Below are 57,671 nucleotides of genomic sequence, written 5' to 3'. Positions count from 1 at the left end.
AGCTCGGTGGCGCCGTCCCCCGTGTCGGCGAGCCCGATGGCGTGCAGGGCGGCGTCGAAGACGGCCGGGTGGAGGCCGAAGTCCTCGGCGGTGGCGCGGGCGTTCTCCGGCAGCGACACCTCGGCGAAGATCTCGTCACCGGACCGCCAGGCGGCGCGCAGCCCCCGGAAGAGGGGCCCGTAGGAAGAGCCGCGGGCGGCGAGTTCGTCGTACATCCCGTCGGTGTCGACGGGCTCGGCCCCGGCGGGCGGCCAGACCGACAGATCGATCGGGGAGACCCCGCTGCCGGGCAGCAGGGCGCCGGTGGCGTGCTGGGTCCACGGGGTGTGCTCCCCCGCGCCCTCGCGCCGGGAGTGGACGCTCAGCGACCGCGTACCGTCGTCGGCGGCGGGCCCGGCGACGATCTGGAGCCGTACCGCGCCCTCCTCGGGCAGGACCAGCGGGGCGTGCAGCGCCAGATCGCGGACCCGGCCGCAGCCGACCCGGGCGCCCGTTCCGGCGGCCAGCTCCACGAAGGCCGTACCGGGCAGCAGGACGGCCCCGCCGACGGCGTGGTCGGCGAGCCAGGGGTGGGTGGCGGTGGAGAGCCGGGCGGTGACGACGAGTTCGCCGGAGTCGGCGAGCAGGGTCGCGGCACCGAGCAGCGGATGGTCGACGGGGTCGAGTCCGAGGGACGTCGGGTCGCCGCCCGCGGCGCCCTCCAGCCAGAAGCGTTCCCGCTGGAAGGCGTAGGTGGGCAGGTCGGCGGCGCGGGCGCCGCGGGCGCCGAAGTAGGCGGCCCAGTCGAGTTCGACGCCCCGGGTGTGGAGCTGTCCGAGGGCGGCGGCCAGCGCCGTCGGCTCGGGCCGGTCGCGGCGGAGCAGGGACGTCACGACCGGGTTGTCGGCGGCGCCGGTCAGACATTCCTGCACCATGGCGGTGAGTACGCCGTCGGGGCCCAGCTCCAGGAAGCGGTTGACGCCCTCGGTCCGGAGCCCTTCGACGGCGTCGCGGAAGCGGACGGAGTGCCGCAGATGCCGGACCCAGTAGTCGGGGGTGCGCAGGTCGTCGCCCTCGGCGAGCCGGCCGGTGACGGTGGAGACCACGGGGATCCGCGGCTCGTGGAAGGTGAGCCCGGCGGCGACGGCCCGGAACTCCTCGAGGACCGGTTCCATCATCGGGGAGTGCGCGGCATGGCTGACCCGGAGCCGCTTGGTGCGGTGGCCCCGGTCGGCGAGGGCGGCGGCGACCGTGTCGGCCTCGACGGCGTCGCCGGAGATCACCACGGAGCCGGGGCTGTTGACGGCCGCGATGCCGACCCCGTCGGTCAGCAGCGGCCGTACGGTCTCCTCGTCGGCGTTGATCCCGATCATGGCGCCGCCCTCGGGCAGGCCCTGCATCAGCCGGCCGCGCGCGGCGACCAGCCGGGCGGCGTCGGCGAGGGAGAGCACACCGGAGACATGGGCGGCGCTGAGTTCGCCGGTGGAGTGTCCGGCGAGCAGGCCGGGGGTGAGGCCCCAGGACTCCAGCAGCCGGAAGAGGGCGACCTCGAAGGCGAAGAGTCCGGCCTGGGCGTAGCCGACCCGGTCCAGGGCCTCGGCGTCGCCGTCGATCATGGGCCGCAGGGGCCGGTCGAGGTGGGCGTCGAGGGCGGCGCAGACCTCGTCGTAGGCGGCGGCGAAGACGGGGAAGACGGCGCTGAGTTCGCGGCCCATGCCGAGGCGCTGGGCGCCGCCGCCGGGGAAGAGGAAGGCGGTGAGGGAGTCGCCGCGGGCCACGCCGCGTTCGATCCCCGGTACGGGGGTGTCGTCGGCGAGCCCGGTCAGGGCCTCGATCAGCTGGTCGCGGTCCTCGCCGACGAGCGCGGCCCGGTACTCCAGCGGGGAGCGGTGTTCGGCGAGGGCCAGGCCGGTGTCCAGAGGGTGGTCGGCGGGCCGGTCGCGGAGGAAGTCGAGCAGCCGGGCGGCCTGGGCGCGCAGGGCGTCCCGGTTGCGGCCGGAGACCAGCCACGGCAGGGCGCCGGGGATCCGCTCGGCGGGCTCGCTGCCTCCGGGCTCCTCGGCAGTGGCGTCGGCGGGGGCGGGCTCGGCGGGGGCCTGCTCCAGGATGACATGGGCGTTGGTGCCGCTGAGGCCGAAGGAGGAGATACCGGCCCGGCGCGGCGCGCCGTCGTCCGTCTCCCACGGCACGGCCTCGGTGAGCAGCCGGATCCCGCCCCGGTCCCATTCGATGTGGCGGCTGGGCCGGTCGATGTTGATGGACCGCGGCAGGACGCCGTGGCGCATCGCCAGCACCATCTTGATCACACCGGCGACGCCGGCGGCGCCCTGGGTGTGGCCGAGGTTGGACTTCACCGAGCCCAGCCACTGCGGCCGGTCGGCGGGCCGGTGCCGCCCGTACGCGGCGAGCAGCGCGTCGGCCTCGATGGGATCGCCCAGCTCGGTGGACGAACCATGGGCCTCGACCACGTCGATCTGCTCGGGGGCGAGCCGGGCGTTGGCCAGGGCCTGGCCGATCACCCGCTGCTGCGCGGGGCCGTTGGGCGCGGCGATGCCGTTGCTCGCGCCGTCCTGGTTGATGGCGCTGCCCCGGATGACGGCCAGGACCTCGTGCCCGTTGCGGCGGGCGTCGGAGAGCCGTTCGAGGAGGAGGACGCCCGCGCCCTCGGACCACGAGGTGCCGTCGGCGGACTCGGCGAAGGGGCGGCAGCGGCCGTCGCGGGAGAGATTGCCGTCGATGCTGAACTCGACGAAGGTCCGGGGGCTGGACATCACGGAGACACCGCCGGCCAGCGCCAGCGGGCACTCGCCCTGCCGCAGCGACTGCACCGCCAGATGCAGGGCGACCAGCGACGACGAGCAGGCCGTGTCGAGGGTGACGGCGGGCCCCTCCATGCCGAAGGTGTACGAGACGCGTCCCGAGACCGGCCCCGACGAGCCGTAGCTGCCGGGGTAGTTGTGGTACATCACGCCGTTGAACACACCGAGGGGGCTGCCCTTGACGGAGCGCGGCGGGATGCCCGCGCGCTCCAGCACCTCCCAGGTGGTCTCCAGCAGCAGCCGCTGCTGGGGGTCCATGAGCAGGGCGTCGCGGGGGCTGATGCCGAAGAAGTCGGCGTCGAAGTCGGCCGCGTCGTGGAGGAAGCCGCCCTCGCGGACGTACGTCGAACCCGGCCGCTGCCCGGTCGGGTCGTAGAGCCGCTCCAGATCCCAGCCCCGGTCGGTGGGGAACGGCCCGATGGCGTCCTCACCGGCGGACAGCAGCCGCCACAGCCCCTCCGGAGAGCTGATCCCGCCGGGGAAGCGGCACGCCATGCCGACGATCGCGATCGGCTCCCGCTCGGCCTCCGTCAGCTTCCTGTTCTGCTCCCGGAGCCGGTCGGCCTCTTTGAGCGACGCACGCAACGCCTCGACCAGTCGGTCCTCGGACGTGCTCATGTGAACCCCCACGTCATTGCCGGTCGCGGGCCTGCCCTCACACGCGGGTCGGCGGCCCCGGGGCCGGTGACGGTCTCCGCCACGCGTCCGGCCCGCGCCCGGATCGGCGCCGGAGGGCGCCGGGGTGGCGGGTCGTACTGCGTCGTCGGATGCGCCGCGGTGTACCCGGCGGACGGAACGGGAATTCCCGGTGGATCCCTTTCCGGAATCCTCGGGAGTTCTCGTTCTCCGCCGGTAGTACGCGGTCGCCGTCACGGCCGGGAATCCGCCGGTTCCGGCGGCCCGTTCGGCCGCCCGGACCTCGCGTCAGGGAATACTCTCAGCCCTGCCCGTTGTCTTGGTTGATGCCTTGTCAGCGACGCCACCCTACGATCGCTGACCGCCGGGTCCCCACCCCTAGCCCGGCGATCAGCACCCCTCAGTCGGCCCGGACGCCCCACCGGAAGGATCACGGGAGGCGGCACGGTTCCCCCGTGGCCGCTTAGGGGTCCGGTGGTACGGGGACGGGCCCGTTCCCCTTGTCCCCGCTCGCCGGTCCGGGCCGCTTGGCCGGGTCCGGGCCTGGACGTTAGGGGTTGTCCGGCCAGGTCCGGCACTGGCACATTCGGGACCCGGCCGGGAATTCACCGGGGAATCCGGGGAAACTCGGGGAAACTCGGAGAATCACGGACGGTTCCGGAAAGGCAGCCGGTAAATCCCGGCTCAGCGGTTCGGGAACGCGTCCGGTATTCCTCCGGAGCATTCCGGCCGGGCCGTAGGTACGGGCGGGCGCTGTCCGCTTCTCCCGTACTCCTTCGCGCGCCCGGAAACGGCGTCCGAAATCGTGTCCGCAAAACGTGCCCGTCCGTAAACGCGCCATCCGTAGACGCATCCGAACCGCGTCCGAACCGCGTCCGAACCGTGGAGGTCCGTTGCCAGCCCCTCAACAGAGCCGGAACGTCGTCGTCCTGGGCGCCGGTGTCATGGGTACCGGCATCACGGCACTGGCCCTCGGCTCCGGCGTCTCCGTCACCCTGGTCGACGTGAGCGAGTCGGTCCTCACCCGCGCCCGGGCCGACGTACGCCGCCAGCTGCGGCACGCCCGGCTGCTGGACGCCCTGCCGGGCGACCGTACCCCCGGCACGCTCACCACGGCCCTGGAGCCGTCGGCCGCGCGGGACGCCGACGCCGTCATCGAGGCGATCACGGAGGACGCGGCCCTCAAGGCGAAGGTGCTGGCGGAGGTCTCGGCGCTGCTGCGCCCCGGCACCCCGCTGATCACCAATACCTCCGGCATCCCGGTCGACGAACTGGCCGCCGCCGCGGCCCGTCCCGGGCAACTGCTGGGCACCCACTTCATGAACCCGACCTATCTCATCTCGATGGTCGAGGTGGTCCGGGGGCCGCGTACCGACGACTCGGCCCTGACCGCCACCATGGAGCTGCTGGAGGTGATGCGGCGCAAGGCCGTCGTCGTCGCCGACAGCCCCGGCTTCGTCACCAGCCGGCTGCTCCACCCGATGATCAACGACGCGGCCCGGATCGTCTCCGAGGGCACCGCGCCGGCGCCGGACGTCGACCGGCTGATGGAGGGCTGCCTCGGCCATCCCACGGGCCCCCTGCGCACCGCCGATCTGATCGGTATCGACAATCTGGTCGACGCGCTGGACGCCCTGTACGAACGCACCGGCGACGAGCGGAGCCGCCCGTGCGACCTCCTGCGCGCGAAGGTGCGCGCGGGCGAACTCGGCCGCAAGTCCGGACGAGGGTTCTACGACTACGGAGAGAGTGTCTCGTGACCACGAATGGGACCGCCGGAACCGCCTCCCCCGACGCGGCGGACGTCCAGAAGGAGCTGATCGTCTTCCTGGAGGCGAAGACGAATCAGCCGATAGCCCCTGACCAGGACATCTTCGCCGAGGGGCTGGCGACGTCCCTCTTCGCGATGGAGCTGGTCGTCCATCTGGAGACCGTGCACGGTATCGAGATCGAGGGCCCCGATCTGCGGCTGGCGAACTTCAGCACCGTGGAGAAGATGGTCGCCCTGACGCTCCGGCTCAAGGGCGCGGGCGGAGCGGAGACCCGTGACTGACCCGGTCGGCGCGGCAGCCGGGAAGGCCTCCGGTGCCACGGCCTCCGGCGCGACGGCCACGACCGGCCCGGTCACGTCCCCGGCCGAGGCACGGGAGCTCATCGGCGCCGCCGTCGGCGACCTGGCCGACGGCTGGGACCTGGCCGGGGAGCTGCCGGTCGGGCTGCTGCGCGACCTCGGTGCCCGGGGCCTGCTCTGCGCCCAGGTCGCCGCCCGCTACGGCGGACCGGGCCTGAGCAGCGCGGAGAACGGCGAGCTGACCGCGTACACCGGTGCCCTGTGCAGTTCCTTGCGGAGCGTACAGACCTCGCAGGGCATGGCCGCCTGGACCGTCGGACGGCTCGGCGACGCCGAGCAGCGGCGGCGCTATCTGGCCGCCCTCACCGGCGGCGAGCTGGCGGCCGTGGCGTTCAGCGAGCCGGAGGCCGGGAGCGATCTGGCCGCCATGACGACCCGGATCCGGCGGGACGGCGACGCCCTCGTGGTCGACGGCGCCAAGAAGTGGATCACGGCCGCCCGGTACGCCGACCATCTGGTGGTCTTCGGGCGATACGGAGAGACCGCTGCCACCGCCGCCCCGGGCAGCGGTAGCAGCGGTGGTACGGACGCGGCTGCGGTCGTGGTCGTACCGCGCGACGCGCCCGGGGTGACCGTGGAACCGGTCGCCGATCCCCTCGGCTGCCGGGCCGCGGGCCACTCCCATCTGACCTTCGACGGGGTACGGGTGCCGTCGACGGCCCTGCTGGGCGGCGGCGAGTTCGCCCTGTCGCTGCTGGTCACCACGGCCCTCACCTACGGCAGGCTCTCGGTGGCCTGGGGCTGTGCCGGCATTCTGCGGGCCTGTCTGAAGGCCGCCGTACGCCATGCCTCGGCCCGTCAGCAGTTCGGCGTACCGCTGAGCGGGCATCAGCTGATCTCCCGTCATCTGGCGGAGCTGCTGGTGGCCGAGCGGAACGCCACCCGCGCCTGTGAACACGCCAGCCGCTGCTGGGACGAACGGCTGCCGGAGCTGCCGTCGGCCGCCGTCCTCGCCAAACACGTCGCCGCCACCGGCGCGGCGTCGGGCGCGGCGTCGGCGGTCCAGGTGCTGGCGTCGGCCGGGGCCCGGGACGGCCATGTGGTCGCCCGTGCCTACCGGGACGCCAAACTGATGGAGATCATCGAGGGCAGCAACGAGATCAGCCAACTGCTGCTGGCGGAGTACGCGCTGACGACGGCGGGCTGACCTGCGGACGCCTCCGTCTCCCGCCTTCCGGCCCTTCCGGCCCTTCCGACCTTTCCGAACCGTCAGAGCTGTCCGGCGAACAGCCGTGATCCGAGCGGGAGATGTGATGGAACCGACGACGACCATGGTGAAGTGCCTGGTCTGGGATCTCGACAACACCCTGTGGAACGGGACCCTGTCCGAGGACGACGAGGTGGAGCTGTTCCCCGGGGTGGTGGAGGTCATCCGGGCCCTGGACGCGCGTGGCATCCTCCACGCCGTCGCCAGCAAGAACGACTTCGAACCGGCGTGGCGCCGCCTCGAAGAGCTGGGCGTCGCCGAGTACTTCGTGGTCCCGAGGATCAACTGGGGCCCCAAGTCCGACTCCGTACGCGAGATCGCGGAGAAGCTGAAGTTCGCCCCGCACACCATCGCCTTCGTCGACGACCGCCCCGCCGAACTGGCCGAGGTCGCCTTCCATCTGCCGGAGGTGCGCGGCTATCCGGCCGACGAGGTGTCGAATCTGCCGGGCCTGCCGGAGTTCAGCCCGCCGACGGTGACCGTGGACTCCCGGCGGCGGCGCCGGATGTACCAGGCGGGCTTCGCCCGGGAGCGGGAGCAGGAGAGCTTCACCGGGCCCGACGAGGAGTTCCTGAAGTCGCTGGAGCTGGTCCTGCGGATCGACCGGGCCGACGGCGAACAGATCTCCCGGGTCGAGGAGCTGACCCTGCGGACCAGCCAGATGAACGCCACCGGGATCCACTACCCGGACGAGACGCTGCGGTCGCTGCTGGACGACCCGGGCCACGAGGTCCTGACGGCGACGATGTCGGACCGGTTCGGTCCGCACGGCGCGGTCGGCGTCCTGCTGCTGGCCACCGCTCCGTCGGTCTGGCACGTCAAACTGCTGGCGACCTCCTGCCGGGTGGTGAGCTTCGGCGCCGGGGCGGCCCTGCTGAACTGGCTGAGCGACCAGGCCGCCCGCGCCGGGGTCCATCTCGTCGCCGACTTCCGGCGGACCGAACGCAATCGGATGATGGAGGTCGCGTACCGGTTCGCCGGGTACGAGAGCACCCCCTGCGACTGCCTGGACGAACTGGGCGACCCCGGGCACGAGGGCGTCCAGCGGCTGCATCTGGTCCCGGCCCGGCAGTCGCCGTCGCCGACCATCGACCTGGCGGGGCCCGATCTCGCCAAGGAACACGGGATCTGAGCAGCGGCACCCGTGACGAGCGGCGGCGGGTTACCCCACCCGCCGCCGCTTGTCTTTTCACGACCGGGGCGCCGTACTCATGGGCCTCTCGTTCCGGCCACACGCCGTCCGTGGCTGGTCGCGCGGTTCCCCGCGCCCCTATGCCTTCGGCGATGGGGCCCGGTCCTCCTGGAAGACCGCGCCCCGGACCGGTCGTTCGTATCCAACGGTGTGACGGGGAGTTCAGGGGCGCGGGGAACCGCGCGAGCGACCACGGACGGCGTGCGGCCTACCCACGGAGGCGCACCCGTACGGCGCCACCCTCGACGGCAAGCGTCAGCGCTTGCGCGCCAGCGTCAACCCGTCGGCGAACGGCAGCAGCGTCAGATCGATCCGCTCGTCGTCCCGCAGCGCCTCGTTGAACTTGCGGATCGCCTCGGTGTCGGCGTCATCGGCCCCGGGGTCGACCACCCGGCCGAAGAACAGGGTGTTGTCGACGGCGATCAGCCCCCCGGGCCGTACCAGCGGCAGGGCGTCCTCGTAGTAGCGCGCGTAACCGGTCTTGTCGGCGTCGATGAAGACCAGGTCGACGGAGCCGGGGCCGAGTTCGTCCAGCAGCCGGGCGAGGGTGTCGGCGGCGTCGCCGACGGCCACCTCGATCCGGTCGGCGACCCCGGCGCGCTCCCAGTAGGGGCGGCCGATCCGGGGCCAGCGGGGGCTGATGTCGCAGGTGACGAGCCGGCCGTCGGCGGGCAGGGCCCGGGCCAGACAGAGCGTGCTGTAACCGGTGAAGGTACCGACCTCCACCACGGTCCGCGCGCCGACCAGTCCCGCCAGCAGGCCGAGGAACTGGCCTTCTTCCGGCATCAGTTGCATCGCGGCCCCGCCGGGCAGGGCGGCGGTCTCCCGGCGCAACTCGGCCAGCAGTGCGTCCTCGCGGAGGGAGACCTCGCGGACATAGCCGCGCAAGGTCTCGTCGAGCTCCACCTGTCCGGCCATCAGCGCCCCCTCGTCGTCGGCCCGGTCCTGCCCGGTCGGCCCGTCGCCGACCGGCCCGTACGTCGTCCGGACCCGGCTGCGGGCCCCGCCAGCCTAGGAGCGGCCGCGGCGGGCCGGTAACCCCTAACTCCCTTGCCGCGGCGGCCGGGAGAAGCCGTGTCCGAGGCCGCCGTCCGGTCGGCGATCGCGGCTTTTCCGGTGCTCCGTACCCCGGCCGCCACCCCTATCCGACCCCGCTCGGGGCCGGATTCCGCCGCCGTGCCCGTACCCCGGTGGTAGGGATGGAGCCATGACACGCATGATCTACGTCCACCTTCCCGTCAAGGACCTCTCCGTCTCCACGGCGTTCTTCGAGAAGCTCGGTTTCGCCCTCAACCCGGAGTTCAGCGGTGACGACGTCGCCTGTGTCGACTTCGGCGAAGCCGTGCACGCGATGCTGCTGACCGAGCCGTTCTACCGGACGTTCACCGACCGGGAGATCGCGGACGCGCGGCAGGTGAGCGAGACCCTGCTCTGTCTGACCGCGGACAGCCGCGAAGAGGTGGACCGCCTGGTCGACACCGCGATCGCCTCCGGCGGCAGCGCGGCCGGCCAGGTCAAGGACCAGGGCCCGGTCTACAGCCGGGGCTTCGCGGACCCGGACGGCCACCACTGGGAGATCATGTTCATGGACGTCGCGGCCCTCGCCCAGGGCTGACGCACCGTACCGTCCGGACATACCCGACGGCCCGGACCCCCGGCGGGGGTCCGGGCCGTCGCTCGTACGTCGGCGGAGAGGGCGGGGCCGGGGGTCAGTAGTCGCGCCACTCGTGGCGGGTGTACTCCACGACCACGGGGTCGAGCAGCGTACTGGCGCGTACGTCACGGGGTCGCCGGTCGACCGGGAAGACCGTGGACGCCTTCAGTACGGCGGCGTCGAGGAACCGCAGCTGCGGCGCGCCGTCGGCCAGCCTGGGCTCGGGGGCGGGGCCGCCCTTGCCCCGGGTGGCGAGGACGAATCCCCAGTTGCCGAAGCTGGGGACGTCGACCTGGTACTGCGTGGTGGAGTATCCGGCCTCGCGGACGGACTCCACGATCGACCAGTACGTCTTCGGGGCGAAGAAGGGCGAGCCGCCCTGGACCAGGACCCGGGCGCCGGGGTTCAGGACCCGGCCGAGCAGATGGTAGAACTCCACGCTGTACAGCTTGGCGAGGGCGGCGGTGTCCGGGTCGGGGAAGTCGATGACCACGGTGTCGTACCGCTGGTCGGCGTCCCGCAGCCAGTTGAAGGCATCGGCGTTGACGGCGGTCACCCGGGGGTCCCGGAGCGCGTCCCCGTTCAGCTCGCGCAGCGGCCCGTACGTCCGGGCGAGCCGGGTGACCGCGGGATCGAGATCGACCAGGGTGACCCGGTCCACGTCGTCGTAGCGCAGCACCTCGCGCAGGGCCAGCGCGTCCCCGCCGCCGAGGATCAGTACCGACGAACGGTTTCCCGACATCGCCGGATGGACCAGGGCCTCGTGGTAGCGGTACTCGTCCACGGAGGAGAACTGCAGATCGCCGTTGAGGAAGAGCCGCAGATCGGGCGAGCCGGTGAACGCGGTCGACCGGGTGAGGACGATGTCCTGGTAGGGCGTGGTCTCCGCGTGCACGATCGGATCGCGGTAGAGCTGCTGGCGGGCGGTGACCTCGATCTCGTCGGCCAGGACGTAGACCGTGCCCAGGACGGCGAGGACCCCGGCCATCCCGGCGACCAGGGAGAACCGGACGATCCGCCGGGTCTCCTTGCGGAAGATCCACAGGACGACGATCACCCCCGCGACGGCGTTCACAGCGCCCACCACCAGCGCCCCCTTCAGCTGGCCGAAGACGGGGAGCAGGAAGAGGGGGAAGGCGAGCCCGCCGACGAGGGCGCCGATGTAGTCGACGGCGAACATATCGGCGACGGCGCTGCCCGCCTCCTGTCGCCGGATCCGCTGGAGCAGTGTCATCAGCAGCGGGATCTCGGCGCCGATCAGCAGGCCCACCACGAAGGAGACCACGACCATGGCGGGCATATAGATCCGCAGCCAGGCGAAGCAGACGTAGAGGATCAGTACCGAGAGCCCGCCGACCAGCGCCAGCGCGCCCTCGACCAGGGCGAATCCGCCGACGGCGCGCTTCTGGAGGGGTTTGGCGGCGAGTGATCCGATCCCCATGGCGAAGACCATGACGGAGAGGACCACCGAGGTCTGCATCACCGAGTTGCCGATGAGATACGAGCCGAGGGCGGTCAGCGCCAGCTCGTAGACCAGTCCGCAGGCGGCGCAGATGAAGACCGCGAGCATCAGCAGGAACCGGGCCCCCCGGGACGGGGGGATCCGGATGGTCTCGTCCTGTTCCGGGGGCGCCGCCGGGGCCCCGGGCTCCGCCGTGGTGGTGCTCACCGTGGGGCTAGGAGACGGCGGCGCCGACCATGAAGGCCGCGCCGAGATAGGTGGCCGCCATCACCCAGGCCGCCGGGTGGGGGCGGTCGCCCTCGTCCTCCAGGGCGGCGGCGCCGAGCTTCCCGGGCGTCAGCAGACCGACGACGAGGGAGATCAGGGTCATCACGACCACCCCGGCCAGTCCGTAGAGCAGGGTGCTGCCGAGGCCGTGGCCCAGGCCCTGCTCCGACTCGCTGGCCCGGATGGACTCACCGATGACCAGTCCGATGGAGACGGTCTGCCCGGCGAGCAGCACCGCGGCGCCGCGATTGCGCTCGGACCACACGACATGGAAGAGCTTGCCGGGGGTGACCAGGTCGAGGGCGATGAATCCGGCCGCCATGACGACGAAGCCGACGAGTCCGTAGAGCAGTGCGGTACCTGCCGACTCGAAAATCTCAGCCACGGGGGTGCCTTTCGGGAACGTGATGGAAGGTCGTGCGGGGTGGGCGGGGCGACGGCCGCGGTCACTTGCCGGAGCCGGGGCCTCCGCCGCGGAAGCTCTGCTGGACGGCCGGGTCGGGCCAGGAGCTGTACTGGAGCTGGGTGTAGTGCCGCTGATAGCCGGAGCGGTAGTCGTCGACCTCGATCAGCGTGCCCTCACGGACCTTGGAGACCGCCACGATGTCGTCGTCGTAGCGGAGGAAGACCCGCCCGTCGGCCTCCGTGCGGTCCAGGGCCGCGGTGTTGGTGTGGATCTCGCCCGCGACCACGGACGGTACGTCGGTCCGGTCGAGATAGCCCCCTGTGTGCAAGGAGTAGGTGGAACGGATCCACGAGAGCGGTACGTCGTTGTCGGGGCGGTCGTCGTCCTTGCTGCCGGAGCAGCCGGCCAGCGCGGCACCGACCAGCACAATCGCCGTGATGCGTCGGGTGGTCTTCATCGGGCCTCCAGCCGGGTGCGCGTCGCCACGATCCGGCGGCTCTGCGGATAGGTGTGCCAGGTATGCCAGATCAGCCCGGTTCGCCCGGTCCGGCCGCTTCGTCCGGCGGCGGGAGGGGTCGGGCCGTTCGGGCCGGTCTCTTCGGGTGGGGTCTCGGCCGCGGCGTCCACGACGAGCGCCGTCACGGCCTCCGGATCGCCGGGGAAGACCCCGTACAGAGCGTGGGGATGGGCTTCGGTACGCCGCAGGATCCCGGCCACCCGGTGGCCGAACTCCGGACCGGTGTGGCGGCGCACCTCGGCGCTGAAACGGTACGTCCAGCCGTCGAACTCCCGCACCGCGTCCGGCAGGCCGCCCGCGCCGCCGGGCAGACAGGCCACGGTCTCGGCCACCGGGCCCGCGAAGACCTGGTGCGAGGCGCCCAGCAGCCGGAGCCGGACCTCGATCCCGCCGACGGTCAGCTCACGGACGGCGAGGGCGGGCAGCGGCGGCAGGCCGAGGGCGAAGGAGAGCTGGTCGGCGTCGGTGTCCTGATAGGGCGTCGCGAGGGCCCGTATGCCGCTCATCCGGCGCGGTCCGGACGGCGGCACCGTACGGTCCGCCGGTGCGCGCCGCGCACCGGCCGGGGCTCCGGGCCCGTTCCCGTACCGTGGCCGTCCTGGCCACCGCGTCGCCGGACGGCGGCATACCCGCCCGTCCGTTTCCGTTCCCCACCCGTCTCGGCGGGAACGGCAGCACCGTCCACCATCCCTGGCCCCCCGTGTTCACGACCGCGCAATCTTGCCGCCGTGCATGCTACAACCGCGCCCGGGGTGGTTCGGCGACGGGGGGCGGAGGTGGGGGTTCCGAGGTCGGGGCAGGGGTACGGCGCCGAGTCCGGGCCGGAGGCGCGGGCGCGGCGGGGTTCCGGGTGAGGGCGCGCGCCCCGGGATCCGGCGAGGGCCTGACAGGGGGGACGGGCAGGGCGGGGCGGGAGTACGGAGGGTCAGCCGCCGCCGGGGCCGCCGCCCTGGAGCCGCTCCAGATCGACGGGCCGGATCCGGATCACGATCAGGGCGATGACGGCCGCGACCACGCCGAAGACGGCGGCGGCCACGAAGGCGGCGGCGATCCCGTGGGTGAGGACCTCCGACGCCCAGGGCTCGGGCAGCCGCCCGGTCCGCCGGAAGGCGATCCGCTCGGCCGGGGTGGCCCCGGCGAGGAACCGGGGCACCAGCCGGGCGGCCTCGTTCCCGCTGGCCGTACCGAAGACGGTGACCAGGATCGAGAGCCCGAGGGACCCGCCCACCTGCTGCATCGTGTTCAGCAGCCCGGTCGCGGCACCGGTCTCCCGCTGCGGCACCCCGGAGACCGCGGTCAGTGTCAGGGAGACGAACTGCATGCCCATCCCGGCACTGAACACCAGCATCGGCCCGAGCACGCTCCCGGCGTAGGTGGAGTCGACCTCGATCTGGGTGAGCCAGCTCAGCCCGCCCGCCGCCAGCAGCGCTCCGCAGACGATGAAGGGCTTGGGCCCGTAACGCGGCAGCAGCCGGGAGGTAACGGTGGCCCCGACCGCGATCACCGCACTCACCGGGAGGAAGGCCAGCCCGGCCCGGAGCGGGCTGAGGCCGAGTACGTCCTGGACGTAGAGCGTGAGGAAGAAGAACATCCCGAAGATCGCGGCGGCCAGACAGAGCATGATTCCGTAGCTGCCCGCTCGATTGCGTTCGGCGAGCATGTGCAGGGGGGTGATCGGCTGCCGGGAGCGCCGCTCGATCAACAGGAAGGCCGTCAGCAGCACGATCGCGGCGGCGAACGAGAACAGGGTGAACCGGTCGGTCCAGCCGTGCTGGGCGGCCCGGATGAAGCCGTAGACCAGGGAGACCATGCCCAGGGTCGCGGTGAGCGCCCCCGCGATGTCGAAGTGGCCCGGATGCCGCTCGGACTCCCGGATATGGCGTGGGGTGGCCAGCAGGATCAGGGCGGCGATCGGGACGTTCACGAAGAACACCCACCGCCAGTCGAGCCATTCGACCAGCATGCCGCCCGCCAGCAACCCGATCGCACCACCACCGGCCGAGACGGCGGCGAACACCCCGAACGCCCGGTTCCGCTCGGGGCCCTCCCGGAATGTGGTGGTGATCAGCGCCAGCGCCGTCGGTGACGCGACGGCCCCGCCCGCCCCCTGGAGGGCACGGGCGGCGAGCAGTTGCCCCGGCTCCTGCGAAAGCCCCCCGAGCAACGACGCGAACGCGAAGAGCGCCACACCGAACATGAAGACCCGGCGGCGCCCCAGGATGTCCCCGGCCCGGCCGCCGAGCAGCAGCAGCCCGCCGAAGGTGAGCGTATAGGCGTTGACCACCCACACCAGGCTGGTCGTGGAGAACCCCAGGTCCTTCTGGATATGCGGCAGGGCGATATTCACGATGGTGATGTCCAGGACCACCATCAGCTGGCAGGCGGCGATCACGAACAACGCGACGCCCTTGCCGTCACCCCCGGCCCGGCCCGGTACGGCGGTCGTCTCCCGGGGTGGTCCCGAGTCCTGGGGTAGTCCCGAGTTCGGAGTCGTCATATCGCATCGCCCCCCGGTGCGGTGGGGTCCGGCCGCGCGGCACACGGCGCGTTCTCCGGCGCCCCGCGCCCACCCATCGACCCTAAGCCCGCCCCGTATCCCCCACCAGTCGATCACCCACGCCCCCGCCCGGCGGGTCGCCGGACCCGGCCGAGCCCACGCCCCGCCCCGGCCCGGCCGCCGCCCAGGTCCTCGCCGGGCGAGCCGCGTCCCGCCCCGTGCTCCTCGCCCGCACCCGTCAGGGCGGGACCGCCGTCCCGTCCGGCTCCACCAGAGCCCTGTCGTCCCGCGATCACCGACCGCTGGACCTCCGTCGCCACCGGCGACACCTCTATCCGCGGCCCCGACGGCTGGTTCAGCTACCTCGCCCGCGCCGACGACATGATCGTCTCCGCCGGGTACGACATCGCCGGGCCCGAGGCCGAGGAAGCCCTGCTCACCCATCCGGACGTGATGGAGGCCTCCGTCGTCGGCCGGAATGACGAACTCCGCGGCCAGATCGCCGTCGCCCGCGTCGTCCCGCGCGACGGAGTCGCGCCCGGCGACGCCAGCGCCGAAGCGCTGGCCGCCGCGGTCAGGTCCCGGCTCGCCCCCTGCAAATGTCCGCGCGCCTTCGTCTTCCCCGACGCGCTCCCCCGCACGCCGGCCGGCAAGCTCCAGCGCTTCCGGCTCCGCACCGGGAACTGACCCTAGAGTGATCACGTGGCCGACCAGCACACCCCCCGCTCGCTCATCGTCACCCTCTACGGCGCCTATGGGCGCGAATACCCCGGTCCGTTGCCCGTGGCCCGGCTGATCCGGCTGATGGCGGCGCTCGGCGTCGACGCGCCCTCCGTACGCTCCTCCGTCTCCCGGCTCAAACGGCGCGGTCTGCTGCTCTCCGACCGCGCCCCGGACGGTGCCGCGGGCTACTACCTGTCGGCCGACGCCCGACAACTGCTCGACGACGGTGACCGCCGTATCTACGACCATCGCACTCCCCTTCTCTCCGACGGCTGGATCCTGGCCGTCTTCTCCGTGCCCGAGGCCGAACGCCACAAGCGCCATCTGCTCCGCTCCCGGCTCCACCGGCTCGGGTTCGGTTCCGCCGCGCCCGGTGTCTGGGTCGCCCCCGCCCGGCTGTACGAGGAGACCCGGCACACCCTGCGCCGACTCCAGCTCGACCCCTATGTCGAGCTGTTCCGCGGTGCCCACCTCGGCTTCGCCGCGACCTCCGAGGCCGTGGCCGGCTGGTGGGACCTGGGTGCCGTCGCCAAGGCGCACGAGGAGTTCCTCGACGCGCACGAGCCCGTACTCCGCCAGTGGTCGGCGGGGCGGACCGCGACGCCCGAAGACGCCTACCGGGACTATCTGTTCGCCCTCGACTCCTGGCGACGGCTGCCCTACACCGATCCCGGCCTGCCGGCCGAACTGCTGCCGGAGGGCTGGCCGGGCGGGCGCTCGGCCGGGGTCTTCCGGCAGATCCACGATCTGCTGCGCAACGCGGGCGCGGCCTTCTTCCACCGGCCGGACGGAGACGATCCGAACGGCCCGGCCCCCGACGGCACCGCAGACGACGGCACCATCGGCTTCCCGGCGGAGGAGTCCACCGCGCCCCGGGAGCGGGGCGAGGGCGGCGAAGTAGCGAACGGGGAACCATAGAAGAGCAAGGGGCGGCGTCCCACCCGACGACGAGCATCATCCCGTTCGCATCACCCGGAGTGACGGATCACTCCGCCACTCGCTACCGAGAGTATGCCTCCCCGGACCGATCCGAACCCCCGTTGGCGAGTTGTCGCCACCCCTTGTCGCCACCCCGGACCCGAGACCCGGGAGGCAGCCGTCCGCCCGGCCCCGGAACGCCGACCACCGGTCCCCGGGCCGTACCGCCGTCCCGGCTCAGCCCGGCGGCGAGGCCCCGGCCGAGGGGATCGGCCGGGGCCGAGGCATATCCGTACGCCCCATCTGCGGGCGCCTGCTGCCCGCCCGCTACGGCGCGGGCCAGGGCGCGCGTCCCGCTGTAGCCCTGCTCGGCGGCGTGCAGGGTCCACTGCGGGTCGTACAGACGGGCCCGGCCAAAGGGTCGGTCCGCGCAGCCGGAACGGGGTGGACATCGGCGGCGTCCCGGTCGACGGCGGCGGTGAACGGCTCGTCCCGCAGCCGCAGATTGTCATGGGTGACCCGGTGGCTACGGGTCAGCAGACGGACGGCGAAGTCGGCGGCCAGCCAGCGGTAGCGGCAGCGATAGGTGACGATCATCGGCCGGTGGACCTCCCGGCTTGCCGCGCGGGTGGCGCTCCCGACGCCGACGGCGGCGATCACCAGATCATGGCCCGCCGCGCGTTCACCGGCGGGCGGCACGGGGGCGGGAAGCGGAGCCGTATGCCGAGGTCCTCGCAGCGCCGTGCGGGATGGCAAGCAGCCGATGGCGGCCCAGGGCCGCGAAGCCATGCCCTCCGGAGCTGAGGATCCGGCCGCGGTGGCCGATCTCTATGGTGTCCCAGCGGACGGCGAGGGCGGCGCGGGGACGGCGGCGATCACGGAGAACGGGCACTCCCGGATGGCGCGTACGGTCTGGCCGGTCATCCGGTTGAAGTCGAGCAGTTCGGCGGTGTCCATGGCGAGCGTGGCGCCGATGATCTCGTCGACGTCTCCGCCCGAGCAGAAGCCGCGTCCCTCGCCGCCGAGCACCCAGCGCCCGCACGGACCGCTCCCGGGAGAGCTGGGCGAGCAGATCACGGAGATCGGCGTAGGCGCCGAAGGTGAGGGCGTTGAGCTTCCGGGGTCTGGCGAGGGTGACCGTCGCGAGCCCGTCTTCGACGGTGAGGGCGAGATGGCGCCATTCGTCGTCATCGGTATGGCGTACGGATCCGGTGAAGGGGCTCATGGAGCGGGGCCTCCTCCGGCGGCGGGGGTTGCCGCCCGCCTCTGCCTCCTCCCGAAGTCATCCCCGGTCCGCGACTTCCGTCACGAGTACGCGATAGACCGGATCCGTACCGCCCGGATCACCCCCGGGCCGTCTCCTGACCGGCGAGGGTCGCCACCAGTACGGCCTTGATGGTGTGCAGCCGGTTCTCCGCCTCGTCGAAGACGACGGAGTGAGCCGACTCGAAGACTTCGTCCGTCACCTCCAGCTCGGTCAGCCCGTAGGCGTCGTGGATCTCCCGCGCCACCGAGGTCTCCAGGTCGTGGAACGCGGGGAGGCAGTGCAGGAATTTGACGTCCGGATTGCCGGTGGCCCGCAGTACGTCCATGGTGACGGCGTACGGCCCCAGGGACTTGATCCGCTCCTCCCAGACCTCCTTGGGCTCCCCCATCGACACCCAGACGTCGGTGGCGACGAAATCCGCACCCCGGACGCCTTCCGCCACGTCCTCGGTGAGCGTGATCCGCGCCCCGCTGGTCTCGGCCAGCTCCCGGGCCCGGTCCCGTACGCCCTCGGCGGGCCAGTACTCCCGGGGCGCCACGATCCGGACGTCCATCCCCAGCAGGGCGCCGGTGATCAGATAGGAGTTGCCCATATTGAACCGGGCGTCCCCGAGATAGGCGAAGGCGATCCCGGTCAGCGGCTTCTGGCTCCGCTCCACCATCGTGAGCACATCGGCGAGCATCTGCGTGGGGTGCCAGTCGTCGGTGAGTCCGTTGTAGACCGGGACCCCGGCATGGGCCGCCAGCTCCTCCGCCGTCGACTGCGCGTCACCCCGGAACTCGATGGCGTCGAACATCCGGCCGAGCACCCGCGCGGTGTCCTTCGCCGACTCCTTACGGCCGATATGCGAGCCCGACGGGTCGATGTACGTCGTGGACGCGCCCTGGTCGGCCGCGGCGACCTCGAAGGCGCACCGGGTCCTGGTCGACGGTTTCTCGAAGATCAGCGCGATATTCTTCCCGGTCAGCAGCCGCTCCTCGGCACCCGCCCGCTTGGCCGCCTTGAGCCGGGCCGCGAGGTCGACGAGTCCGCGGAACTCGTCGGCGGTGAAGTCCAGCTCCTTGAGGAAGTGGCGGCCTTCGAGATGTATCGCCATGGGTGCTCCTGGGACGGCGGACGAGGGGCGAACGGAACGCGGCGCGCGACCTCGTCGCGCGCCCCGCCCCGACCGCCGTTGGAATTTCATGCGGTGTTCCGTATCACTATACAGAGTGCCCTTCGACCGCCTCCGGCAAACCCCGGAAGATCACACGGCCTCCCGTTCGACGGGGCAGCTCATACACCGCGGGCCGCCCCTCCCCCGCCCCAGCTCGCTCCCCGGGATCTCGATCACTTCGATGCCCTCCCGGCGCAGATGGGTGTTGGTGGTCGCGTTCCGCTCATAGGCCACCACCACCCCCGGCTCCACCGCGAGCACATTGCAGCCGTCGTCCCACTGCTCCCGCTCGGCCGCGTGCACGTCCTGGGTGGCGGTGAGCACCCGGATGTCCGTCAGCCCGAGCGCCGCGGCGATCGCGCTGTGCATCTGCTCCGGCGGATGGTCGCTGACCTTGAGCGCCTGCGGCCCCCCGGCTGGTTCGATCGTGTACGAGCGGAGCATGCCGAGGCCCGCGTACTGGGTGAAGGTGTCCCGGTCGACCATGGTCATCACGGTGTCGAGATGCATGAAGGCCCGGCGCTTGGGCATGTCGAGGGCGACGATGGTCCGGGCCGACCCGGCCGCGAACAGCCCCCGTGCCAGCATCTCCACCGCCTGCGGCGTGGTCCGCTCGCTCATCCCGATCAGCACGGCCCCGTTCCCGATGACCAGGACGTCCCCGCCCTCGATGGTGGAGGGATAGTCGCTCTGCCCCTGCGACCAGTGGTGGAACGATCCGGCCCCGGGCCCGGTGAAGAGGGGGTGGTGCCGGTAGATCGCCTCGAAGTGCACCGTCTCACGGCGCCGGGCGGGCCAGCGCATGGCGTTGATCGACACCCCGTCGTAGATCCAGGCGGAGGTGTCGCGGGTGAAGAGGTGGTTGGGCAGCGGATCGAGCAGGAAGTCGTCCAGGTCCATCGCGTGGAACCGGACGGACGTCGGCTCCGGGTGCCCGGCGAGGAACTCCCGTTTGGTCATCCCGCCGATCAGGGCCTCCACCAGACCGGGGGTGGCCATCTCGTCGAAGACGGCCCGCAGATGGCCGGTGGCCAGCGGGCCGTACTCCTTCTCGTCGAAGACCCGGTCGAGGACGAGCGCCCGCGCGTCGGGGATCTCCAGCGTTTCGCGCAGCAGATCACCGAAGAGATGGACCTCGACACCCCGGTCGCGCAGGACGTCCGCGAAGCCGTCGTGCTCGGCCCGGGCGCGGCGCACCCAGAGCACGTCGTCGAAGAGAAGGGCGTCCTTGTTGCTGGGGGTGAGCCGTTTCAGCTCCAGATCGGGCCGGTGCAGGATGACCCGGCGCAGCCGCCCGGTCTCGGAGTCGACATGGAATCCCATGGTCCCATCCTCACCGCCCGGGCCGTCTTTCACCCGGTGGACGCCGGTAACTTCCGCCTCACCGCCGAGGCCGGGCAGGTGGACGGGGGCGGTACGGCGCGCTCGCGTCGTACCGCCCCGGTCCGGTGCGGCCGGTTCAGAGCCTCGGGTCCACCGGCTCCGATTCCAGCGCCAGTACCGCGAACACGGCCTCGTGAATCCGCCACAGCGGCTCGTCGCCGCCGAGCCGGTCGAGCGCCTCGACACCGAGGCCGTACTCCCGGAGCGCGAGGGACCGCTTGTGGTTGAGGAATCGCTTCCGCAGCTGTTCCAGATGGACCGGACGCGTGTACTCCGGACCGTAGATGATCCGCAGGTACTCCCGTCCCCTGACCTTGATCCCGGGCTGGACCAGCGCCCCCTTCGGGGTGCGTCCGAGCGGCTGGAGCGGTTTGACCACCATGCCCTCGCCGCCGCGCCCGGTCATCTCCTGCCACCAGTCGGTCCCGGCGCGTACGGACTCCTCGTCGCCGGTGTCGACCACGAGCCTGCGGGTGACCTGGAGCAGCCCCGTGGGGTCGTGCTCCACCAGCCGGTCGATCAGCCTGAGCTGTTCGTCGTGGGGCGTGCCCGCGAGGGACCGTCCCCGGGCGGCGAGGATCTGGAACGGCGCCAGCCGTACGCCCTCCAGTCCGTCCGTCGGCCAGCAGTAGCGGCGGTACGCGTCGACGAAGGCAGCGGCGTCGACGGCTCGCTCCCGCTGGGCGGTGAGCAGTCCGCCGATGTCGACTCCCCTTCCGGCGGCGGCCTCCAGGGCACCCGTGACCTGCGGGAAGACGGCTCCGGCTGCGGCGCCGACGGCCGCGTACTGGTTGCGCAGCAGTCCGGACGCCTTCAGCGACCAGGGCATCAGCTCGGCGTCCAGCAGCAGCCAGTCGGTGTCGAGTTCGTCCCAGAGCCCGGCGGCGGTCACGGCCGACCGCAGCCGGTCGAGTATCCGCTCGGTGAAGGACTCGTCGGAGAAGAACGGCCGTCCGGTACGGGTGTAGAGCGCCCCGGTCGGGCCGCCGGTGCCGTCCGGGGCACCGACGCCGAACCGTTCGTACGCCGCCGCGGCGTCCCGGCAGACCAGGGCGACGGCCCGGGAGCCCATGTGCTTCTCCTGGCAGACGACCCGGTCCACACCGTCATCGCGGTACTGCGCGAACGCCTCGGCCGGGTGCTCCAGATAGCCCTCGGCCGTCGAGGTCGCGGTGGGTGCCATGGTGGGCGGCAGGTAGACCAGCAGCCGGGGGTCGACCGCGAACCGGCTCATCACCTCCAGGGCCGCCGCCGCGTTCTCCTCCCGGACCCCGACCCGGGCCATATGGGTGGTCTCGACGACCCGGCGTCCCTGGACGTCGGTCAGGTCGAGGGGCCGTCCCTCACGGGCTCCGGGGGCCTCGGTGAGCAGCGGCTTGACCGGTTCGTACCAGACCTTCTCGGCCGGGACGTCCACCAGCTCGCGTTCGGGCCAGCGCAGGGCGGTCATCTTGCCGCCGAAGACCACTCCGGTGTCGAGGCAGATGGTGTTGTTGATCCAGGAGGTGTTGGGCACGGGGGTGTGGCCGTAGACCACGGCGGCGCGGCCCCGGTAGTCCTCGGCCCAGGGGTAGCGGACGGGCAGGCCGAACTCGTCGGTCTCGCCGGTGGTGTCACCGTAGAGCGCGTGCGAGCGGACCCGGCCGGAGTTGCGGCCGTGGTACTTCTCCGGCAGACCGGCGTGGCAGACCACCAGGTCGCCGCCGTCGAGCACATAGTGGCTGACCAGTCCGTCGATGAACTCCCGCACCCGCTCCCGGAAGTCGGGGTCCTTCTCGTCCTCCCGCTCCAGCTGTTCGACGGTCTCGGCGAGGCCGTGGGTGATCTGGACGTTCCGTCCCTTGAGATAACGGCCGAGCTTGTTCTCGTGGTTCCCGGGGACGCAGAGGGCGTTCCCGGCGGCGACCATGGACATCACCAGCCGCAGTACGCCGGGGCTGTCGGGCCCCCGGTCCACCAGGTCGCCGACGAAGACCGCGGTCCGGCCGTCCGGGTGCGCCCCGTTCTCGTAGCCGAGTTCCGCCAGCAGGGTCTCCAGTTCGGAGCGGCAGCCGTGGATGTCGCCGATGATGTCGAAGGGACCGGTGAGGTGGCGGAGGTCGTTGTAGCGGCGTTCGAGAACGACTTCGGCCGTGTCGACCTCGGCGACGTCCCGCAGGATGTGCACCTTGCGGAAGCCCTCGCGTTCGAGTCCGCGCAGGGAGCGGCGCAGTTCGGCCCGGTGGCGCTTGATGACCCGGCGGGGCATTCCGGCCCGGTCGGGGCGGACTGAGTTCCGCTCGGCGCAGACCTCCTCGGGCAGATCGAGGACGATCGCGATGGGCAGGACGTCGTACTCACGGGCCAGCCGGACGAGCTGCTTGCGGCCCTCCGCCTGGACGTTGGTGGCGTCGACGACGGTCAGCCGTCCGGCGGCCAGCCGCTTGCCCGCGATGTAGTGGAGGACGTCGAAGGCGTCCTTGCTGGCCGACTGGTCGTTCTCGTCGTCGGCGACCAGCCCGCGGCAGAAGTCCGACGAGACGATCTCGGTGGGCTTGAAGTGGCGGCGGGCGAAGGTGGACTTGCCGGAGCCGCTGGCGCCGATGAGGACGACGAGGGAGAGGTCCGTGACCGGCAGGCGCCGCCCGCCGGGGGTGCCGGTCAGGGGCTGGTCGCCGCCGTCCGGGGTGTCGACACTGCCGGTGGTTCCGTTCTCGTGGGTGGTCATGCGGCCTTCGCCTCCTTCTCGGTGCTGTCGTTCGCCGTGTCCGGTGCGGTGTCCGGTGCGGTGTCGGTCCGGGTGAAGACCGCCATCTGGGTGGGCGGTCCGACCTCGGGGTCGTCGGGGCCGACGGGGAGGTAGGCGACGGTGTAGCCGGCCCGTTCGGCGACCGTGTCCGCCCAGTTCCGGAACTCCTCCCGGGTCCATTCGAAGCGGTGGTCCCCGTGGCGTACGTGGCCGGCCGGAAGGGATTCCCAGCGGACGTTGTACTCGGCGTTCGGGGTGGTGACGATCACCGTCGCGGGCCGGGCCGCGCGGAAGACCGCGTACTCCAGGGCGGGCAGCCTCGGCAGATCGAGATGTTCGACGACCTCGCTCAGCACGGCGGCGTCATAGCCGGTGAGCCGCTTGTCGGTGTAGGTGAGGGCGCCCTGGACCAGCTGGACGCGGCCGGCCTGCCGCTCGCCCAGCCGGTCGAGCCGCAGCCGCCTGGCGGCGATGGTCAGCGCCCGGACGGAGACGTCGACACCGACGATCTCGGTGAAGCGGACGTCCTTGAGCAGCGCCTGGACCAGCTGGCCCTGTCCGCAGCCGAGGTCGAGGACCCGGCTCGCCCCGCTGTCGCGCAGGACCGCCAGGATGGCCTCCCGCCGCTGTTCGGCGAGCGGAACCGGCCGCTCCTCGGTATCGGTCGTCTCGTCCACCGCGTTGTCGACGTCCTCGACGTCCAGCAGGTCCGCCTCGGCCAGCCGGACCAGTTCGAGCCGTTCGGTGGCCTGCCGGGTCAGACTCCAGCGGCGGGAGAGATAGCGGCTGGTGATGAGCTTGCGTTCGGGGTGGTCGGCGAGCCAGCCCTCTCCGGCCCGGATGAGCTTGTCGACCTCGTCCGGGGCGACCCAGTAGTGCTTGGCGTCGTCGAGGACCGGCAGCAGGACGTAGAGCTGGCGGAGCGCGTCGGCGAGCCGCAGTTCGCCCTCCAGGGCCAGCCGGACATAACGCGAATCGCCCCACTCGGGGAACTCCTCGTCCAGCGGCACCGGAACGGCCTCGACGGACGTCCAGCCGAGCGGCCCGAACAACGCGTTCACCAGGTCGGGCCCGCCCCGGGCGGGCAGGGCCGGCACCTCGATCCGCAGCGGCATCGGCTGCCCGGCCAGTCCGGGCCTGGCCTGGCAGTCCCCGCGCAGGGCGCTGCGGAAGACGGTGCTCAGCGCGACGGAGAGCAGGGAGGAGGCCGCGTAAGGGCGGTCGTTGACGTACTGCGCGAGAGCGGCGTCGGGCGCGCCGCCGCGCCCTTTATCCTTGCCCCGGCGCACCAGGGCCACCGGGTCCACCTCCAGCAGGAGGGCGGCGGTGCACAGTTCGGCGGAGGCCTCGGGATAGAAGACATGGGCCCGCCCGTGCGCGGTCGTGAACGACTGCGCCTTGTCGGGATGCTTGTGCAGCAGAAAGCCCAGGTCGGTCGCGGGGCGCTCGGCGGTGCCGGTGGTACGGATCGTCAGGAACACCTGACCGATTATGGCGGGTTCTCCCCGATCCGGGTGCGTAATATCCGGGCGCCGCCGTACGGCGGAGGGCCGGGAGCGCCGCGGAACCGGGCCGTCCGGCGCCGGACGAAACCCAGTCGAGCGGCGGCGGACGCCGTAACCGTCCGGAAGCCCGGACCGACTTCGACGGGGCGAGTGTTCAGTTCCGTACGGATCCGGCGCCGGGCGTCGCTCCGGGACCGCCGCCGAATTCACCACCGGACCCGCCACCCGGATCGGCACCGGGCGGAGCGCCGGGCCGGGAGTGATCCGCGACGGCCGACGCGATCCCGGCGACGACCCCCGGGCCGACCCGGCAGCAGCCGCCGACCAGCCGGGCGCCCGCACCGAGCCAGTCGCCCACCCGCCCGGAGTCGTAGCGGACGGGGCCGGTCCACCGTCGCCGTCGTTCGTCCCATCCCTCCCCGCTGTTGGGGTAGGCCACGACCGGTTTGCCCGTCACCTCCACCGCCAGGGCCACAGCGGGTCCGGTTTCAGCCGGTTCGCAGCAGTTCACCCCGACGGCGATCACCTGGTCCAGACCGCGGACGAGTTCGAACGCGGCTCCCAGCTCCTGTCCCGCGCGGGTCCGTTCACCGCGAATGGTGTACGAGAGCCAGAGCGGCAACCCGCAGCCTTCGGCGGCCCTCAGCAACGCCTCCGCCTCGTCCGCGTCGGGCACGGTCTCCAGCGCCAGGACATCGGGCCCCGCGGCGGCCAGGGCCTCGATCCTGGGCCGGTGGAACCGCTCCAGTTCGCGAACCGGGAGCCCGTACCGCCCCCGGTACTCGCCGCCGTCCGCCAGCACGGCTCCGTACGGCCCGACCGAGGCGGCGACCCAGGTCTCCGCACCGGCCTCGTCGGCGGCGGCCCGGGCGAGGGCGACGCTCCTGGCGAACAGCCCCTCGGCCGCCGCCCGGTCCGCGCCGCGCCGGGCGAACCCCTCGAACGACGCCTGATAGCTCGCCGTGATCAGCACCCGCGCCCCCGCCGCCGTATAGGCCCGGTGCGCGGCCTCGATCACCCCGGGGTCGTCCGCCAGCAGCCGGGCCGACCACAGCTCCCCGGAGAGATCGTGCCCCCGCTCCTCCAGCAGGGTCGCCAGCCCGCCGTCGAGCACGAGGGCGCCCCGGGCGAGCGCGTCGGCGAGCGGGCGACCGGGGCGCACGGTCGTCAGCCCAGCTGGGACTGGACCTGGGCCGAGATCAGCTCCAGATGGTCGAGGTCGGAGAGGTCCAGCATTTGGAGGTAGATCCGGGACGAGCCCACGGCCGCGTACCGCCCGATCTTGTCGACGACCTCGGCGGGCGATCCGGCGAGACCGTTGGTCCTCAGCTCGTCGACCTCGCGGCCGATGGCCGCCGCCCGCCGCGCCACCTCGGCGTCGTCCCGGCCGACGCAGACCACCAGCGCGTTGGAGTACACCAGGTCGTCGGGGCGGCGACCGTGGGCCTCGGCGGCCGCCCGGACCCGGCCGAACTGCCGCTCGGTGTCCTCGACGGAGGCGAAGGGGATATTGAACTCGTCCGCGTAACGGGCGGCCAGCCTGGGGGTACGGGTCGCCCCGTGGCCGCCGATCAGGACCGGCACCCGGCCCTGGGCGGGCTTGGGCAGGGCGGGCGAGTCCGTGAGCCGGTAGTGCGCGCCCTCGTGGGAGAACGTCTCTCCGGCGGGCGTGGACCACAGGCCCGTGACGATCGCCAGCTGCTCCTCCAGCCGGGCGAACTTCTCCTTGGGGAACGGGATGCCGTAGGCCCGGTGCTCCTCCTCGAACCACCCGGCGCCGAGCCCCAGCTCGATCCGGCCCCCCGACATCTGGTCGACCTGGGCGACCTGGATCGCCAGCACGCCCGGGAGCCGGAAGGTGCCCGCCGTCATCAACGTGCCCAGCCGGATCCGGCTGGTCTCCCGCGCCAGCCCGGCAAGGGTGATCCAGGCGTCGGTCGGCCCCGGCAGCCCGTCGGCCGATCCCATGGCGAGATAGTGGTCCGAGCGGAAGAAGGCGTCGAAGCCGAGGTCCTCGGTGGCCTTGGCGACGGTCAGAAGGGTGTCGTAGCTCGCGCCCTGCTGGGGTTCGGTGAAGATGCGCAGATCCATGGCACCATCCTGCACCCCCGGCACCGGCCGGAACCCGTCGGCCTCGCCCGTCCCACCTGCGCGGCGGCAGGAATCCGCCGGTCCGGTCGATCCCGGACCGCCGGGACCACGCCCGCCACGCCCGCCACGCCCGCCACAGTACGACCGGACGCCGGGGTTCCGGGCGACCGCCGCCGGGGCCGTCCGACGCCGAGCCCAGGGCCGTCGAACCCCGGGCCGCCGACCCACCGACCACCGGGGACCCGGTTGAAGGGCACCCGCCGGAAAGTCACCCATCGGGAGACCATCCGCCGGAGCACCATCCGCCGGAAGACCACCGGCCCTCGGGCACCGCTCCGGAGCAGCCACGGCGGCCGGGCTCGCGGGGACGCGTCGGCCCCGTGCAGGTCTTCCAGGAAGAGGCCGACCGGGCGGTCCGCCGAGGCCCCGGGGCCACCGGGTCATGAGGCACCCGCCGCAGAGTCCACCGCACCCGGGAAACCCAGCGCCCCATCGGTGTCCGACGCCCCGTCCGGTGGGCTCTCCGACCGCCCGGGGGTTCGGGGCCGCCGCCCCGTCGCACCGGTGGACCGGCCGGAACGCGGCGGCAGCGGCACATGGGACGTCACCGCGCCACCCGTCCGGGGCCGCGCCCCCGGCACGGGCCCCGGCGGCAACGCCGGACCCGGACCGACTGCGGAAACGGCTCCGGGACCCGCAGCGGGTCCGGCGGCCGGACCGGACGCGCCCGCAGACGGACCCGCCCGCTCCCCGACACCACCGGGCGGCCTGCGCAGATCCCGTCCGGCCAGATCACCGGCCGCGAGTCTGCGGAGCATCGTCCGCACCCGGTCACCCGCCTCGTCGGCGGCGTCCATCGCCTCGATGCAGTGCCAGTACAGCCCTTCTTCCTCCGTGGCGCACGCGACGCCGACCAGGGCGATACCCACATCCGCGAGCAACGCGCCCAGCGCGATCAGCGCCTCTCGGGGGTCCTCGACATCCGTCAGCCGGGCGGCCCTGATCTCGCCCTTCACCGGTTCGAAGCCGCCGGAGCGGTCCAGATCACCCGAGCCGGGGCCCCCGGTCTCGGCGAGCGCCCGCGCGTCTCTGCTCAGTTCGGGCGGTCCGATCGCCACCAGCCGCGCGCCGATCGTCTGCGCCAACAACTGCGCCTGCCACGCCTCGACCACCACCTCGGAAAGCGCCCTGCTCCGCGCCAGGGCGTGCCGACTCATATCGATGAGTCGCTCCGCGTCCATGTACGCCGCCCCCGATCGTACGACTGTCTGCCCACAGTGTCATTACCCAGCGTGAAGGGCTTTGAGTCAAAAAGCCAGGGGAAAACGGAAATCTGTGGACAGGAAGCCGGATGTTAACAACTCACTAACTCCGGAGAGTGACGAAAGCATGATCCAGAAGACCGGATACCAGGATCCCCATCACCCTCAACTCCCCCCAAAAGCCCCGGAAAGCCTGATCCTCCCGGCCACCGGCCATCAACCGGTTTTCCCGCGGCCCTCGACGGCGACCCACGGAGGCGACCGGTACGGAGCGGGCGGCGGACACGCGGGCCCGGCCTTGAGGCAGCCGGGCCCGGCTGCCTCAAGGCCGCGGAAACCGGCGCTCGTTGCGGTCGATCTTCTCCGAGAGCGCCGTCAGCGGATCGACACCCACCACCGCGCAGAACTGCAGCAGATAGGCGAGGACGTCCGCGACCTCGTCCCGTACCCGGTGCGCCGTCCCGTCGTCCGCCATCACCCGCGCCGACTGCTCCGGTGTCAGCCACTGGAAGATCTCGACCAGTTCGGCCGCCTCCACACTCAGCGCCACGGCCAGGTTCTTGGGTGTGTGGTACGGCCCCCAATCGCGCGCCTCGGCGAACTCCACCAGTCTGCGCTGAAGCGCCCCTACATCGAGCCCTGGCCCGCCACCCCTTCCCGTACCGCCGTCGGGGCCGTCGCCCGCCCGGTGTTCCGTACCGCCCGCCGTATCGTTCTGTCCCGTCACGACACCAGGTCTACCACCGACACCCCGTCCAGCCCGCGCGCGAACGAGGCGTCGCACACCGAACCCACCAGCCGTACGTGCCCCCGCTTGGCCGTCTCGGCGGCCAGCGCCACCAGCTCCCGCGACTGCCGGGCGTCGAGCCCCCGGTCGAAGCCGTCCGCGAGCACGGTCAGCGACTGGTACGCGTCCGGGATCTCCGCCGCCCGGTCCATCGCCAGCACCCCCGGGCCGGTCAGCAGGACCAGCGCCAGGGCGAGAAACCGCAACTCGCCCTCGCCCAGCCGCTCCACCGGTGTCGCCGGGCGACCCGGCCCCCGCCGCACCAGCGCCCTCAGCTTTCCGTCGGCCAACTCCTCGACCGCCAGCTCCGCCACCTCGCCCGCGCACCCCGTCCGGGCCGCCGCGGTCAGCCGGGCGTACCGCCGGACACACTGGTCCCGGGTCCGGTGCAGAACCTCGGCCAGATTTCCGCAGTTCCGCCGGAGCCGCCCGTCGCCCGCCATCACGGGCCGCCGCATCCCACGCGGCTGCGGATCGCAGGCGAAGACCGAGCGGAGCGCCACGACGACCTGCTCGGCGGCGGCCAGCACCAGCCGCTGCCCCTCCGTCTTGCCCGCCACCCGCAGCGGCAGCAACGCGGTGCCGAGCCGGTCGTCGGGCAGCGGGGCCCGGGTCACCGGTACCGACCCGGCCGTCAGCCACTCCGCCTGGACGGCGGGCCGTTCGGGATCGCGCAGCGCCGTACTGAGCAGGGTCCGTCCGTCGACGGTCAGCCGCTCCCCGACGATCCGCAGGGCAGGCTCGGCCTGGACCGCCAGATCGAGCCGGACGGCTCCGGCCGGGCCGTCGACCGTACAGCCGATCCGGAAGCCCCGGCGCCCCTGCGCGTCGGCGTCGGCCCACTCCGGTACGCAGCCGAGGGGATCCGGGAAGACCTCACCGAGACCGGCGCCGCCGGCAAGCGCGCCCAGCGCCTCGTACGCCTGTAAGACAGTCGACTTGCCACTGCCGCTGGCGCCCGCGAACAGGGTCAGCGGAGTCAGCCGGAAGGAGGCGCTCCGATGCGTTCTGAAGGCCGAGAGCCGCATCTCGGTGACGGTGGGCCGGAGCGCCGTGTGGCCGGGGGCGGCGACGACCGGGTGGGAGGGGGCCCCGGCGGGGCGGGAAGGGGGCACGGTGGCCTGCGGCACGTTCTCGTCCATGGGCCGGACGGTACGCAGCCCCGTCGGCGGCGAACCGTTTTGCCGCGAAGACCTTCCTACGAACGGGCGACCCGGGAAACGAACCCGGGGCACCCGCCGCCGTACGGACCCCGAGCCGTCCCGGGCGACCGGGAGGGCTCGACGACCCGCCGCGCCGACGGGCCGGAGGGCCGACAGGCCCACGGATCCACAGGGCTATCGAACTACGGGTCTACGGGTCATGATCGCGGCAGCGGAGTCGTGAAGGTGCCCGTGGCCGCCTCCGCGATCCCGTCGACCTCCGTACCGACCGGGGTCAGCAGAAAGACATTCCGGTCGACCCGGTGCATTCCACAGCCGAGCCCGAAGACGACACCACTGCTGAAGTCGAGGATCCGCTTCGCCACGTCCGTATCGGCGCTCGTGAGATCGAGGAGGACCGGGATCCCGGCGATCAGATACTCGGCCACCTCCCGGGCGTCCGCGAAGATCTGGACCCGCAGCACGATGAACCGCCGCTGTCTCGCGGCGGCGTAGTCCTGGGGAACGGTGCGGTGATCGACCCGCGACGGCCATTCGTCGCGGCCCCGCAACGGAACGACCTGCGCGAGTCCCTCCCACTGCTCGTCGGTGACGTCGTACCTTTCGTACCTGCTCATGGCCCTATCCTCCCGCCCCTCACCCGTTCGGCCCAAACGCGACACGGGTGCGCCGCGCAACTATCGCCGCCGCCCCGGACCCGGCGGGAAACCGGCCGAAGCCATCCGAACCGCCCGGTTCAGCCGAACCAGCCCGAAACCAGGCGGAGTTGTCCGGCCTCCGGGCCCGGCCCCCGGCTCCGGACGCGCCCGGAGCCGTAACGCTCCCGTCAGTTCCGCCCCGGTCCGAGAACCGTACCCACCGCCACTGACAACGACCCGTCGCCGCTCAGTTCGGCAGACACAGCTCGGCATAGCCGTCCTCCGACGGCAGTCCTTCCATGGGCCGTCCGAAGGGCGAGTGCAGCGGCCGGTAGCCCGTACTGGCGTAGATGCCCTCCGCCAGCCGCCCCGCGCGCGCCGCCGACCCCGTATCCCCGCACGCCGCCTGCGACAGCGCGATCACCGCCTGGGCCTGCCCTTCCTGGAGCCGTAGTTGCGACTCCTTGGCGAGCCCCAGGGCCGACGCCGCGTATCCCAGCGCCTCCAGCGGCCGGTACATCCGGGCCGCGCAGACCCCGAGCCCGAGCAGGGCCATCGTGCGGCCCTTGAGATAGCCGATGGACTCGGCGGTGTCCCGGGCGAGCCGGAAGTGCTCGAAGGCCCGCTCGTACTGGCCGAGCTGATAGCGGGCGTGCCCCATCGCGATCATCGCGTCCATCCGCAGCCGGGGCCGTCCCGAGCGTCTGCTGAGCCGGCAGGCCGTCAACGCGGCCCGCAGCGCGCCGGGCCCGTCCCCGGCCTCGGCTCCGATCAGGGCGAGCACACTGAGGACCTCCGCCTCGCCGGGCAGATTGCCGATGGCCTGGAAGCCCCGCCGGGACGTCATGGCCAGCTCCTGGGCGGTGACCAGCAACCCCAGATCGAGGGAGATCGTCGCCAGTGTGCAGCTGATCCGCGACGGGCTGTCGGGGGCGCCGATCTTGCGGGACAGGGCGAGCGCCCGGCGGCAGAGCCGTTCCGCCTCCCGCAGCCGTCCCATGCCGTGCAGCACCTCGCCCAGGCCGAGGAACGGCTGGGACGGGCTGCGGCGCAGCCTGCGGTTGATCGCGATGGACCGGCCGTAGTACTCGGCGGCCTGGCTCAGCCGGCCGAGGTCGCCGGAGACCCCGGCCAGATTGGAGAGCGCCACGGACTCGGCCACGCTCCACCCGGCGCTCCTGGCCAGCTCGATGGCCCGCTCGAAGTGGTTGCGGCTCCGCTCCAGATCGCCCTTGGTGAAGCTGACGAGGCCCAGGCTCTGCTGGGCCGCGGCCTGTCCCTTGACGTCCCCGGCCTCACGGGCGGTGCGCAGGGCGACCGTGGCGACGGCGACCCAGGAGTCGGTGTGGCGGCGGAGCCAGAAGTAGCCGCGCAGGATGTCGGCGATGATCCAGACGCTGGGGTCGGGCCCCGAGTCCGCACCCGTACGGTCCGGGATACCGCCGTACTCCGGCACCGGCTCCGCGAACGGTCCCGGACCCGCCCCGGGACCCGACCGGGACCCGGACCCGGTGCCCGCACAGGCACCGGTACCGGTACTGGCACCGGTCTCGGCCCCGAAGCCCGCACCGGCCCCGGCCTGCGCTCCGGAGCCGCCCCCGAACCCGGCGGGCCCTCGCCCGCCCGGGCCCGTCGTGCCACCGGATTCCCCGGCCGGAAGCGGTGCCTCCGCCTCGATCAGCCGTACCAGGTCCGCGTGTTCCGCGTCGAACCAGTCGGCCGCCCGCTGCGGATCGTCGAAGACGGCCGGAGCCGCGCCCGCCGCCACCGGGGCCACTTCCAGCCGGAGCATCTGCGGATAGAGACATCGGGCCGCCGAATCCGCGGACGCGGCGTACCAGCGCAGCAGTCGGCGGCGCGCCTCCCGCTGAGAGGGAACCGGATCCCCTGCTTCCGCCAGAAGTCTGGCGTACCACCAGATCAGATCGTGCAGCCGTAGCCGGTCCCGGCCGATCCGCTCCACCAGGTGCTCGGCGAAGAGCCGGTCGAGGATTCCGCTCGCGGCCGGTACGGAGCGCCCCAGCAGCGCGGCGACGGCGGGCACGGTCGTCGCGGGCCCGGGCAGCATCCCCAGCGTACGGAAGGCGTCCCGGGCGTCCGGATCGAGCCGGCGGTACGACAGTTCGAACGTCCGGCGCACCGCCGAGTCCGGATCCCCCGCCACCGCCAGCGTCTCCAGCGGATTGCCGGACCGCAGCTCACGCACGTGATGGGCGATCAGACTGTCCGGGTGCAGGGCGAGATTGGCCGCGGCGATCCGCAGTGCCAGCGGACTCCGTCCGCAGATGGCGACCAGGTCGGTCATGGCCTCGGGCTCCCGGTCGGCCCTGCGCGCCCCCACGACGCTGCGGACCAGCGCCTTGGCGTCGTCCGACGCCAGCGGGCGCAGCGGCAGCATGGACGCGCCGTGGGTGACGATCAGCGACCCCAGCCGGTTGCGGCTGGTGACCAGGGCGAGGCATCCGGTGTCGTACGGCAGCAGTTGTCGTACCTGATCGGCTGATTCCGCATTGTCCAGCACGATGAGGACCCGGCGGCCCGCGAGGGTGCTCTGGTACAGCTCGGCCATCTCGGCGAGCTCATGCGGAATGTTCTGGTACGCGATGCCCAGGGCCCGCAGCAGTCCGGAGAGCGCCTCCTTGGGGCGCATCGGGCTCTCGTCGCTGTGGCCGCGCAGATCCAGGAAGAGCTGGCCGTCGGGGAAGGCGTCCCGGGAACCACGGCACCACTGAAGTGCCAGTGCCGTCTTTCCGCTGCCCGCGGGTCCGACGATCATCAGTACCCCGGAGCCGCCCCGCGCCTCCTCCACCAGCCGTCCCAGCTGGGCCAGTTCCTTGGCCCGGCCGATGAAGGCGCCGGTCCGGGAGTGGCGCTGGACCGACTCGGCCTCGGCTCGTACGGACTCCGCGTCGCACTCGTCATGGGCGCGCGCGTGGTCGTGGCCGTTTCCGGCGACCCGGCCGTGACCATGGTGATGACCGTGGTCGTGGCCCTGGCCGGGTCCGGGTCCGGCGGGAGGGGCGGTGACGGCTCCGGGCGCACGGCGCTGCCCCGGCACGGCCGGGGGTACCTGCCCGCGGCCGGCGTCGTGGTCCCGTTCGCAGATATGCGCGGCCGGTGGGGCCCCGTCCGCCGGTCCGCCGACGGCCCCCGGACCCGGGCCGGGCTGACCGCCCCGGGCTCCGGGCCCGGCACCGGCCCGCAGCCCGCTTCCGCCGGGAAACGGCCCGTCCGGCGCCTCCCCCGCGTCGGCCGGCACCGCTCCGACCCTGGGGCCCCGTTCCGCGACGACCCGGCCGTCGTAGCCCTGCCACCGTCCGCCGGAACCCCCCGCACGGGGGCTGGGGACAGCCCCCAGGAACCAGCCGGACCGGCCGGACGCGTCGCCCCGGCTCCGTTCCGTCCGGGGGACCACCGCGTCGTCCAGCAGCAGCGGATCGGCCCGCAGGATCATGTTCTGCACCTGCTGGAGATCGGCGCCGGGGTCGAGGCCGAGGTCCTCGGCGAGCCGGGTACGGGTCTCGTTGTAGACCTCCAGCGCCTCGCCCCGGTGGTCGGCGCGGTAGAGGGCGATCATGCGGAGCATGGCGAGCCGCTCGTGGTGGGGGTGTTCGGCGGTGGCCCGGGCCAGCTCCTCCAGGACCAGCTCACGGCGCCCCAGCAGCAGCCGGGTCTCCGCCCGCTGGGTGACCGCGGAGATGTACGACTCCTCGAACCCGGCGCCCAGCCGGCGTACCAGGCCCTCGGGAGCGGTGCCCGCGAGCACCGGACCGCCCCAGTCGGCGAGCGCCTGGTCGAGCAGGCGGAGCCGCTCCTCCAGGTTCTCGGCCCGCTCGGCCCGCAGCAGGGACGAACGGAACCGGTGCAGGTCGACGGCGCTGGGATCGCCCTCGATCTGATAGCCGTCGCCGGACTTCACCAGTGCGAATCCGTAGTGTTCGGCGTCCTCGGCCGTGAACCGGCCGCGGAGCCGGGAGACATGGACCTGGAGACTGCCCCGCGCGCTGGACGGCGGCTGCCCCTCGTCCCAAAGCAGACTGATCAGTCTGTTTGCCGGGACCACCCGTCCGACGTCGAGCAGCAACAGGCCGAGCAGCAGCCGTTCACGGCGCCGCCCGATGCGCAATGATGCTCCCCTGGCGGTCCATTCCAGGCCACCGAGGATGCGGAACCTCATTCCCCCATCGGTCATGTCGTGAATCCTCCGCAATCAGCCTGCTCCGTGGCAAGCGCTTGGCAACCAGTTGGCCAGGCTCTGGCCGGAGGGCTCTGAGAGATTTGCCATCTGCTCGGGCTTGAACACGGGGAACTCGGGCGGCTAGCAAGAGGAAAGGGCTCACCAGCATGTCATCCGATATGTTCATCGAGACCGACAGGACGCTCCAGACACGACCCAAGAGTGACACGGACCGCCAGGAAGCCGCAGCCGGACAGCCTTCGGAACTACCGCTCGGTTCGATCGGCCAGAACCCGGACAACCCCCGGGAGCTGCGCGACCTCGACCCGCTGACCACCAGCATCCGGGAGATCGGGCTCGTCAACGCGATCACGGTCGCCTCCGTCGAGGCGTATGTACGGGAGCGACCGTCCCGTGCGCACGAACTCGCCGCGGGTGCCCGGTACATCGTCGTCGACGGCCACCGCCGGCTCGAAGCGGCCCGGCGGGCGGGGCTGACCGCCGTCCGGGTCAGCGTCGACGACGCGCTGGTCTCCACCGACCGCTCCCTCCTGGAAGCGGCGTTCGTCGCCAATGTGCACCGCGACGACATGAATCCGCTGGAGCAGGCGTACGCGCTCAAGAAGCTGGTGGAGTTCTACGGCTCCCAGAACAAGGCCGCCAAGCGGCTCGGGATCGCCCAGTCGACCATCTCCTCCAAACTGTCGGTCCTCGAGCTCGGGCCCGAACTCCAGGCCGACCTGCTCGCGGGGCGCCGCAAGGTCGTCCATGTGCGCAATCTCTCCCGGCTCAGCCCGCAGCAGCAGAAGCAGCGGGCCGACGCCAGGGCGGCGGCCTCCGAGTCCCGGAGCGCCGATACCCGGGGCGCCGGGCGCGCCACCGAGCACCGGCATCCGGCCCGGGTACACCCGCAGGGGATCAACGGCATCGCGCGCCAGCGCGGAGTCGTGACGATGCCCTGGGCCGACGGGGTGGCCTGTGCGGAGATCGCGATCGCCCGGATGCGTCCACTGGAGCGGCGGCGGATGCTCCAGCGGCTCTGGCACGAGGCCGAGAAGGAGGCCCGGGCGGCGCGTCAGACCGCGCACCGCCGGGTCTGAATCGGCCGTTCCGCCGCCCGGACGGGCCGGTCGCAGACCGGACCGACCATCCGGCCAGCCGGGTCGCCCGACCTGGAACCGGCCCGTCCGGAACACTTCGCGCCATCGACATGACACACCCCTCCAACCCCGTCCGCCCCACTACCCCCGTCATCCGCAGCCGACTCGATCTGACCCGTCGTGACCCGGACCGGCCCGACCTGGCCCCTGAACCGAACCGAACCGAACCGATCGGAACCGACCCGTCCGACAGCGCCCCGTGCCCCGGCGCCCGTTCACCGATCCGTACGGACCCGCCGCGCCACCCGGCTCCCCGACCCCCCTCCCGTCCGGCGCCTTCCCCCCTCTCGTACGCCGGTCCCGTCCGGTCCGGAGATCCGCAGCCCTCCCCGGACCGCGGCGGAAGCGGCGTACCCGCGAAGCGTCCCGACCCACGCCCGCCCCGGCACACCCGCACACCGGACCGGCCACCGCCCCTTCGGCCCGTCCGGAGACGATCACCCGCAGCGGCCGGACCCCTATGATCGGAACCCGACCGCCCGGGTGCCCGCGCACCCGGCCGTCGCCACGTCAGCCGCCCGCCGCAGGAGGGTTCTTGCCGGATCAGCACCCCGACTCCGGGACCTCGTACGCCCCGGGGGAAGCACCGGCCGACGGGCCGCTCCGGAGCGACCGGCTGATGGTGATGGGATATCTCTACCGGTCCGCCGCGTTCGTCCGGCAGCATCTGGAGAACTCGGCGCTGCGCGCCTGCGGGCTCTCCTGGACCGGTTTCGTCGTGCTGTGGGTGGTCCGGAGCCGGGGCGAGGCGGAGACCCGGCTGGTGGCCGAGGACGCGGGGATCTCCAAGGGCACCCTCACCGGAGTAGCCGGGACCCTGGAGTCCCGGGGCCTGCTGACCCGGACCGAACACCCCACGGACGGACGGCGGGTGCTGCTCTCCCTCACCGACGACGGCGAGGCCCTGATGGCACGGCTGCGCCCGGCCTTCGAAGCCGAAGTCGCCTTTGTCACGGCCCCGCTGGACGACGAGGAGTGCCGGCACACGGCCGAGGCGCTGCGCCGGGTCGCGGGGCAGATCCAGGAGTTCGGCCCGGACCGCCGCAGCGACGATCCGCGGCGCGGCGGACGCCGTCCGGCCGCCGCACCCCGCCACGACTGATATCCCGATACACCGCCTCTGTCGCCATAAACCAGACCGTCCGGCATATCCCACCGGAACGAATCACCGGCCCCGTGCAACCCCGGGCCTTGTGATCAGGTCCTTCAGAGGAGACTCGTACGCCCGGAAGGCCCGGCTCCGCCGCCCTTCAGCCGCTTGCCCGTAATTCGTTTGACGCCATACGATTCCCGTCTTCCGCAGCAGTCCGGCGACGGCCTGGACGCACAGACCCTTGGATCCGCCAGTGACCCTGCCGAGACCCCTCATCGCGATCCCCGCCCGCTTCTCCGCCTCCGCCTCGGGCCTGCGGTACGCCGCCATGGTCAGCGCCCGCGCGTTGGTGGACGCGGTGTGGCGGGCGGGCGGTGAACCCATCACGGTCCATCCGTACGCCCCCGGCGGCATCGCGTACGCGGACGACGTGGCGGCCCGGCTCGCCCGCTTCGACGGGGTCCTGCTGCCCGGTGGCGGGGAGATAGCCCCGCACCGTTACGGCGACGGCGCGAACGAGCACTATCCGGCGGACGGCCTCGACGACGAACAGGACGGCTTCGATCTGGAGCTGGCCCGGCAGGCGCTCCGTACCGGATTGCCGATCCTCGCGGTCTGCCGCGGCCTGCAGATCGTCAACACCGTGCTGGGCGGCACTCTGTACGAGGACACCCGCGGCCCGGAGACCGGTCACCGGCATCTGATCCATCCGGTGATGCTGCGGCCCGGTTCCCGGATCGCCCGGATCACCGGCGGCGAGACCGTCAAGGCGTCCTGCTACCACCACCACCGGGTGGACCGGCTCGGCGACGGACTACGGGTCACGGCCCGGGCCGCCGACGGCACTCCGGAGGGGCTGGAACTCGTCGGGGCCAAGGACTGGATGACGGCGGTGCAGTGGCACCCCGAGGACACCGCCCACGACGACCCGGCGCAGCAGCGGATCTTCGACGCGTTCGTCCGGGCGTCCGCGGGCGAGTCGGACCGCCGCTGACCCCCGGCCGGGCCACGGGCCGACACGGCGCCGACCAGCCGTACACAACCCGTCGATCGACCGTATACGGCCGCCGTCGGACCGCACGCAGGACGCGGGCAGACCGATTTTGACCGAAGGACGGCACCTATAGGGGCCGGTCGCCCGGGCGGCCGCTCGGCGGAGCGGCCCCCGGTCAGTCCTGCTTCTTGCGGCGGGTCCCGAACACGATCTCGTCCCAGCTCGGTACGGCGGCACGACGCCCCGGACGGACACCGTCCGCCTCGGCCTGCCGGTCCGTCGTCCCGATCAGCCGGTCCCGGTGTCCCGCCACCGAACGCGGCATCAGGACATCGGCGTACGCGGACCCCGCGCCCGCCGACGCCGCGGGCGCCACGCTCTCCTCCGCCTCCTCGGGCTCCGCGGCGGCCTCCGCCGCGGCCTCGGAGGGCGTCGGGCGCTCCGGTACGACCAGATCGCCCCGGAAGCTGGGAACGGCCTCCAGAAGGCTCGTCAGGGAGTCGCGCTCGCCGGTCTCGTCGGGCACCGGCGCGCCGCCGCCCGGTCCGGGGGAACGCTCCGGCGCCCGGTCGAGGGTCCGGTCCAACGGCCGGTCCCGGGGCAGCCGGGCGATCCTGGGCACGAACGGCACGCTGGCGTCCGGCGCGGCGATCGTGTCGTCGGTCTCCCCGATCAACGCCCTGGCCTCGTCGTCGACGGCCTGCACCAGCCGGCGCGGCGGGTCGTAGGTCCAGCTCGCCGCATGGGGCTCGCCCGCCACCCGGTAGACCAGCAGCACCTCCCAGGTGCCGTCGTCACGACGCCAGGAGTCCCACAGTGTGGTGTCCTTCTCCGCGCCGCGCAGTGCCAGCCGTTCCTTGACGGCCTCACCGAGCGGCGGACCGGAGTTCTCACCGGGGCGGCGTACGGGGGTCTTACGGGCGCGCTCGGCCATGAACGCGCGCTCCGCGAGTACCGGGCCCTCGAAGCGGCGCACCCGCTCCACCGGGATCCCGGCCAGCTGGGCGACCTCCTCGGCCGACGCTCCCGCGCGTATCCGCGCCTGGATGTCCCGGGGGCGGAGATGGCTCTCCACCTCGATCTCGATCTGGCCGAGCCGGGCGCGGTCGTTGCGTACGGCGGCTCGCAGCCGCTCGTCGATCGGAAGGGTGTACTCCGTGCTGTCCGCAGCCTTGAGCACCAGTCGTGTGCCGTCATTGGAGACGGCCACGACACGCAGTTCGGGCATGGGGACCTCCCGGGTGGTGCCTGCCGACGTCACCTGTGCGTCGCTGCTTCCGCTAGTCGAGTGTGGCCTGCCCGGGTGCAGCCTGCCACAACCTTGCCGAGTTGCTCCGGCGTGTCGGGCACGGGCCCGTGATCGCCGCTGTGGCACGGTTACCTGTTGACCACTCAGCGTGATCGCGAGATCACGCTGCGTGCAGATTTCCTTGCGGTATCGCGGCGCAGCCGGATCGAGCGCCGCTTTCGGCCCCCATTTCCCGGGTTCAGGGCACCCGTAAGGGAGTCCGGACCCAGGGATCGCCACAGTACTCCATTCGGGCCATCGGGGTGGACTGCCGCGCCCCGGAAGTTGACGCGACCGACCCCGATCGGCCATCGGGGCGGCGGCCACAGGTGTTCTCCTTCACAGAACCTCCCCAAAGGGAACTAATCATTCCGCCTGATCTGTCCCTCATGCGTAGCTGAAACGACGAAAGGCGAACAGGGGCCGACGATGCGAGAACCCCCGTACACCGGTACCGGCCGGATCAGCCGGAACGATCCGCCGGACCCCACGGGACAACAGGGGCCCCGGCGCCTCGATCTGAGCGTCCCCCAGGTCGCCGGGAGCGCGCTGGCCGCCGTCGCCGCGGCGGTGCTCGCCTCCCGGCTGGGGGTGTACGGCACGATCATCGGCGCCGGAGTCGTCTCCGTCGTGGCCACCTGCGGCGGCTCGGTCTTCCAGCACCTCTTCAGCCGTACCGGTGACCAGTTGCGCGGCTCCGGCCCCGGTCGGGCTCCGGCCGCCGCTGTCCCCGCGACGGCGCCCGGTCCCGAACCGGGTCCGGGTCCGGGCGCCGGGGAGTTCGGTGCCGCCACCACGCACGGCTCCCGGGTACGCGGCTGGAAGCGCCCGGTGGCCGCCGCGGCCGTCGTCTTCGGTGTCGCCATGGCCGGGATCACCGGCTACGAGGTGCTCTCCGGCTCCGGTCTCGACGGCGGCGGGGGCACCACCGTGGGAACGGTCGTCCGGGGCGGAAACGGAGGCGAGGGCTCCGGCCCGGCCCGCGAGGACCGGGAGCCGCCGCGGGAGCAGCAGCGGCCGGAGCCCGGCCGGGGCGGGGACGACGGCACAGAGGGCACAGAGGGAACGCCCACCGCGCCCGCGGACCCGGAGCGGCCCGACGGGGGGACCACCCCGGCCCCGGAACCGGGCGGCGACACCCCCGAGCCGCCCGCCGGGAAACCCGCGCCCGCGCCCTCCGGCTCCCCCGGTGCCTCTCCCGGCCCGTCGTCGCCCGGGACCGGTTCCCCCGCCCCCGGCCCGGCCTCGGGCGCCGACGGCGACGGTACGGGCCAGGGCGCGGCGCAGGGGACCACCGGCACCCGCCAGGACGGCACGGCCCGGTAGACCGGCCGTCAGGCCCCCAGTACCCGCCGCAGATAGTCGTTGCCGAACCGCCGCTCCGGGTCCAGCCGGTCCCGTAGCGCCGTGAACTCCCCGAACCGGGGGTAGACCCGGGCCAGCTGCCCGGCGTCCCTGGTGTGCAGCTTCCCCCAGTGCGGCCGGCCGCCGTGGGCGGTCATCACCCGTTCCACAGCCGTGAAGTAGGCCCGGTGTGGCGCGCCCCGGTACTGGTGGACGGCGATGTAGGCACTGTCCCGGCCCGACGCGGTGGAGAGGGTGATGTCGTCGGCCGGGGCGGTCCTGACCTCGACCGGGAAGCCGATCTTCAGCGGGGAGCGTTCGATCATGGCCTTGACCTCGCGCAGCGCCGCCGTACACGCCTCCCGGGGCACCGCGTACTCCATCTCCAGGAAGCGCACCCGGCGCGGTGAGGTGAAGACCTTGTAGGGGATGTCGGTGTAGGTACGGGCCGAGAGCGCGCGGCTGGCGATCCGCGCGATCGCGGGGACGGCGGCGGGCACCGCGCGGCCGACCGTACTGGCCACCTGGAAGAGTCCGTTGGCGAGGAGTTCGTCCTCGATCCAGGCGCCGACCGCGCCGGGCGGGGCGGCGGGCCCGGGGCTGCGGTTGTTCCGCTTGGTGGTGCAGTTGTCCGTATGCGGGAACCAGTAGAACTCGAAGTGCTCGTTCTCCGCGTACAGCGCGTCGAAGTCGGCCGTGACCCGGTCGAAGGACATCGGCTCCTCGCGCGCGGTCAGCAGGAAGAGGGGTTCGACGGCGAGGGTGACCGCGGTGATCACTCCGAGGGCGCCCAGGCCGATCCTGGCGGCGGCGAAGACCTCGGCGTTGTGGTCGGCGTCGCAGGTCATCAGGGTTCCGTCGGCGGTGACCAGCTCCAGGGCGCGGATCTGGGCGGCAAGGGAGCCGGAGTCACGGCCGGTGCCGTGGGTGCCGGTACTGACCGCCCCGGCGACGGTCTGCGCCATGATGTCGCCCATGTTGGCGAGGGAGAGGCCCTCCCGGGCGAGGGCGGTGTTCAGCCTGCGCAAGGGGGTGCCGGATTCGACGGTGACCGTCATCGCGGTCCGGTCGATCCGCCGGATGCCGGTGAGCAGACCGGGGCGGATCAGCAGCCCGTCGGTGGCGGCGACGGCCGTGAACGAGTGCCCCGTGCCGACCGTCTTCACCGTGAGGCCGTCCTCGGCGGCCCGCCGTATCGCGTCGGCGACCTCGTCCGCGGAGGCGGGCGAGGTCTCGCGGACCGGCCGCGCGGTGACGTTCCCCGCCCAGTTACGCCAGACGCGTGTCCCGTTCGCCCTGCTGATCGTGCTCATCGACCGGCTGCCCCTCCGTCGTCGGCACCGGCTCGGCCAGCCGGCGGTATCCGAGGAACGCCACCACGGCGGCCAGCGCTCCGGCAACCCCCGGGACGGCGTAGGCCGTCCGGGCGCCCCATTCGTCGACGGCGATGCCCGCCGCTCCCGAGCCGAGCGCGACCCCGACCGCGAGTCCGGTACTGACCCAGGTCATGCCCTCGGTCAGCTTGGTGCCAGGGACGTGCGAGGCGACCAGCGCCATGGTGGTCACCATCGTCGGGGCGATGGCCAGGCCCGCGAAGAAGAGCACGGCGCAGAGTGCGACCAGATTCCCGGCCAGTTGGAGCGGGATCAGACTGACGGCCATCACACAGACGCCCAGCAGCCAGCGCCGGGGGGCGGACCCCTTCGGCCGCAGCAATCCGAAGACGAGACCGGCCAGACACGATCCGGCCGCGTAGATCGCCAGCGCCACACTGGACGCGGCCTTGTTGCCCTGTTCCTCGGCGAAGGCGACGGAGACCACCTCGACGGAGCCGAAGACGGCGCCCGTGGCCACGAAGGTGACCACCAGCACCTGAAGCGCGCGTGAGGCCAGCGCCGAACCCGGGGTGTGCTCCTCGCGCGGGGCGGGCACCGGCTCGGTGGCCTTCTGCGCGGTCAGCCAGAACACCCCGACCAACAGGAAAAGCGCGGCAAGTACTGGTCCGGCGGCGGGGAACCAGCCGGTGGAGAGCCCGATCGCGAGCGGCGGACCGGCGATGAAGCAGAGTTCGTCGACGATCGCCTCCCACGAGTACGCCGTGTGCAGCTCCTTCCGGTCCCGGTAGATCGCCGCCCAGCGGGCCCGGACCATCGAGCCGACGCTGGGTACGCAGCCGGTGCCGACGGCGAACAGGAAGAGGGTCCAGACCGGCGCTTCGGCGGTGGCGCAGAGGATCAGTCCCGTTCCGGAGGCGACCGACACCAGAGTCGCCGGGCGGAGTACCCGGGTCTGTCCGTGCCGGTCGACCAGCCGGGAGATCCGGGGGCCGATCGCGGCCGCGGCCAGGGCGATGGTCGCCGCGACGAGTCCGGCGAGCCGGTAGCGGCCGGTCAGCTCGGAGATCATCGCCAGGACGCCGACGCCGGTCATCGCCAGCGGCAGCCTTCCGACGAGTCCCGCGGCGGAGAACGCCGTGGCGCCCGGGGCGGCGAAGATGGCGCGGTAGGGGCTGGGCAACACGTTCTCCGGAGGGGGCGGCCGGTAAGGCGTATCAGTGCGATGACAGGTTACGACCCCGGTTCGGCTCGGCGCACCGGGGTTTGTCCCACCCGCTGTGAGCTGCGACGACTCCTCCGCGACCGGGCCGGGTCCGGTCATCGGCCCGGGGGCCGTACGCGCGCCGCGAAAGTCCCGGCGGCGGGTGGGTGCGGCGTTGTCGGTGCCGGGTGGCAGGATCGGTGACATGTCCGACCAGCGTGACTCCGCACCGTACGACGCCCTGCTGCTGCTCTCCTTCGGCGGCCCCGAGGGACCCGACGACGTGGTCCCGTTCCTCGAGAACGTGACCCGGGGCAGAGGTATCCCCAAGGAGCGGCTGAAGGAGGTAGGGCAGCACTACTTCCTGTTCGGCGGCGTCAGTCCGATCAACGACCAGAACCGTGCCCTGCTGGACGCCCTCCGGAAGGACTTCGCGGCCCACGGTCTCGATCTCCCGGTCTACTGGGGCAACCGCAACTGGGACCCGTATCTGACCGACACCCTGCGCGAGATGGTCCGGGACGGCCGCCGCCGGATCGTGACGCTCACCACCAGCGCCTACGCCTCCTACTCGGGCTGCCGTCAGTACCGCGAGAATCTGGCGGACTCGCTGGCGGCGCTGGCCGCGGAGGGCCTGGAGCCGCCGCGGGTGGACAAGCTGCGGCACTACTTCAACCATCCGGGGTTCCTGCGGCCGATGATCGACGGGGTGCTCGCGGCCCTGGCCGAGCTGCCCGAGGACGTCCGGGCGGGCGCCCGTCTGGCCTTCACCACGCACTCGATCCCGGACGCCGCGGCGGACACCTCCGGCCCGGTCGCCGGGCACGGCGAGGGCGGGGCGTACGTCCGCCAGCATCTGGACGCGGCCCGGGTGATCGCGGACGCGGTCCGTGCGGAGACCGGGGTGGAGCGGCCCTGGCGGCTGGTCTACCAGTCGCGCAGTGGCGCCCCGCACATTCCCTGGCTGGAGCCGGACATCTGCGACCACTTGGAGGAGCTGCACGCGGCGGGGGCACCGGCGGCCGTGATGGTCCCCATCGGGTTCGTCTCGGACCATATGGAGGTGCTGTACGACCTGGACACGGAGGCGGCGGCCAAGGCGGCCGAGCTGGGGCTGCCGGTGCGGAGGTCGGCGACGGTCGGCGCGGATCCCCGGTTCGCGGCGGCCGTGCGGGAGCTGGTGCTGGAGCGGGCGGCGAAGGAGCGCGGCGAGCCGGTCGCCCCGTGCGCGCTCGGGGCGCTGGGGCCGTCGCACGATCTCTGTCCGGTGGGCTGCTGTCCGGCGCGTACCCCGCGGCCCGCCGCCGCGGGCGCGGACAGTCCGTACGCCTGAGGGGGTGTCCGCCCCGTCCGGGGCCGCTCCGTGCGGGCCCGGACCTCCCGGGCGCGCCCGTGCCCGGTGTCTTCTCCCGTATCCGCCCAGAAGACCGTGTCGACCGTGAGGAATGGCCGTGACCGCGACGAGTGACCCCCTGCTCCCCGAACTGCTCGCCCTGGCGCTGGAGGCCGCCGACCGGGCCGGGCGGCTGCTGCGCGACGGCCGTCCGGACGATCTGTCGGTCGCCGCCACCAAGTCCAGCCCGATCGACGTCGTCACCGAGATGGACATCGCGGCGGAGAAGCTGATCACCGGCTTCCTGGCGGAGCGCAGGCCGGACGACGGCTTCCTCGGCGAGGAGGGGGCCTCCCGGGAGGGTACGAGCGGGGTCCGCTGGGTCGTCGATCCCCTGGACGGGACCGTGAACTATCTCTACGGGCTGCCGACCTGGGCCGTGTCGATCGCGGCACAGCGGGAGGGCGAGACGGTGGTCGGCGTGGTCGCGGTCCCGATGCGGGGCGAGACCAGCCGGGCCGTGGCCGGGGGCGGCGCGTTCCTGAACGACCGGCGGATCCGCTGCCGTCCGGCGCCCCCGCTGGACCAGGCGCTGATCTCCACGGGCTTCAACTACGTCGCGGACGTCCGGGCCCATCAGGCGCGGGTCGCGGAGCGGCTGATCCCCCGGGTCCGGGACATCCGGCGCGGTGGCGCCGCCGCGGTGGACCTCTGCGATGTGGCGGCGGGCCGGCTGGACGGCTACTACGAGCGGGGGCTGAACCCCTGGGATCTGGCGGCGGGCGATCTGATCGCCCGGGAGGCGGGCGCGCTCACCGGCGGACGGCCGGGCGAGGCCCCGTCGGGCGAGCTGGCCGTAGCGGCCCCGCCGGGGGTCTTCGAGCCGCTGCAGGGCCTGCTGGAGAGGTTCGGCGCCTGGCACGACTGAGAGACCGGGGCAGCGGGACCGGAGGGCGCCACGGCGGCGGCCGGGACCCGCTACCCGGGCCCCGGCGGTCCGGGACGGGGCAATCGACACGGCGCGGCGGCGGACGGAAACGGGCGCGGGCCCGGCGCCGAGCGCGCCGGACCCGCGTCCGTACCGTCGATCATGTGCCCGTTCGGCCCGTCCGCGCTCCCCGGTCGGGGGCCGTCCCGTTGTGACGAGCGATGAGGTCGCCGATTTTTCCGGATGGGTTCCGGTGGGGGGATTCCGTTGCCCGGGAAGGCGGATCGCCGGGCCCGGCGGCTCAGGCCGCGTTGACCTCCACGCCGTGTTCGGCGGCGAGGCGTCGAAGGTCTTCCAGCTCGGCCAGCTCGACATCCGCGAGGAAGTCGTCACCGGTCTCGCGAGCCAGGTCGAGGTCCGTCTCGGCGGCCTTTATGCGCTCCAGCAGTCCATCGGTGAATGCGTCCATATGCGCCCCCTCGTCGTGGGTGGTGGCGGGCACGGGGGTGTGCCACGGTGCTCTCCGGCGCGGACAGCCGCGGACGGCGAGCGGGCGATCACGGCCCCGGCCGGTCCCGGCGGCGGGCGGACGCATACGGGGGATGCGCCCTTTCGGGGGTGTGATCGCGGGTGTCTTCTCGTCCTCCCCCGGCCTTCCCTCAGAGAAACCTCAACTGCGCCGGAAATCCCGTTGATTCCCGTACGATCCGACGGCGTTTCCCGGCCCCCGGCGACCCGGAGCAACCCGCCTTACAGCCGGTTTACGCGCGTAACGGGCAGGATGGACGCGCACAGAAAGTGCACGGACACGCCCTGATCGGGTCGACGGGGCCAAGGGAAGGATCGCGACGTGCGCGTACTCGTCGTCGAGGACGAGCAGCTGCTCGCCGATGCGGTGGCCACCGGGCTGCGCCGGGAGGCCATGGCGGTCGACGTGGTGTACGACGGCGCAGCCGCCTTGGAGCGGATCGGGGTGAACGACTACGACGTGGTGGTTCTCGACCGCGATCTTCCGCTGGTCCACGGCGACGACGTCTGCCGCAGGGTCGTCGAGCTGGGAGTGCCCACCCGGGTGCTGATGCTGACCGCGTCCGGGGACGTCTCGGACCGGGTGGAGGGCCTGGAGCTGGGCGCGGACGACTATCTGCCCAAGCCCTTCGCGTTCACCGAGCTGACGGCCCGGGTCCGGGCCCTGGGGCGGCGGACGACGGTTCCGCTGCCGCCGGTTCTGGAGCGGGCCGGGATCAAGCTGGACCCCAACCGGCGCGAGGTGTTCCGGGACGGCCGGGAGATCCAGCTCGCCCCGAAGGAGTTCGCGGTGCTGGAGGTGCTGATGCGCAGCGAGGGCGCCGTGGTCTCGGCGGAGCAGCTGCTGGAGAAGGCGTGGGACGAGAACACCGACCCGTTCACGAATGTGGTACGGGTGACCGTGATGACCCTGCGCCGTAAGCTCGGCGAGCCGCCGGTGATCGTCACCGTGCCCGGCTCGGGTTACCGGATCTGACCGGTGGCAGGCACTCCCCCGCCCCCCAAGGTCCCCCCGAAGCCGTCCTGGGACCCTCGTACGCCGGTCCGGCCACTGCTGCGGCCGACGATCCGGATACGGCTCACCCTGCTGTACGGCGGAATGTTCCTGATCGCGGGCATCCTGCTGCTGTCGATCATCTATCTGCTGGCGGCCCAGGCCCTGCACGACGGCAACGGTCTGCCGTTCAAGATCCTCTCGGGGAAGTTCCAGGCCACCACGGGCTGGTGCAAGCTGCCCGCCGAGGGCACCGGCGACCAGTTCGGCGAGGCGGTCGCCCGGTGCTTCGCCCAGCAGCGGGAGGTGGCGCTGAACGATTTGCTGCGCCGCTCCCTCTTCGCGCTGCTGGGCCTGAGCATCATCGCCTTCGCCTTCGGCTACGCGATGGCGGGCCGGGTCCTGTCCCCGCTGGGCCGGATCACCCGTACCGCCCGCCAGGTCGCCGGTTCGGACCTCTCGCGCCGGATCCAGCTGGACGGCCCGGAGGACGAGCTGAAGGAGCTGGCGGACACCTTCGACGAGATGCTGGCCCGGCTGGAGCGGGCCTTCAGCGCCCAGCAGCGGTTCGTCGCCAACGCGTCGCACGAGCTGCGGACCCCGCTGGCGATCAACCGCACCCTGCTGGAGGTCCATCTCTCGGACCCGGGCGCCCCGGCGGAGCTGCGGCAGCTCGGCAAGACGCTGCTGGCGACCAACGAGCGGAGTGAGCAGCTCGTGGAGGGTCTGCTGCTGCTGGCCCGGAGCGACAACCAGATCGTCGAGCGCAAGCCGGTGGACCTGGCCGAGGTGGCCACCCGGGCCGTGGACCAGACCCGGAGCGAGGCCGACGAGCGAGGCGTGGAGATCCGGGGGGAGCGTACGCCGGCGGTCGTCCAGGGCAATGGTGTGCTCCTGGAGCGCATCGCGCTCAATCTGGTGCAGAACGCCGTCCGGTACAACGTTCCGGACGGGGGCTGGGTCGAGGTGGCCACGAGGACGGAGCCCGGCCGGGCGGTCCTGGTCGTGGAGAACACGGGCCCGATGGTCCCGGCGTACGAGATCGACAATATCTTCGAGCCGTTCCGCAGACTGCGGCAGGAGCGGACGGGGAGCGACAAGGGTGTCGGTCTCGGTCTGTCGATCGTCCGGTCGGTGGCTCGGGCCCACGGGGGACGTATCATCGCGGAGCCCCGGGAGGGCGGTGGACTCGTGATGCGCGTCACTCTGCCGCTCTGAGTCCGGCCCGGGTCGCTGACCGTGATCACATGCGTGCAGGAAGTCCGTTCGCTTTTGGCGGAATTTTCGGGACCTGTTCCCGGGTTGCCCATGTGTGATCGATCACAGGGACGATTTTCGGACCATCCACTCTCCGTGATCATGCACCTTCCGGAAAGCCGGGAAAAGTCCGGGTTTCCGGGGGTCGGGATCACGGGAAGTACACGGGGTGGCGCCCGTGAGCTGCGACATTCGGATCGTGTACGGTCCCCATCGCCATCCAACCCGATCACTCCCGAGGGATCCGGTTGGGTGTCGATTGAGTAACAGACCTTGATGTGAGGCAAAATCTCCGCCTCAGGTCGGGCACAAGTCCGGCCTCTCACGCGTTACGTGCGCTGGAGACACCGCAATCACACCCAGAGGGGGAGAGCGACACATGGCAACGGACTACGACACCCCACGCAAGACCGACGACGATGTCGATTCGGACAGCCTTGAGGAACTGAAGGCCCGCCGGAACGACAAGTCGACCTCGACCGTCGACGTAGACGAGTTCGAGGCCGCCGAGGGCATGGAGCTGCCCGGCGCGGACCTCTCCAACGAGGAGCTGGCCGTCCGGGTGCTGCCCAAGCAGGCCGACGAGTTCACCTGCATGAGCTGCTTCCTGGTCCATCACCGCAGTCAGCTGGCCCGTGAGAAGAACGGTCAGCCGATCTGCCGCGACTGCGAGTAAGGTCCGGTCGGCCGTGGCAGGCGAGACACCGTCGCGGAAGCGGCGTTTCCGGCGTCAGAAGCCGTCGGAGACGTATCAGGGCGGTTCGGGACCGTCCGGGGCTCCAGAGCCCTCGGACGAGCGCTCGGCCGCCCTCCTGCCCCATGCCGTGGGAGACGACGGGCGAGGCCCAGCGGCCTCGCCTGAGACCCTCCCGGCGCTTCCCCACCAGGGAGCGGAGACGGCGGACGGGCCCCCGGCGAAATCCGGACGACTGGCCGGTGTGCGCGCGGGCGTACGCAGAAGCGGTCAGGGCGCCCGGGCCGCCGTCGGCTACCTCGCCGACCGGATCATCGACAACGCGCCGCGTATCCCGGTACGCGATCTGACGACCCTGCGCGCGCAGTTCCCGGGGCTGGGCCCCGAGCAGCTCGCCGACAAGCTGGTAGCGGGCGCGGCGAACGGCACGGCCACGGTCGGGGCGGGCGTCGGAGCCGCCGCGATGCTTCCCGTACCGCCCGCGATGCCCGCCGAGCTGGCCACCGAGATCACCGGCGTGGCGGCGATAGAGCTGAAGCTGATCGCCGAGCTGTACGAGGTCTACGGCCTCCGCCCGCCGGGCACGCTCAAGGAGCGCAGCACCATCTATCTGGCCACCTGGTCGGAGGAGCGCGGCATCGACGTGACCAAACCGTCGACGTACAAGAACGCCGCTCTCGTCAGCAGCGGACTCAAGCGCGAGCTGCGCCAGCAGATCATGAAGCGGATGATCCGGAACCTGCCGAATCTGCTGCCCTTCATGGTCGGGGCGGCCGTCGGCGCCGTGATCAACCGCCGGGACACCCGCCAGCTCTCCGAGCGCATCCGCAAGGACCTGCGGGTCCGCCAGGTGCCGTGGGACGCGCTGGAGGCCCTTCCGCCGCTGGAGCAGCCCAAGGAGCTGGAACGGCCCGCCGAGCAGGTCGCCCGCCGCGGCGAGCCGGAGCGCTGAGGGCCCGACGGCCGGTCCGGACGATCAGCCCGAGAGCGCGGCGGCCAGCGCCTGGGGGTCGCGGGTCGACAGATAGACGTACGGCGTCGGGTCGGCCGGGTCGGTGACCTCGATCCGGACCGCGGTCGGCACGTAGCTGCGCAGCAGCATGAAGGCGCGCGGATCCGCCTTGTACGAGCGCCAGGCCCGGGCCTCCTCGGGATCCAGCACCTCCGGCTCGCCGAGCGCCGTGAGCGGGATCCTGGCGTCCCCCGCGACCAGGGACCCGGCGACCACCCGGATCCGGGCGGAGCCGTACGAACTCACCACGGCCCCGGCCAGCAGCGATACGACGATCACCGTGATCAGCGTCGCCAGCAGGCCGACCGGGAAGACGGTGAGTCCGCCGGTGAGCCCGAGCAGCAGAACGATCACCCACCACAGGGGCGGGGCGGTCAGACGTTCGTCGTAGCGGGGCGCGGCGGCGGATGAGGGCTGCATGCGGCCAAGTCTGGCAGGGGCCCCGGCGGGTCCGGCCCGCGGGTACGGCCCGGCGCCCGGGGCTCGTACGGATGTCCGGACCGCCCGCCGCTGCGGACCGGTGGGCAGGGTTCGAACGGGGCGTGCGCGGGTGTGCGCCGACGGCTCGCGTGAGCCGACCGGCCGACCGCGGGTAAGGTCTGCGCCTGTGAGCACCGCTAATCCACCGGGTCCCGACCCCTCGCCGACGGGTCCGGCGACCGCCCGTATGTCGCCCCTGACGCCTCCGGCCGACGCCGTACCCCCGGTACGGCACCCCGAGGCCCCGGCACCCGGTGAGCCGCTCGGCACCCACTACGAGCAGTGCTTCGGCTGTGGCGGCGACCAGCCCCATGGTCTGCGGCTCGCGGCCCGGGCGGGCGAGGGCGTGAGCATCACGGCCGAGTTCACCGTACGGCCCGCCCATCAGGGCGCCCCCGGCCTGGCCCACGGCGGGGTGCTGACCACCGCCCTCGACGAGTCCCTGGGCTCCCTGACCTGGCTGCTGCGGACGATCGCCGTCACCGGCCGGCTGGAGACCGATTTCGTCGCGCCGGTCCCGGTGGGCACGGCGCTCTTCCTCCGGGCCGAGGTGACCGCGGTGGCCGGACGGAAGATCTACGCCCGGGCCGAGGGCCGGATCGGCGGCCCCGACGGACCGCTCGCCGTCCGGGCGAAGGCCCTCTTCATCGAGGTCGGGGTCGATCACTTCATCGACCACGGCCGCCCGGAGGAGATCGAGGCCGCCATGGCCGACCCCGACCAGATCCGCCGCGCACGCGCTTTCGAGGTGAACCCCTGACATGTCCATCGCTGCCAGCCCCCCCGGCCCGCACGACGCCCTCGACGTACTGATCCGCCGGGTCGATCCGGAGGTGCCGCTGCCGTCCTACGCGCACCCCGGCGACGCCGCCGCCGATCTGGTCACCCGCGAGGCGGCCGAGCTGGCCCCCGGCGAGCGGGCCGTGCTGCCGACGGGGGTCTCGATCGCCCTGCCCGACGGGTACGCCGCCTTCGTCCATCCGCGATCCGGCCTCGCGGCCCGCTGCGGAGTAGCCTTTGTGAATGCCCCGGGGACGATTGACGCCGGGTACCGTGGGGAAATCAAGGTGATCGTGATCAATCTCGATCCGCGCGAGAGTGTGCGGTTCGAGCGCTTCGACCGCATCGCCCAGCTGGTCGTCCAGAAGGTCGAGAAGGTGCGCTTCCACGAGGTGGCGGAGCTTCCCGGCTCGGCACGGGCCGAGGGGGGCTTCGGGTCCACCGGCGGCCATGCCGCCGTGGGCGGCCGTACGGATGGTTCAACGGGTGGGAATCGATACGCTTCCGTCGTATCCGACCGGGAAGGACAGTGACGTGTTCGGACGTCGCAAGAAGAGTGGTTCCGCGAGCGACGCGGACGCGGCCGGCGAGACCGAGCAGGTCGAAGCGGCCCTGGACGGGCCCGGCGCGGAGGACTCCGCCGACGCCGAAGACGCCCCCCGGCGGGTGAACCTTCCCCCGGCCCCGCGGCCCGACGGCCCCTGGGACGAGTCCGAGGTGTCCAAGGCCGCCGAGGGCCGGGTGGACCTGGGTGGTCTCTTCGTGCCCGGAGTCGAGGGCATGGAGCTGCGGGTCGAGGTCGCCGGTGACGCGATCGTCGCCGCCACGGTCGTCCTGCGGGACAGCGCGATCCAGCTCCAGGCGTTCGCGGCGCCGAAGAAGGAAGGCATCTGGGGCGAGGTCCGCGAGGAGATCGCCGGCGGTATCACCCAGCAGGGCGGGGTGATCGACGAGGTCGAGGGCCCGCTCGGCTGGGAGCTGCGGGCGCAGGTGCCGGTCCAGCTCCCGGACGGCACGGGCGGGGTCCAGCTGGTGCGCTTCGTCGGGGTCGACGGGCCGCGCTGGTTCCTCCGCGGCGTCATCTCGGGCCAGGGCGCGGTCCAGCCGGAGGCGGCCGGGCTGCTGGAGCAGATCTTCCGCGACACGGTCGTGGTCCGCGGTGACGGGCCGATGGCCCCGCGTGACCCGATCGTCCTCAAGCTCCCCGAGGACGCCCAGATGGTGCCCGAGGGCGTCCAGCAGGAGGAGCAGGCGACCTCCCGCTTCTCCGGCGGCATGGGCCAGCTCCAGCGGGGTCCGGAGATCACCGAGGTCCGCTGACCCGCCGCACCGGCGTCGTACCGCGTCCGACGGGCCGCGTCCCCCTTTTCCACAGGGGGGTGCGGCCCGTCGTCGTACCCCGTAACGTGCCGGTCACAGCACTAGGTCGTGTCTGACAAACAGCGCCGTCCGTCCGCAGGGCGGGGCCCGCGGCGTCCGGTGCGGGCGATCCGCGACGGCGGTGGAGGTCCCCCCGGCGAAGCCGGGGGGCGGTCTCCCTCGTACGGGACGTACTGGGGAAACCCCGACAACGCCGGGGGTACCACCCGTGCCCGAAGGGCTAGGTGGAGAGCGCGCGTGCCGGGCGTCGCGGGCCAGGCGGTTTGACGACCCGGCCCATATCGCCGGTGCCCCGCGGGGCCGCGGCGGCCCGCGCCGTCCGCGGACCGGCTACGGGACGGCCGGGTAAGGAGCTGTGCGGTGTACGGGAACGACAAGGGGGATCTCATGAGTACGGACGAGAGCACGGAAGCGACGGCCGCGGCGGGTACGGCGGTGGCCGAGGAGCCGATGGTGCGGGTCGAGGACCTGCACCGGACGTACGGCTCCGGCGCCGGGGCGGTGCACGCGCTGCGCGGGGTCTCCTTCGAGGTGCCCCGGGGCGAGCTGGTGGCGCTGAAGGGCCGCTCCGGGTCGGGGAAGACGACGCTGCTGAATCTCGTGGGCGGTCTCGACACCCCCGACGGGGGACGGATCCGGCTGGACGGCACGGATCTCTCCGGGCTGGGCGAGAACGAGCTGCTGGAGCTGCGGCGGGACCGGATCGGCTTTGTCTTCCAGTCGTTCGGGCTGATCCCGATCCTGACCGCCGCGGAGAACGTGGGGGTGCCGCTGCGGCTGCGGGGCGCCCCAGTCCGGGAGCGGGACGAGCGGGTGGAGCTGCTGCTCTCCCTGGTCGGCCTGGCGGACCACGCGGCCCAGCGCCCCACGGAGCTCTCCGGCGGCCAGCAGCAGCGGGTGGCCATCGCCCGGGCGCTGGCCAATCGCCCGGCCCTGCTGATCGCGGACGAGCCGACCGGTCAGCTCGACGCGGAGACCGGGCTCTCGGTGATGGAGCTGTTGCGCGCGGTGGTCCGGGCCGAGGGGGTGACGGCGCTGGTCGCCACCCATGACGCCCAGCTGCTCGGTCTGGCGGACCGGGTGCTGGAGCTGCACGACGGCGGGATAGCCGAGACGGCCGCCGCCGGGGCCGCCCGGGACTGACTGCCGTCCGCCCGGCCCGTCGGCGGAGCGGCCAGGGCCGTCCCGGGGTGGTCACGCGGTACGGGTGGGGCGGATGGACATCAGAATCGCGTCAATACCGTCCCTCCCGCCCACCCTCCACCCGATTTGCCCGTTTCCTTCGCCGTATCGTCGTCGCAGCGTAGGAGCGGTACGGCGAGAACGCCCGACCGCCTTGTGAAAGACAATGGGGCCATGGCACGCGGCAAGCTTCGGATCTATCTCGGCGCGGCACCGGGCGTGGGCAAGACCTACGCCATGCTCTCCGAGGCCCATCGCCGGGTGGAGCGGGGCACGGACTGCGTGGTCGCCTTCGTGGAGCACCACGACCGGCCGCGTACCGAGGTGATGCTGCACGGCCTGGAGCAGATCCAGCGCCGGGAGCTGGAGTACCGGGGCGCGACGTTCACCGAGATGGATGTGGACGCGGTCCTGGAGCGCCGTCCGGCGGTCGCGCTGGTGGACGAGCTGGCGCATACGAATGTGCCGGGTTCGCGCAACGCCAAGCGCTGGCAGGACGTGGCGGAGCTGCTGGCCGCCGGGATCGATGTGATATCGACGGTCAACATCCAGCACTTCGAGTCCCTCGGGGACGTGGTGGAGTCGATCACCGGCGTCCGGCAGCGGGAGACCGTACCGGACGAGGTGGTGCGGCGGGCGGAGCAGATCGAGCTGGTGGACATGGCGCCGCAGGCGCTGCGCCGCCGGATGGCCCACGGCAATATCTACAAGCCCGACAAGGTCGACGCGGCCCTGTCGAACTACTTCCGGCCGGGCAATCTGACTGCGTTGCGCGAACTGGCCCTGCTCTGGGTGGCCGACCGGGTCGACGAGTACCTCCAGCAGTACCGGGGCGAGCACAACATCCGCTCGACCTGGCAGGCGCGGGAGCGCATCGTCGTCGGGCTGACCGGCGGGCCGGAGGGCCGGACCCTGATCCGGCGGGCGGCCCGGATGGCGGCCAAGGGGTCGGGCAGCGAGATCCTGGCCGTCTACATCGCCCGCAGCGACGGGCTGACCTCGGCGTCGCCGAAGGAGCTGGCGGTCCAGCGCACCCTGGTCGAGGATCTCGGAGGGACGTTTCACCATGTGATAGGCGACGACATCCCCTCGTCGCTGCTGGAGTTCGCCCGGGGCGTCAACGCCACCCAGATCGTGCTGGGCTCCAGCCGCCGCAAGACCTGGCAGTACATCTTCGGCCCCGGGGTGGGGGCGACGGTGGCCCGGGAGTCCGGGCTCGACCTCGATGTCCATATCGTCACCCATGACGAGGCGGGGAAGGGCCGGGGGCTGCCGGTCGCGCGCGGGGCCCGGCTCGGCCGGTCCCGGATCATCGCGGGCTGGCTGATCGGGGTGGCCGTCCCCCTGCTGCTGTCGCTGCTGCTGAACGCGATGGACGACAGCCTCGGGCTGGCCAACGACGTACTGCTCTTCCTCTTCGCCACGGTGATGGCGGCGCTGCTGGGCGGGCTGCTCCCGGCGCTGGCGTCGGCCGCCGTGGGTTCCGTCCTGCTGAATTACTACTTCACCCCGCCCGTGCACACCCTGACCGTGTACGACCCGAAGAACATCGTGGCCATCGTCATCTTCTTCGCCGTGGCGGTCGCGGTGGCGTCCGTGGTGGACCTGGCGGCCCGCCGGACCCATCAGGCGGCCCGGCTGCGCGCCGAGTCCGAGATCCTCTCCTTCCTCGCCGGGAGCGTGCTCCGCGGGGAGACGTCGCTGGACGCGCTGTTGCAGCGGGTGCGGGAGACCTTCGGGATGGAGTCGGTGGCGCTGCTGGAGCGGACCAGCGACGTCGACCCGTGGACCACGGCCGGGAGCGTCGGCCCCCGGTCGGTCGTCAGGCCCGAGGACGCCGATGTGGACATGCCGGTCGGGGACCATATGGCGCTGGCGCTCTCGGGGCGGGTGCTGCCCGCCGAGGACCGCCGGGTGCTGGCCGCGTTCGCGGCCCAGGCGGCCGTCGTCCTCGACCGCCAGCGGCTGGTCGGCGAGGCCGAGGAGGCTCGCAGACTGGCCGAGGGCAACCGGATCCGTACGGCCCTGCTCGCCGCCGTCAGCCATGATCTGCGGACCCCGCTGGCGGCGATCAAGGCGGCCGTCAGCTCACTCCGCTCCGACGACGTGGCCTGGTCCGACGAGGACGAGGCGGAGCTGCTGGCGGGGATCGAGGACGGCGCGGACAGACTTGACCATCTTGTGGGCAATCTCCTCGACATGTCCCGTCTCCAGACGGGTACGGTCACCCCGTTGATGCGGGTGACCGATCTCGACGAGGTGGTGCCCATGGCCCTGGTCTCCGTCCCCATCGAGAGTGTGGAGCTGGACATCCCGGAGACGCTGCCGATGGTCACCGTGGACCGGGGGCTGCTGGAGCGCGCGGTGGCGAACATCGTCGAGAACGCGGTCAAGTACAGCCCGGAGGCGACCGCGGTGGCGGTCTCGGCGAGCACGCTCGGCGACCGGGTGGAGGTCCGGGTCGTGGACCGGGGCCCCGGGGTGCCGGACGACGAGAAGGAGCGGATCTTCGAGCCGTTCCAGCGGTACGGGGACGCCCCGCGCGGCGCCGGGGTGGGACTGGGCCTCGCGGTGGCCCGGGGCTTCGTCGAGGCCATGGGCGGCACGCTGTCGGCCGAGGACACCCCGGGCGGCGGGATGACCATGGTCCTCACGCTCACCGTGGCCCCCGGCACGGCACCGGTGACACCTGATCTCCCCGCGCAGGTCACCTCGTGAGCCGTGGCCGGGACCGGCGGCCCGGTGGCCGCCCCCGCCGTGCCGACCCCGGCGGCGAACCCATCCGTGACACCGCAGACAGCGACGGAACCCCGCGGACCCCGCGGCACCTGAAGGACAGAAAGGCGGGCCAGTGATGACCAGGGTGCTGGTGGTCGACGACGAGCCGCAGATCGTACGCGCCCTCGTGATCAACCTGAAGGCGCGCAAGTACGAGGTGGACGCCGCGCCGGACGGGGCGACCGCCCTCCAGCTGGCCGCCGCCCGCCATCCGGATGTGGTCGTCCTCGATCTGGGCCTGCCCGACATGGACGGCGTCGAGGTGATCAAGGGGCTGCGAGGCTGGACCCGGGTGCCGATCCTGGTGCTCTCCGCCCGGCACACCTCGGACGAGAAGGTGGAGGCGCTGGACGCGGGCGCCGACGACTACGTCACCAAGCCGTTCGGCATGGACGAGCTGCTGGCCCGGCTGCGGGCGGCGGTCCGCCGGGCCGAGCCGGTGGGCGGTGGCGACGACGACATGGTCGTGGTGGAGACCGAGGGGTTCACGGTCGATCTGGCCGCGAAGAAGGTCAATCGCGACGGGCGCGACGTCCGGCTGACGCCGACCGAGTGGCATCTGTTGGAGGTGCTGGTCCGCAACACGGGCCGGCTGGTCAGCCAGAAGCAGTTGCTGCAGGAGGTGTGGGGTCCCTCGTACGGGACGGAGACCAACTACCTCCGGGTCTACATGGCGCAGCTCCGGCGGAAGCTGGAGGCCGATCCGTCGCACCCCAAGCACTTCGTGACCGAGCCGGGGATGGGCTACCGCTTCGAGCGGTAGCGCTCCGGGCGCCCCCGGTGACCTCGCCCCCGGCCCGTCGGCGGGGTTGTCCACAGGCCGCCGACGGGCCGGGCCGGGGGTCGGCCGCGGCCGGTACGCTTGCTGCATGAGTGCACCTCCTACCGGGTCCGGGGCGTCCGGGACCGGCTCCGGACCGGGCGATCAGGCGGCGAAACCGGCCGGCCGTCTCCGCCGTATGTTCGACCGGCTGTCCAGCTCCCGGCAGGACCAGGAGTCCGCGGAGCTGCGGGAGGACGCACAGCTGTCCGGGTGCACCCGGATCGCCGAATGCGGCGATCGCCAGATCGTCCGGGTGACTGGTACGTTGCGCACGGTGACCCTGCGCCCGAGGGCCGGGGTGCCCGCCCTGGAGGCGGAGCTGTTCGACGGCACCGCCCCGCTGGACATCGTCTGGCTGGGACGCCGCTCGATCGTCGGCATCGAGCCGGGCCGCAGGATGATCGCCTCGGGGCGGATATCCATGGCCCATGGCCGTCGTGTGCTGTTCAACCCCAAATACGAACTCCGACCGCTCGGACAGGAGTAGCCGGTGACGTCTTTCGACAAGCCGACCACCACA

Annotated in this window: 47 protein-coding genes and 3 pseudogenes (2 of these 50 cut by a window edge); 25 read left to right on the top strand and 25 right to left on the bottom strand. The window is 72.5% G+C overall.

Annotated elements, in window-relative coordinates:
• Positions 1-3,416: the 5' end (the start) of a type I polyketide synthase gene (locus ABZ714_RS07675; RefSeq protein ID WP_358824233.1), read on the bottom strand. The gene continues 8,089 nt to the left of window position 1, outside the view; 3,416 of the gene's 11,505 nt are visible here — the first part of the coding sequence; the start codon lies at positions 3,414-3,416; its stop codon lies beyond the left edge, outside the window.
• A gap of 911 nt (positions 3,417-4,327) precedes the next feature.
• Here ABZ714_RS07675 and ABZ714_RS07670 point away from each other — a divergent pair.
• From ABZ714_RS07670 to ABZ714_RS07655, 4 genes are all read left to right on the top strand, one after another.
• Entirely contained in the window at positions 4,328-5,194 is an 867-nt protein-coding gene (locus tag ABZ714_RS07670) for a 3-hydroxyacyl-CoA dehydrogenase family protein (RefSeq protein ID WP_358824232.1), read from the top strand.
• Entirely contained in the window at positions 5,191-5,487 is a 297-nt protein-coding gene (locus tag ABZ714_RS07665; protein WP_358824231.1) for an acyl carrier protein, read from the top strand. The genes ABZ714_RS07670 and ABZ714_RS07665 overlap by 4 nt, the downstream gene beginning before the upstream one ends.
• The gene (locus tag ABZ714_RS07660) at positions 5,480-6,712 is read left to right on the top strand and encodes an acyl-CoA dehydrogenase family protein (protein ID WP_358824230.1); all 1,233 of its coding nucleotides are present in this window, start codon (positions 5,480-5,482) and stop codon (positions 6,710-6,712) included. The genes ABZ714_RS07665 and ABZ714_RS07660 overlap by 8 nt, the downstream gene beginning before the upstream one ends.
• A 106-nt stretch (positions 6,713-6,818) precedes the next feature.
• Entirely contained in the window at positions 6,819-7,904 is a 1,086-nt protein-coding gene (locus tag ABZ714_RS07655; RefSeq protein WP_358824229.1) for an HAD-IIIC family phosphatase, read from the top strand.
• Between the two features lie 315 nt (positions 7,905-8,219).
• Here the strand turns inward: ABZ714_RS07655 and ABZ714_RS07650 are convergent, their stop codons facing one another.
• Positions 8,220-8,882, bottom strand: coding sequence for a class I SAM-dependent methyltransferase (locus ABZ714_RS07650; RefSeq protein WP_358824228.1), 663 nt, complete (start codon positions 8,880-8,882; stop codon positions 8,220-8,222).
• Positions 8,883-9,171: 289 nt separating this feature from the next.
• Here ABZ714_RS07650 and ABZ714_RS07645 point away from each other — a divergent pair, with 289 nt between their 5' ends.
• Positions 9,172-9,579: a VOC family protein gene (locus ABZ714_RS07645; protein ID WP_358824227.1), complete on the top strand. Its 408-nt coding sequence runs from the start codon at positions 9,172-9,174 to the stop codon at positions 9,577-9,579.
• 94 nt (positions 9,580-9,673) lie between these two features.
• Here the strand turns inward: ABZ714_RS07645 and ABZ714_RS07640 are convergent, their stop codons facing one another.
• The 5 genes from ABZ714_RS07640 to ABZ714_RS07620 form a co-directional block, all read right to left on the bottom strand.
• Positions 9,674-11,227 (bottom strand): polyamine aminopropyltransferase, encoded by a 1,554-nt coding sequence (locus tag ABZ714_RS07640; RefSeq protein ID WP_358824272.1) that lies wholly within the window; start codon positions 11,225-11,227, stop codon positions 9,674-9,676.
• 67 nt (positions 11,228-11,294) lie between these two features.
• Entirely contained in the window at positions 11,295-11,732 is a 438-nt protein-coding gene (locus tag ABZ714_RS07635; RefSeq protein ID WP_358824226.1) for a DUF350 domain-containing protein, read from the bottom strand.
• A gap of 61 nt (positions 11,733-11,793) precedes the next feature.
• Positions 11,794-12,210: a DUF4247 domain-containing protein gene (locus ABZ714_RS07630; RefSeq protein ID WP_358824225.1), complete on the bottom strand. Its 417-nt coding sequence runs from the start codon at positions 12,208-12,210 to the stop codon at positions 11,794-11,796.
• Positions 12,207-12,776: a DUF2617 family protein gene (locus ABZ714_RS07625; RefSeq protein WP_358824224.1), complete on the bottom strand. Its 570-nt coding sequence runs from the start codon at positions 12,774-12,776 to the stop codon at positions 12,207-12,209. Before ABZ714_RS07625 ends, ABZ714_RS07630 begins: the two co-directional genes overlap by 4 nt.
• A 419-nt stretch (positions 12,777-13,195) precedes the next feature.
• Complete coding sequence (locus ABZ714_RS07620) at positions 13,196-14,767, bottom strand: MFS transporter (protein WP_358824223.1); 1,572 nt, start codon at positions 14,765-14,767, stop codon at positions 13,196-13,198.
• Between the two features lie 318 nt (positions 14,768-15,085).
• Between ABZ714_RS07620 and ABZ714_RS07615 the strand changes: the two are divergent.
• Together ABZ714_RS07615 and ABZ714_RS07610 are read left to right on the top strand one after the other, a co-directional pair.
• Positions 15,086-15,454: pseudogene (locus tag ABZ714_RS07615) on the top strand (2-aminobenzoate-CoA ligase); the annotation flags it as partial.
• A gap of 15 nt (positions 15,455-15,469) precedes the next feature.
• Positions 15,470-16,408, top strand: a complete 939-nt coding sequence (locus tag ABZ714_RS07610) for a PaaX family transcriptional regulator C-terminal domain-containing protein (protein WP_358824222.1) — start codon at positions 15,470-15,472, stop codon at positions 16,406-16,408.
• Between the two features lie 546 nt (positions 16,409-16,954).
• Here ABZ714_RS07610 and ABZ714_RS07605 read toward each other — a convergent pair.
• From ABZ714_RS07605 to ABZ714_RS07545, 13 genes and pseudogenes are all read right to left on the bottom strand, one after another.
• Positions 16,955-17,255 (bottom strand): annotated as a pseudogene (locus tag ABZ714_RS07605) (bifunctional salicylyl-CoA 5-hydroxylase/oxidoreductase); the annotation flags it as partial.
• Positions 17,256-17,272: 17 nt separating this feature from the next.
• Positions 17,273-17,633: pseudogene (locus tag ABZ714_RS07600) on the bottom strand (enoyl-CoA hydratase-related protein); the annotation flags it as partial.
• Between the two features lie 118 nt (positions 17,634-17,751).
• A complete protein-coding gene (argF, locus tag ABZ714_RS07595; RefSeq protein WP_358824221.1) occupies positions 17,752-18,771 on the bottom strand; it encodes an ornithine carbamoyltransferase in 1,020 nt (339 codons plus the stop codon).
• 150 nt (positions 18,772-18,921) lie between these two features.
• Entirely contained in the window at positions 18,922-20,154 is a 1,233-nt protein-coding gene (locus ABZ714_RS07590) for an arginine deiminase (protein WP_358824220.1), read from the bottom strand.
• A 136-nt stretch (positions 20,155-20,290) separates the two neighbouring features.
• A complete protein-coding gene (locus tag ABZ714_RS07585) occupies positions 20,291-22,921 on the bottom strand; it encodes a polynucleotide kinase-phosphatase (RefSeq protein WP_358824219.1) in 2,631 nt (876 codons plus the stop codon).
• Positions 22,918-24,423 carry a 3' terminal RNA ribose 2'-O-methyltransferase Hen1 gene (locus tag ABZ714_RS07580; RefSeq protein ID WP_358824218.1) on the bottom strand — a complete coding sequence of 502 codons (1,506 nt, stop codon included), beginning with the start codon at positions 24,421-24,423 and terminating at the stop codon, positions 22,918-22,920. The genes ABZ714_RS07585 and ABZ714_RS07580 overlap by 4 nt, the downstream gene beginning before the upstream one ends.
• A 178-nt stretch (positions 24,424-24,601) precedes the next feature.
• On the bottom strand, positions 24,602-25,609 hold the full coding sequence (gene mmuM / locus ABZ714_RS07575; RefSeq protein ID WP_358824217.1) for a homocysteine S-methyltransferase: 1,008 nt from the start codon (positions 25,607-25,609) through the stop codon (positions 24,602-24,604).
• 5 nt (positions 25,610-25,614) lie between these two features.
• Positions 25,615-26,538, bottom strand: a complete 924-nt coding sequence (locus tag ABZ714_RS07570; RefSeq protein WP_358824216.1) for an LLM class F420-dependent oxidoreductase — start codon at positions 26,536-26,538, stop codon at positions 25,615-25,617.
• A 440-nt stretch (positions 26,539-26,978) separates the two neighbouring features.
• Positions 26,979-27,779, bottom strand: a complete 801-nt coding sequence (locus ABZ714_RS07565; protein WP_358824215.1) for a DUF6099 family protein — start codon at positions 27,777-27,779, stop codon at positions 26,979-26,981.
• Positions 27,780-28,122: 343 nt separating this feature from the next.
• Positions 28,123-28,410 carry a nucleotide pyrophosphohydrolase gene (locus tag ABZ714_RS07560; protein WP_358824271.1) on the bottom strand — a complete coding sequence of 96 codons (288 nt, stop codon included), beginning with the start codon at positions 28,408-28,410 and terminating at the stop codon, positions 28,123-28,125.
• 113 nt (positions 28,411-28,523) lie between these two features.
• On the bottom strand, positions 28,524-29,615 hold the full coding sequence (locus ABZ714_RS07555) for an ATP-binding protein (protein ID WP_358824270.1): 1,092 nt from the start codon (positions 29,613-29,615) through the stop codon (positions 28,524-28,526).
• Positions 29,616-29,947: 332 nt separating this feature from the next.
• Positions 29,948-30,367, bottom strand: a complete 420-nt coding sequence (locus ABZ714_RS07550) for a cell division protein SepF (RefSeq protein WP_358824214.1) — start codon at positions 30,365-30,367, stop codon at positions 29,948-29,950.
• A 268-nt stretch (positions 30,368-30,635) separates the two neighbouring features.
• Positions 30,636-34,580: a BTAD domain-containing putative transcriptional regulator gene (locus tag ABZ714_RS07545; RefSeq protein WP_358824213.1), complete on the bottom strand. Its 3,945-nt coding sequence runs from the start codon at positions 34,578-34,580 to the stop codon at positions 30,636-30,638.
• A gap of 164 nt (positions 34,581-34,744) precedes the next feature.
• On the opposite strand from ABZ714_RS07545, the gene ABZ714_RS07540 reads away from it, so the two are divergent.
• From ABZ714_RS07540 to ABZ714_RS07530, 3 genes are all read left to right on the top strand, one after another.
• Positions 34,745-35,665, top strand: coding sequence for a ParB/RepB/Spo0J family partition protein (locus ABZ714_RS07540; RefSeq protein ID WP_358824212.1), 921 nt, complete (start codon positions 34,745-34,747; stop codon positions 35,663-35,665).
• A gap of 679 nt (positions 35,666-36,344) precedes the next feature.
• Positions 36,345-36,827, top strand: a complete 483-nt coding sequence (locus ABZ714_RS07535; protein WP_358824269.1) for a MarR family winged helix-turn-helix transcriptional regulator — start codon at positions 36,345-36,347, stop codon at positions 36,825-36,827.
• Between the two features lie 250 nt (positions 36,828-37,077).
• Positions 37,078-37,812, top strand: a complete 735-nt coding sequence (locus tag ABZ714_RS07530; RefSeq protein WP_358824268.1) for a gamma-glutamyl-gamma-aminobutyrate hydrolase family protein — start codon at positions 37,078-37,080, stop codon at positions 37,810-37,812.
• A gap of 175 nt (positions 37,813-37,987) precedes the next feature.
• On the opposite strand, the gene sepH is transcribed toward ABZ714_RS07530, so the two are convergent.
• Complete coding sequence (gene sepH / locus ABZ714_RS07525) at positions 37,988-39,073, bottom strand: septation protein SepH (RefSeq protein WP_358824211.1); 1,086 nt, start codon at positions 39,071-39,073, stop codon at positions 37,988-37,990.
• Between the two features lie 456 nt (positions 39,074-39,529).
• On the opposite strand from sepH, the gene ABZ714_RS07520 reads away from it, so the two are divergent.
• Positions 39,530-40,426 (top strand): hypothetical protein, encoded by an 897-nt coding sequence (locus tag ABZ714_RS07520; protein WP_358824210.1) that lies wholly within the window; start codon positions 39,530-39,532, stop codon positions 40,424-40,426.
• Between the two features lie 8 nt (positions 40,427-40,434).
• On the opposite strand, the gene ABZ714_RS07515 is transcribed toward ABZ714_RS07520, so the two are convergent.
• Together ABZ714_RS07515 and ABZ714_RS07510 are read right to left on the bottom strand one after the other, a co-directional pair.
• Positions 40,435-41,757 (bottom strand): D-arabinono-1,4-lactone oxidase, encoded by a 1,323-nt coding sequence (locus ABZ714_RS07515; RefSeq protein ID WP_358824209.1) that lies wholly within the window; start codon positions 41,755-41,757, stop codon positions 40,435-40,437.
• Positions 41,714-42,961, bottom strand: a complete 1,248-nt coding sequence (locus ABZ714_RS07510) for an MFS transporter (RefSeq protein ID WP_358824208.1) — start codon at positions 42,959-42,961, stop codon at positions 41,714-41,716. Before ABZ714_RS07510 ends, ABZ714_RS07515 begins: the two co-directional genes overlap by 44 nt.
• A 226-nt stretch (positions 42,962-43,187) precedes the next feature.
• Here ABZ714_RS07510 and ABZ714_RS07505 point away from each other — a divergent pair, with 226 nt between their 5' ends.
• Both ABZ714_RS07505 and ABZ714_RS07500 read left to right on the top strand, forming a co-directional pair.
• Positions 43,188-44,315 carry a ferrochelatase gene (locus tag ABZ714_RS07505; RefSeq protein WP_358824207.1) on the top strand — a complete coding sequence of 376 codons (1,128 nt, stop codon included), beginning with the start codon at positions 43,188-43,190 and terminating at the stop codon, positions 44,313-44,315.
• A gap of 112 nt (positions 44,316-44,427) precedes the next feature.
• Positions 44,428-45,243: an inositol monophosphatase family protein gene (locus ABZ714_RS07500; RefSeq protein WP_358824206.1), complete on the top strand. Its 816-nt coding sequence runs from the start codon at positions 44,428-44,430 to the stop codon at positions 45,241-45,243.
• Between the two features lie 301 nt (positions 45,244-45,544).
• Here ABZ714_RS07500 and ABZ714_RS07495 read toward each other — a convergent pair whose 3' ends face one another.
• Positions 45,545-45,712 (bottom strand): hypothetical protein, encoded by a 168-nt coding sequence (locus ABZ714_RS07495; RefSeq protein ID WP_358824205.1) that lies wholly within the window; start codon positions 45,710-45,712, stop codon positions 45,545-45,547.
• Positions 45,713-46,093: 381 nt separating this feature from the next.
• Here ABZ714_RS07495 and ABZ714_RS07490 point away from each other — a divergent pair, with 381 nt between their 5' ends.
• The 4 genes from ABZ714_RS07490 (at position 46,094) to ABZ714_RS07475 (ending at position 49,668) form a co-directional block, all read left to right on the top strand.
• A complete protein-coding gene (locus ABZ714_RS07490; RefSeq protein ID WP_146482805.1) occupies positions 46,094-46,747 on the top strand; it encodes a response regulator transcription factor in 654 nt (217 codons plus the stop codon).
• A gap of 3 nt (positions 46,748-46,750) precedes the next feature.
• Entirely contained in the window at positions 46,751-47,983 is a 1,233-nt protein-coding gene (locus ABZ714_RS07485; RefSeq protein ID WP_358824204.1) for a HAMP domain-containing sensor histidine kinase, read from the top strand.
• Between the two features lie 418 nt (positions 47,984-48,401).
• Positions 48,402-48,698, top strand: coding sequence for a DUF4193 domain-containing protein (locus ABZ714_RS07480; RefSeq protein ID WP_006345898.1), 297 nt, complete (start codon positions 48,402-48,404; stop codon positions 48,696-48,698).
• Between the two features lie 13 nt (positions 48,699-48,711).
• Positions 48,712-49,668, top strand: a complete 957-nt coding sequence (locus ABZ714_RS07475) for a hypothetical protein (protein ID WP_358824203.1) — start codon at positions 48,712-48,714, stop codon at positions 49,666-49,668.
• Positions 49,669-49,692: 24 nt separating this feature from the next.
• Here ABZ714_RS07475 and ABZ714_RS07470 read toward each other — a convergent pair whose 3' ends face one another.
• Positions 49,693-50,148: a DUF3093 domain-containing protein gene (locus tag ABZ714_RS07470; RefSeq protein WP_358824202.1), complete on the bottom strand. Its 456-nt coding sequence runs from the start codon at positions 50,146-50,148 to the stop codon at positions 49,693-49,695.
• 247 nt (positions 50,149-50,395) lie between these two features.
• On the opposite strand from ABZ714_RS07470, the gene ABZ714_RS07465 reads away from it, so the two are divergent.
• From ABZ714_RS07465 to ABZ714_RS07430, 8 genes are all read left to right on the top strand, one after another.
• The gene (locus ABZ714_RS07465) at positions 50,396-50,968 is read left to right on the top strand and encodes a PaaI family thioesterase (RefSeq protein WP_358824267.1); all 573 of its coding nucleotides are present in this window, start codon (positions 50,396-50,398) and stop codon (positions 50,966-50,968) included.
• A 1-nt stretch (position 50,969) separates the two neighbouring features.
• Positions 50,970-51,521 carry a dUTP diphosphatase gene (dut, locus tag ABZ714_RS07460; protein ID WP_358824201.1) on the top strand — a complete coding sequence of 184 codons (552 nt, stop codon included), beginning with the start codon at positions 50,970-50,972 and terminating at the stop codon, positions 51,519-51,521.
• A gap of 1 nt (position 51,522) precedes the next feature.
• Entirely contained in the window at positions 51,523-52,308 is a 786-nt protein-coding gene (locus ABZ714_RS07455) for a DUF3710 domain-containing protein (RefSeq protein ID WP_358824200.1), read from the top strand.
• A gap of 447 nt (positions 52,309-52,755) precedes the next feature.
• Positions 52,756-53,511, top strand: coding sequence for an ABC transporter ATP-binding protein (locus ABZ714_RS07450; RefSeq protein ID WP_358824199.1), 756 nt, complete (start codon positions 52,756-52,758; stop codon positions 53,509-53,511).
• Positions 53,512-53,724: 213 nt separating this feature from the next.
• Positions 53,725-56,268 carry a sensor histidine kinase KdpD gene (locus ABZ714_RS07445; RefSeq protein ID WP_358824198.1) on the top strand — a complete coding sequence of 848 codons (2,544 nt, stop codon included), beginning with the start codon at positions 53,725-53,727 and terminating at the stop codon, positions 56,266-56,268.
• A 136-nt stretch (positions 56,269-56,404) separates the two neighbouring features.
• Positions 56,405-57,091: a response regulator gene (locus tag ABZ714_RS07440; RefSeq protein WP_358824197.1), complete on the top strand. Its 687-nt coding sequence runs from the start codon at positions 56,405-56,407 to the stop codon at positions 57,089-57,091.
• A gap of 196 nt (positions 57,092-57,287) precedes the next feature.
• Positions 57,288-57,638, top strand: coding sequence for an OB-fold nucleic acid binding domain-containing protein (locus ABZ714_RS07435; protein WP_358824266.1), 351 nt, complete (start codon positions 57,288-57,290; stop codon positions 57,636-57,638).
• A gap of 3 nt (positions 57,639-57,641) precedes the next feature.
• Positions 57,642-57,671: the beginning of a DUF3159 domain-containing protein gene (locus tag ABZ714_RS07430; protein ID WP_358824196.1), read on the top strand. The gene runs 828 nt beyond the window's last position; only the first 30 of its 858 coding nucleotides appear in the window; it begins with the start codon at positions 57,642-57,644; the stop codon falls past the right edge of the window.

It is taken from the genome of Streptomyces sp. NPDC006798 (assembly GCF_040635975.1).
Lineage (GTDB): Bacteria > Actinomycetota > Actinomycetes > Streptomycetales > Streptomycetaceae > Streptomyces.
Note: the sequence above shows the minus strand (reverse complement) of the source record. Positions and strands in the feature narration are given on the sequence as shown.

Excerpts from the sequence above, each read along its gene's own strand:
- ABZ714_RS07515 (WP_358824209.1), bottom strand. The coding sequence starts at position 41,757 with ATGAGCACGATCAGCAGGGCGAACGGGACACGCGTCTGGCGTAACTGG.
- argF (WP_358824221.1), bottom strand. The coding sequence starts at position 18,771 with ATGGCGATACATCTCGAAGGCCGCCACTTCCTCAAGGAGCTGGACTTC.
- ABZ714_RS07450 (WP_358824199.1), top strand. The coding sequence starts at position 52,756 with ATGAGTACGGACGAGAGCACGGAAGCGACGGCCGCGGCGGGTACGGCG.
- ABZ714_RS07650 (WP_358824228.1), bottom strand. The coding sequence starts at position 8,882 with ATGGCCGGACAGGTGGAGCTCGACGAGACCTTGCGCGGCTATGTCCGC.
- ABZ714_RS07495 (WP_358824205.1), bottom strand. The coding sequence starts at position 45,712 with ATGGACGCATTCACCGATGGACTGCTGGAGCGCATAAAGGCCGCCGAG.
- ABZ714_RS07590 (WP_358824220.1), bottom strand. The coding sequence starts at position 20,154 with ATGGGATTCCATGTCGACTCCGAGACCGGGCGGCTGCGCCGGGTCATC.
- ABZ714_RS07645 (WP_358824227.1), top strand. The coding sequence starts at position 9,172 with ATGACACGCATGATCTACGTCCACCTTCCCGTCAAGGACCTCTCCGTC.
- ABZ714_RS07500 (WP_358824206.1), top strand. The coding sequence starts at position 44,428 with ATGGCCGTGACCGCGACGAGTGACCCCCTGCTCCCCGAACTGCTCGCC.
- ABZ714_RS07545 (WP_358824213.1), bottom strand. The coding sequence starts at position 34,580 with ATGACCGATGGGGGAATGAGGTTCCGCATCCTCGGTGGCCTGGAATGG.
- ABZ714_RS07520 (WP_358824210.1), top strand. The coding sequence starts at position 39,530 with ATGCGAGAACCCCCGTACACCGGTACCGGCCGGATCAGCCGGAACGAT.
- ABZ714_RS07655 (WP_358824229.1), top strand. The coding sequence starts at position 6,819 with ATGGAACCGACGACGACCATGGTGAAGTGCCTGGTCTGGGATCTCGAC.
- ABZ714_RS07565 (WP_358824215.1), bottom strand. The coding sequence starts at position 27,779 with ATGGACGCGGAGCGACTCATCGATATGAGTCGGCACGCCCTGGCGCGG.
- ABZ714_RS07555 (WP_358824270.1), bottom strand. The coding sequence starts at position 29,615 with ATGCGGCTCTCGGCCTTCAGAACGCATCGGAGCGCCTCCTTCCGGCTG.
- dut (WP_358824201.1), top strand. The coding sequence starts at position 50,970 with ATGTCCATCGCTGCCAGCCCCCCCGGCCCGCACGACGCCCTCGACGTA.
- ABZ714_RS07535 (WP_358824269.1), top strand. The coding sequence starts at position 36,345 with ATGGTGATGGGATATCTCTACCGGTCCGCCGCGTTCGTCCGGCAGCAT.
- ABZ714_RS07435 (WP_358824266.1), top strand. The coding sequence starts at position 57,288 with ATGTTCGACCGGCTGTCCAGCTCCCGGCAGGACCAGGAGTCCGCGGAG.
- ABZ714_RS07540 (WP_358824212.1), top strand. The coding sequence starts at position 34,745 with ATGTTCATCGAGACCGACAGGACGCTCCAGACACGACCCAAGAGTGAC.
- ABZ714_RS07440 (WP_358824197.1), top strand. The coding sequence starts at position 56,405 with ATGACCAGGGTGCTGGTGGTCGACGACGAGCCGCAGATCGTACGCGCC.
- ABZ714_RS07585 (WP_358824219.1), bottom strand. The coding sequence starts at position 22,921 with ATGACCACCCACGAGAACGGAACCACCGGCAGTGTCGACACCCCGGAC.
- ABZ714_RS07480 (WP_006345898.1), top strand. The coding sequence starts at position 48,402 with ATGGCAACGGACTACGACACCCCACGCAAGACCGACGACGATGTCGAT.
- ABZ714_RS07570 (WP_358824216.1), bottom strand. The coding sequence starts at position 26,538 with ATGGATCTGCGCATCTTCACCGAACCCCAGCAGGGCGCGAGCTACGAC.
- ABZ714_RS07630 (WP_358824225.1), bottom strand. The coding sequence starts at position 12,210 with ATGAAGACCACCCGACGCATCACGGCGATTGTGCTGGTCGGTGCCGCG.
- ABZ714_RS07445 (WP_358824198.1), top strand. The coding sequence starts at position 53,725 with ATGGCACGCGGCAAGCTTCGGATCTATCTCGGCGCGGCACCGGGCGTG.
- ABZ714_RS07465 (WP_358824267.1), top strand. The coding sequence starts at position 50,396 with ATGTCGCCCCTGACGCCTCCGGCCGACGCCGTACCCCCGGTACGGCAC.
- ABZ714_RS07625 (WP_358824224.1), bottom strand. The coding sequence starts at position 12,776 with ATGAGCGGCATACGGGCCCTCGCGACGCCCTATCAGGACACCGACGCC.
- ABZ714_RS07505 (WP_358824207.1), top strand. The coding sequence starts at position 43,188 with ATGTCCGACCAGCGTGACTCCGCACCGTACGACGCCCTGCTGCTGCTC.
- ABZ714_RS07620 (WP_358824223.1), bottom strand. The coding sequence starts at position 14,767 with ATGACGACTCCGAACTCGGGACTACCCCAGGACTCGGGACCACCCCGG.
- ABZ714_RS07470 (WP_358824202.1), bottom strand. The coding sequence starts at position 50,148 with ATGCAGCCCTCATCCGCCGCCGCGCCCCGCTACGACGAACGTCTGACC.
- ABZ714_RS07550 (WP_358824214.1), bottom strand. The coding sequence starts at position 30,367 with ATGAGCAGGTACGAAAGGTACGACGTCACCGACGAGCAGTGGGAGGGA.